The organism is Pseudomonas sp. PS02303, from assembly GCF_029959925.1.
Taxonomy (GTDB): domain Bacteria; phylum Pseudomonadota; class Gammaproteobacteria; order Pseudomonadales; family Pseudomonadaceae; genus Aquipseudomonas; species Aquipseudomonas mandelii.
In genome coordinates, this window is record NZ_JASCOM010000013.1 from 1 (window position 1) to 57,187 (window position 57,187).

At 57.5% G+C, this 57,187-nt stretch carries 52 protein-coding genes and 2 pseudogenes (1 of these 54 cut by a window edge); 28 read left to right on the plus strand and 26 right to left on the minus strand.

From position 1 onward, the window contains the following. Positions 1 to 82: 82 nt before the first annotated feature. Positions 83 to 514 carry a GNAT family N-acetyltransferase gene (locus tag QMX98_RS05640; RefSeq protein ID WP_077748754.1) on the minus strand — a complete coding sequence of 144 codons (432 nt, stop codon included), beginning with the start codon at positions 512 to 514 and terminating at the stop codon, positions 83 to 85. Between the two features lie 151 nt (positions 515 to 665). Here QMX98_RS05640 and QMX98_RS05645 point away from each other — a divergent pair, with 151 nt between their 5' ends. The 4 genes and pseudogenes from QMX98_RS05645 to QMX98_RS05660 all read left to right on the plus strand — a co-directional run bounded on the left by QMX98_RS05645 (position 666) and on the right by QMX98_RS05660 (position 3,739). After that, on the plus strand, positions 666 to 1,103 hold the full coding sequence (locus tag QMX98_RS05645) for a hemerythrin domain-containing protein (RefSeq protein ID WP_010458944.1): 438 nt from the start codon (positions 666 to 668) through the stop codon (positions 1,101 to 1,103). 221 nt (positions 1,104 to 1,324) lie between these two features. Then, positions 1,325 to 1,960 carry a lytic polysaccharide monooxygenase auxiliary activity family 9 protein gene (locus tag QMX98_RS05650; protein ID WP_172790610.1) on the plus strand — a complete coding sequence of 212 codons (636 nt, stop codon included), beginning with the start codon at positions 1,325 to 1,327 and terminating at the stop codon, positions 1,958 to 1,960. A 43-nt stretch (positions 1,961 to 2,003) separates the two neighbouring features. Further along, positions 2,004 to 3,005: pseudogene (locus tag QMX98_RS05655) on the plus strand (chitinase); the annotation flags it as partial. 140 nt (positions 3,006 to 3,145) lie between these two features. Further along, positions 3,146 to 3,739 carry an NUDIX domain-containing protein gene (locus QMX98_RS05660; RefSeq protein WP_282410418.1) on the plus strand — a complete coding sequence of 198 codons (594 nt, stop codon included), beginning with the start codon at positions 3,146 to 3,148 and terminating at the stop codon, positions 3,737 to 3,739. Between the two features lie 158 nt (positions 3,740 to 3,897). On the opposite strand, the gene QMX98_RS05665 is transcribed toward QMX98_RS05660, so the two are convergent. Then, positions 3,898 to 4,413, minus strand: coding sequence for a methylated-DNA--[protein]-cysteine S-methyltransferase (locus QMX98_RS05665; protein ID WP_083377154.1), 516 nt, complete (start codon positions 4,411 to 4,413; stop codon positions 3,898 to 3,900). Positions 4,414 to 4,562: 149 nt separating this feature from the next. On the opposite strand from QMX98_RS05665, the gene ggt reads away from it, so the two are divergent. After that, entirely contained in the window at positions 4,563 to 6,290 is a 1,728-nt protein-coding gene (gene ggt / locus QMX98_RS05670; RefSeq protein WP_154504132.1) for a gamma-glutamyltransferase, read from the plus strand. 52 nt (positions 6,291 to 6,342) lie between these two features. Here ggt and QMX98_RS05675 read toward each other — a convergent pair whose 3' ends face one another. Next, on the minus strand, positions 6,343 to 9,348 hold the full coding sequence (locus QMX98_RS05675; RefSeq protein WP_282410419.1) for an Ice nucleation protein: 3,006 nt from the start codon (positions 9,346 to 9,348) through the stop codon (positions 6,343 to 6,345). Positions 9,349 to 9,841: 493 nt separating this feature from the next. On the opposite strand from QMX98_RS05675, the gene QMX98_RS05680 reads away from it, so the two are divergent. Beyond that, a complete protein-coding gene (locus tag QMX98_RS05680; RefSeq protein WP_221109028.1) occupies positions 9,842 to 10,381 on the plus strand; it encodes a cysteine hydrolase family protein in 540 nt (179 codons plus the stop codon). On the opposite strand, the gene QMX98_RS05685 is transcribed toward QMX98_RS05680, so the two are convergent. Then, positions 10,371 to 11,270: a LysR family transcriptional regulator gene (locus tag QMX98_RS05685; protein ID WP_282410420.1), complete on the minus strand. Its 900-nt coding sequence runs from the start codon at positions 11,268 to 11,270 to the stop codon at positions 10,371 to 10,373. The two genes, QMX98_RS05680 and QMX98_RS05685, sit on opposite strands and share 11 nt — an antisense overlap. A 148-nt stretch (positions 11,271 to 11,418) precedes the next feature. On the opposite strand from QMX98_RS05685, the gene QMX98_RS05690 reads away from it, so the two are divergent. Then, entirely contained in the window at positions 11,419 to 12,918 is a 1,500-nt protein-coding gene (locus QMX98_RS05690) for a cytosine permease (RefSeq protein ID WP_083377150.1), read from the plus strand. Beyond that, positions 12,915 to 13,754, plus strand: a complete 840-nt coding sequence (locus tag QMX98_RS05695; protein ID WP_221109032.1) for a nitrilase family protein — start codon at positions 12,915 to 12,917, stop codon at positions 13,752 to 13,754. The genes QMX98_RS05690 and QMX98_RS05695 overlap by 4 nt, the downstream gene beginning before the upstream one ends. Positions 13,755 to 14,029: 275 nt before the next feature. Here the strand turns inward: QMX98_RS05695 and QMX98_RS05700 are convergent, their stop codons facing one another. Continuing rightward, complete coding sequence (locus tag QMX98_RS05700) at positions 14,030 to 14,779, minus strand: AraC family transcriptional regulator ligand-binding domain-containing protein (protein WP_282410421.1); 750 nt, start codon at positions 14,777 to 14,779, stop codon at positions 14,030 to 14,032. A gap of 67 nt (positions 14,780 to 14,846) precedes the next feature. Here QMX98_RS05700 and QMX98_RS05705 point away from each other — a divergent pair, with 67 nt between their 5' ends. Both QMX98_RS05705 and QMX98_RS05710 read left to right on the plus strand, forming a co-directional pair. Further along, a complete protein-coding gene (locus QMX98_RS05705) occupies positions 14,847 to 15,704 on the plus strand; it encodes a sterol desaturase family protein (RefSeq protein WP_282410422.1) in 858 nt (285 codons plus the stop codon). After that, positions 15,701 to 16,294 (plus strand): NAD(P)H-dependent oxidoreductase, encoded by a 594-nt coding sequence (locus tag QMX98_RS05710; protein ID WP_282410423.1) that lies wholly within the window; start codon positions 15,701 to 15,703, stop codon positions 16,292 to 16,294. Before QMX98_RS05705 ends, QMX98_RS05710 begins: the two co-directional genes overlap by 4 nt. Positions 16,295 to 16,668: 374 nt before the next feature. On the opposite strand, the gene QMX98_RS05715 is transcribed toward QMX98_RS05710, so the two are convergent. From QMX98_RS05715 to QMX98_RS05725, 3 genes are all read right to left on the minus strand, one after another. Next, positions 16,669 to 16,968 (minus strand): hypothetical protein, encoded by a 300-nt coding sequence (locus QMX98_RS05715; protein WP_010458978.1) that lies wholly within the window; start codon positions 16,966 to 16,968, stop codon positions 16,669 to 16,671. A gap of 238 nt (positions 16,969 to 17,206) precedes the next feature. Beyond that, complete coding sequence (locus tag QMX98_RS05720; RefSeq protein ID WP_010458980.1) at positions 17,207 to 17,689, minus strand: hypothetical protein; 483 nt, start codon at positions 17,687 to 17,689, stop codon at positions 17,207 to 17,209. A gap of 179 nt (positions 17,690 to 17,868) precedes the next feature. After that, the gene (locus QMX98_RS05725) at positions 17,869 to 18,942 is read right to left on the minus strand and encodes an FAD-binding oxidoreductase (protein ID WP_282410424.1); all 1,074 of its coding nucleotides are present in this window, start codon (positions 18,940 to 18,942) and stop codon (positions 17,869 to 17,871) included. Positions 18,943 to 19,530: 588 nt separating this feature from the next. Here QMX98_RS05725 and QMX98_RS05730 point away from each other — a divergent pair. After that, a complete protein-coding gene (locus tag QMX98_RS05730; protein ID WP_033040636.1) occupies positions 19,531 to 19,890 on the plus strand; it encodes a hypothetical protein in 360 nt (119 codons plus the stop codon). Between the two features lie 250 nt (positions 19,891 to 20,140). Here QMX98_RS05730 and QMX98_RS05735 read toward each other — a convergent pair whose 3' ends face one another. Both QMX98_RS05735 and QMX98_RS05740 read right to left on the minus strand, forming a co-directional pair. Next, positions 20,141 to 21,124 carry an AEC family transporter gene (locus QMX98_RS05735; protein ID WP_348967356.1) on the minus strand — a complete coding sequence of 328 codons (984 nt, stop codon included), beginning with the start codon at positions 21,122 to 21,124 and terminating at the stop codon, positions 20,141 to 20,143. Positions 21,125 to 21,186: 62 nt separating this feature from the next. After that, positions 21,187 to 22,293, minus strand: a complete 1,107-nt coding sequence (locus QMX98_RS05740; RefSeq protein ID WP_083377142.1) for a mandelate racemase/muconate lactonizing enzyme family protein — start codon at positions 22,291 to 22,293, stop codon at positions 21,187 to 21,189. Between the two features lie 260 nt (positions 22,294 to 22,553). Between QMX98_RS05740 and QMX98_RS05745 the strand changes: the two genes are divergently transcribed. Beyond that, entirely contained in the window at positions 22,554 to 23,288 is a 735-nt protein-coding gene (locus tag QMX98_RS05745; protein WP_145310806.1) for a FadR/GntR family transcriptional regulator, read from the plus strand. Positions 23,289 to 23,421: 133 nt separating this feature from the next. On the opposite strand, the gene QMX98_RS05750 is transcribed toward QMX98_RS05745, so the two are convergent. Continuing rightward, positions 23,422 to 24,354 carry a LysR family transcriptional regulator gene (locus QMX98_RS05750; protein ID WP_083377141.1) on the minus strand — a complete coding sequence of 311 codons (933 nt, stop codon included), beginning with the start codon at positions 24,352 to 24,354 and terminating at the stop codon, positions 23,422 to 23,424. A 138-nt stretch (positions 24,355 to 24,492) separates the two neighbouring features. Here QMX98_RS05750 and QMX98_RS05755 point away from each other — a divergent pair, with 138 nt between their 5' ends. The 3 genes from QMX98_RS05755 to QMX98_RS05765 all read left to right on the plus strand — a co-directional run bounded on the left by QMX98_RS05755 (position 24,493) and on the right by QMX98_RS05765 (position 27,722). Beyond that, entirely contained in the window at positions 24,493 to 25,806 is a 1,314-nt protein-coding gene (locus QMX98_RS05755) for an MFS transporter (RefSeq protein WP_282410425.1), read from the plus strand. Positions 25,807 to 25,868: 62 nt separating this feature from the next. Further along, positions 25,869 to 26,618, plus strand: coding sequence for a creatininase family protein (locus QMX98_RS05760; protein WP_033038802.1), 750 nt, complete (start codon positions 25,869 to 25,871; stop codon positions 26,616 to 26,618). A 273-nt stretch (positions 26,619 to 26,891) separates the two neighbouring features. Continuing rightward, positions 26,892 to 27,722, plus strand: coding sequence for a type 1 glutamine amidotransferase domain-containing protein (locus tag QMX98_RS05765; RefSeq protein WP_083377140.1), 831 nt, complete (start codon positions 26,892 to 26,894; stop codon positions 27,720 to 27,722). 356 nt (positions 27,723 to 28,078) lie between these two features. Here the strand turns inward: QMX98_RS05765 and QMX98_RS05770 are convergent, their stop codons facing one another. From QMX98_RS05770 to QMX98_RS05780, 3 genes are all read right to left on the minus strand, one after another. Then, positions 28,079 to 28,231 (minus strand): tautomerase family protein, encoded by a 153-nt coding sequence (locus QMX98_RS05770; RefSeq protein WP_172792521.1) that lies wholly within the window; start codon positions 28,229 to 28,231, stop codon positions 28,079 to 28,081. A 557-nt stretch (positions 28,232 to 28,788) separates the two neighbouring features. Next, positions 28,789 to 30,036: a hypothetical protein gene (locus QMX98_RS05775; RefSeq protein WP_282410426.1), complete on the minus strand. Its 1,248-nt coding sequence runs from the start codon at positions 30,034 to 30,036 to the stop codon at positions 28,789 to 28,791. Positions 30,037 to 30,412: 376 nt separating this feature from the next. Beyond that, positions 30,413 to 31,309, minus strand: coding sequence for a LysR substrate-binding domain-containing protein (locus tag QMX98_RS05780; protein ID WP_221109060.1), 897 nt, complete (start codon positions 31,307 to 31,309; stop codon positions 30,413 to 30,415). Positions 31,310 to 31,530: 221 nt separating this feature from the next. On the opposite strand from QMX98_RS05780, the gene QMX98_RS05785 reads away from it, so the two are divergent. The 9 genes from QMX98_RS05785 to QMX98_RS05825 all read left to right on the plus strand — a co-directional run bounded on the left by QMX98_RS05785 (position 31,531) and on the right by QMX98_RS05825 (position 39,801). Next, entirely contained in the window at positions 31,531 to 32,607 is a 1,077-nt protein-coding gene (locus QMX98_RS05785; RefSeq protein ID WP_221109062.1) for an ABC transporter substrate-binding protein, read from the plus strand. A 68-nt stretch (positions 32,608 to 32,675) separates the two neighbouring features. Next, positions 32,676 to 33,749, plus strand: coding sequence for an ABC transporter ATP-binding protein (locus QMX98_RS05790; protein WP_172790638.1), 1,074 nt, complete (start codon positions 32,676 to 32,678; stop codon positions 33,747 to 33,749). Continuing rightward, positions 33,736 to 34,608 (plus strand): ABC transporter permease, encoded by an 873-nt coding sequence (locus QMX98_RS05795; protein WP_282410427.1) that lies wholly within the window; start codon positions 33,736 to 33,738, stop codon positions 34,606 to 34,608. The genes QMX98_RS05790 and QMX98_RS05795 overlap by 14 nt, the downstream gene beginning before the upstream one ends. 6 nt (positions 34,609 to 34,614) lie before the next feature. Then, the gene (locus tag QMX98_RS05800) at positions 34,615 to 35,412 is read left to right on the plus strand and encodes an ABC transporter permease (protein ID WP_172790640.1); all 798 of its coding nucleotides are present in this window, start codon (positions 34,615 to 34,617) and stop codon (positions 35,410 to 35,412) included. Next, the gene (locus QMX98_RS05805; RefSeq protein ID WP_172790641.1) at positions 35,409 to 36,551 is read left to right on the plus strand and encodes an FAD-dependent oxidoreductase; all 1,143 of its coding nucleotides are present in this window, start codon (positions 35,409 to 35,411) and stop codon (positions 36,549 to 36,551) included. The genes QMX98_RS05800 and QMX98_RS05805 overlap by 4 nt, the downstream gene beginning before the upstream one ends. Further along, complete coding sequence (locus QMX98_RS05810) at positions 36,541 to 36,894, plus strand: (2Fe-2S)-binding protein (protein ID WP_282410428.1); 354 nt, start codon at positions 36,541 to 36,543, stop codon at positions 36,892 to 36,894. The genes QMX98_RS05805 and QMX98_RS05810 overlap by 11 nt, the downstream gene beginning before the upstream one ends. Further along, positions 36,891 to 38,267 carry an NAD(P)/FAD-dependent oxidoreductase gene (locus QMX98_RS05815; RefSeq protein WP_282410429.1) on the plus strand — a complete coding sequence of 459 codons (1,377 nt, stop codon included), beginning with the start codon at positions 36,891 to 36,893 and terminating at the stop codon, positions 38,265 to 38,267. The genes QMX98_RS05810 and QMX98_RS05815 overlap by 4 nt, the downstream gene beginning before the upstream one ends. Beyond that, positions 38,260 to 39,438, plus strand: coding sequence for an FAD-binding oxidoreductase (locus tag QMX98_RS05820; RefSeq protein ID WP_282410430.1), 1,179 nt, complete (start codon positions 38,260 to 38,262; stop codon positions 39,436 to 39,438). Before QMX98_RS05815 ends, QMX98_RS05820 begins: the two co-directional genes overlap by 8 nt. A gap of 9 nt (positions 39,439 to 39,447) precedes the next feature. Next, entirely contained in the window at positions 39,448 to 39,801 is a 354-nt protein-coding gene (locus QMX98_RS05825; RefSeq protein WP_172790645.1) for a RidA family protein, read from the plus strand. A gap of 167 nt (positions 39,802 to 39,968) precedes the next feature. Here QMX98_RS05825 and QMX98_RS05830 read toward each other — a convergent pair whose 3' ends face one another. Next, complete coding sequence (locus QMX98_RS05830) at positions 39,969 to 40,868, minus strand: LysR family transcriptional regulator (RefSeq protein ID WP_010459000.1); 900 nt, start codon at positions 40,866 to 40,868, stop codon at positions 39,969 to 39,971. A gap of 192 nt (positions 40,869 to 41,060) precedes the next feature. On the opposite strand from QMX98_RS05830, the gene QMX98_RS05835 reads away from it, so the two are divergent. The 4 genes from QMX98_RS05835 (at position 41,061) to QMX98_RS05850 (ending at position 46,262) form a co-directional block, all read left to right on the plus strand. Then, positions 41,061 to 42,089, plus strand: coding sequence for an alpha/beta hydrolase (locus QMX98_RS05835; RefSeq protein ID WP_282410431.1), 1,029 nt, complete (start codon positions 41,061 to 41,063; stop codon positions 42,087 to 42,089). A 71-nt stretch (positions 42,090 to 42,160) separates the two neighbouring features. Then, positions 42,161 to 43,354 (plus strand): MFS transporter, encoded by a 1,194-nt coding sequence (locus tag QMX98_RS05840; RefSeq protein WP_077748774.1) that lies wholly within the window; start codon positions 42,161 to 42,163, stop codon positions 43,352 to 43,354. 536 nt (positions 43,355 to 43,890) lie between these two features. Next, positions 43,891 to 45,066, plus strand: coding sequence for a DUF2252 domain-containing protein (locus tag QMX98_RS05845; protein WP_318192328.1), 1,176 nt, complete (start codon positions 43,891 to 43,893; stop codon positions 45,064 to 45,066). Between the two features lie 83 nt (positions 45,067 to 45,149). Beyond that, positions 45,150 to 46,262, plus strand: a complete 1,113-nt coding sequence (locus tag QMX98_RS05850; protein ID WP_010459008.1) for a hypothetical protein — start codon at positions 45,150 to 45,152, stop codon at positions 46,260 to 46,262. A 167-nt stretch (positions 46,263 to 46,429) separates the two neighbouring features. Here QMX98_RS05850 and QMX98_RS05855 read toward each other — a convergent pair whose 3' ends face one another. The 11 genes and pseudogenes from QMX98_RS05855 to mug form a co-directional block, all read right to left on the minus strand. Beyond that, positions 46,430 to 47,335 (minus strand): amino acid ABC transporter substrate-binding protein, encoded by a 906-nt coding sequence (locus QMX98_RS05855; protein WP_282410432.1) that lies wholly within the window; start codon positions 47,333 to 47,335, stop codon positions 46,430 to 46,432. A gap of 48 nt (positions 47,336 to 47,383) precedes the next feature. Continuing rightward, positions 47,384 to 48,724, minus strand: coding sequence for a putrescine-ornithine antiporter (gene potE, locus QMX98_RS05860; protein ID WP_154911579.1), 1,341 nt, complete (start codon positions 48,722 to 48,724; stop codon positions 47,384 to 47,386). Positions 48,725 to 48,802: 78 nt separating this feature from the next. After that, positions 48,803 to 51,103, minus strand: a complete 2,301-nt coding sequence (locus QMX98_RS05865) for an Orn/Lys/Arg decarboxylase N-terminal domain-containing protein (protein WP_282410433.1) — start codon at positions 51,101 to 51,103, stop codon at positions 48,803 to 48,805. 34 nt (positions 51,104 to 51,137) lie between these two features. Continuing rightward, positions 51,138 to 51,371, minus strand: a complete 234-nt coding sequence (locus QMX98_RS05870; protein WP_280639265.1) for a hypothetical protein — start codon at positions 51,369 to 51,371, stop codon at positions 51,138 to 51,140. Continuing rightward, positions 51,358 to 51,663: a hypothetical protein gene (locus QMX98_RS35055; RefSeq protein ID WP_348967357.1), complete on the minus strand. Its 306-nt coding sequence runs from the start codon at positions 51,661 to 51,663 to the stop codon at positions 51,358 to 51,360. The genes QMX98_RS05870 and QMX98_RS35055 overlap by 14 nt, the downstream gene beginning before the upstream one ends. Then, positions 51,632 to 51,955: pseudogene (locus QMX98_RS35060) on the minus strand (Orn/Lys/Arg decarboxylase N-terminal domain-containing protein); the annotation flags it as partial. The pseudogene QMX98_RS35060 and the gene QMX98_RS35055, both read right to left, overlap by 32 nt. Positions 51,956 to 52,061: 106 nt before the next feature. Further along, positions 52,062 to 52,310 (minus strand): hypothetical protein, encoded by a 249-nt coding sequence (locus QMX98_RS05880; RefSeq protein WP_154911583.1) that lies wholly within the window; start codon positions 52,308 to 52,310, stop codon positions 52,062 to 52,064. A gap of 478 nt (positions 52,311 to 52,788) precedes the next feature. After that, on the minus strand, positions 52,789 to 53,949 hold the full coding sequence (locus tag QMX98_RS05885; RefSeq protein WP_282410435.1) for an iron-containing alcohol dehydrogenase: 1,161 nt from the start codon (positions 53,947 to 53,949) through the stop codon (positions 52,789 to 52,791). 3 nt (positions 53,950 to 53,952) lie between these two features. Next, the gene (locus QMX98_RS05890) at positions 53,953 to 55,344 is read right to left on the minus strand and encodes an aldehyde dehydrogenase family protein (RefSeq protein ID WP_282410436.1); all 1,392 of its coding nucleotides are present in this window, start codon (positions 55,342 to 55,344) and stop codon (positions 53,953 to 53,955) included. 10 nt (positions 55,345 to 55,354) lie between these two features. Continuing rightward, positions 55,355 to 56,728: a glutamine synthetase family protein gene (locus QMX98_RS05895; RefSeq protein ID WP_010459015.1), complete on the minus strand. Its 1,374-nt coding sequence runs from the start codon at positions 56,726 to 56,728 to the stop codon at positions 55,355 to 55,357. A 193-nt stretch (positions 56,729 to 56,921) separates the two neighbouring features. Continuing rightward, on the minus strand, positions 56,922 to 57,187 hold the 3' portion of the coding sequence (mug, locus tag QMX98_RS05900; protein ID WP_221109082.1) for a G/U mismatch-specific DNA glycosylase. It continues 241 nt past the right edge of the window; the window shows 266 of its 507 coding nt (coding positions 242-507); its start codon lies off the right edge, out of view; it ends in the stop codon at positions 56,922 to 56,924.

Consider the following 57,187-nt stretch of genomic DNA (forward strand, 5'->3'; position numbering starts at 1 on the left):
GTCGACATCAATGTTGGATGTCACTCCGCGATCGCGAGCAGGCTCACTCCTACAGTTGGATGGTGTGGATCATACGAGCAGGTTATGCGTCGTTGATCAGGCGCTTCTGGAAAAAGAAGCGCTTATGCCCCGGCGGGTAGTCGACAATCTGCCCCACCTCGCTGTAGCCCAGCTTCTTGTAGAACTCAGGCGCCTGGAAGTCGAAGGTGTCGAGCCAGACCCCGATGCATTCCTTCTCCCGCGCCACGTCTTCGGCCATCCGCATCAACTTCGAGCCTATGCCTTGTCCCCGACCCTGTTCCGGTACCGATAGCAACTCGATGTACAACCACTTATAAAAAACCCGACCATACAGACCGCCAAGAATCTCGTCATGCTCGTCGCGAATCAGCAGGGCAATGGGCTCCTGCTTCGAAACGCCTGCCTTTGAAGCGTTATAGGCGCGCAACGGCAGCAGGATCGCCTGCTCCTCGGCTTCGGTGGGGTTTTGCGACTGTTCGATACGCAGTTCCATCAGCTCAATCCTTATGGCCATGAGGGGCAACAGCCGCAAGCCTAACGCGACCCCCTGCGGTTGTTCCAGCCCCTTGAGTGGAACCCTCGCTCGCGCCCGGATGTCTAGCCTGAAGAGCGTCCTTCCGGAACGCGGCCAATGAGGATCACCCGTGAATATTTTTGAAGCCCTGCGTGAAAGTCACGACCGCCAGCGCACCTATGCCAAAGCGCTCATCAAGACCAGCGGCGACACCGCGGAGCGGGTCGAGGCTTACAAGCAGCTCAAGTCTGAACTCCAGGCCCACGAAACCGCCGAAGAGCGCCATTTCTACATCCCGCTGATGGCGTTCGACAATGGCGTCGATCTCAGCCGCCACGCCATCTCCGAACACCATGAGATGGACGAAATGATGGAAGAGCTGGATGAGACACAAATGTCCAGCCCGGCCTGGCTGGCGACCGCCAAGAAGCTGTCCGAGAAGGTTCATCATCACTTGGAAGAGGAAGAGCAAAAGTTCTTCCAGATGGCCGGCAAGCTGCTCGACGACAAGCAGAAAGAGGCCTTGGCCGGCCAATACGAAAAGGAATACAAGGCACAGCTTCCCTAGTCGGTACGATGCCCCGATTGCTACCTGATGATGTAATCCTTTTGCTACACAGGACGTAGGACTTGGATCAGGGTACTGGTTTTATATCCAGTATTTGCGAGTGATCTGCGAAGGCAGGTTCATTCGGGGCTCAAATGGGCTGATGGACAAAAAAAACAGCTCCGTTAGGTTGGAGGCCTCTCCTCAGGAAGGAGAGTTCTCAAAATCAACGGAGTGAAAATATGAACCAACCACAGACTCAACCTCAACTTCGACACGGTCGTGTAACATCCCCCTCCAGCCGCGGTGCGGTCGCCGTAGAGCTGGGGTTGCTGAGTAGCTGGCAAGTCAACGAAATGGAAGGCGGCAAAAACTTCCCTTCGCTGACGGCGGGGCCCTTCGCGGCGCCGTATCAAACCGACAGCGACAGTGTCACGCCACCTGCCGACCGCTACATCCTCAGCGGTGGCAAGACGGATGCCCGAGACTGCATCAACTTCACCAACAAGGAAATGAGCCTCAAGCTCGGCCGCCCCTTCACCTGGCCTTTGTTGAACGTCGATCCGGGCCAGACCTTCAAGGTCACCTGGGAATACACCGCGCCCCATGTCACCCGTGGCTACAGCTGGTTCATCACCAAGGATGGCTGGAGCCCGGAACAGCGCATCGGCCGTGCGCAATTGGAGCCGACATCGTTCTTCGACGACTTCTACACCCAGGTCCCGTACTACAGCCATTCCGCCGAGATGAAGGCCAAGGTCAACCACGAAGTGAAATTGCCGGGCAACAAGAAAGGCCATCACGTGATCGTGCTGATGTGGATTGTGGCCAACACCGGCAACGCCTTCTACCAAGCATTCGACGTGGACTTCAAGTAAGCCCGCAGCGTTAATCCCCCCACACGTTCTGAAGGAATAGAACATGTCTACTTTCGACTTTACGCTACTGAAATCGCCACTCGCCGACGCCGCTTCGTTGATGCCGAGTATTGCCGGCAAAAAGATCCTCATGGGCTTCTGGCACAACTGGCCCGCCGGGCCGAGCGACGGTTATCAGCGTGGCCAGTTCGCCAACATCGCGCTGCAGGATGTGCCCAAGGATTACAACGTGGTGGCCGTGGCCTTCATGAAGGGCAACGGCATCCCGACCTTCAAGCCGTACAACTTGTCCGACGCCGAGTTCCGTCGCCAGGTCGGCGTGCTGAACAGTCAGGGCAGGGCGGTGCTGATTTCCCTCGGCGGCGCCGACGCGCACATCGAGTTGCACAAAGGTAACGAACAGCCGCTGGCCAACGAAATCATCCGTCTGGTGGAAACCTACGGCTTCGATGGGCTGGACATCGATCTTGAACAGAGCGCGATTGATTTCGCCGACAACAAGAGCGTCCTGCCTGCCGCGCTGAAGCTGGTCAAGGACCATTACGCCGGTGAAGGCAAACACTTCATCATCAGCATGGCGCCGGAGTTCCCGTACCTGACCACTGCCGGTAAGTACGTCGGTTATCTCCAGGCCCTGGAAGGCTATTACGACTTCATCGCCCCGCAGTATTACAACCAGGGCGGCGACGGAATCTGGGTGCCGGAAGCCAATAACGGCAATGGCGCGTGGATTGCGCAGAACAACGACGCGATGAAAGAGGACTTCCTGTTTTACCTGACCGAAAGCCTGGTGAGCGGCACTCGCGGGTTCACGAAGATCCCGGCGGACAAATTCGTGATCGGCCTGCCTGCCAACGTCGACGCGGCGGCCACCGGTTACGTAATCAATCCGGCGGCAGTGGTGAATGCCTTCAAGCGTCTCGACGCCAAAGGACTTTCTATCAAGGGCCTGATGACCTGGTCGGTGAATTGGGACAACGGGGTCAATAGGGACCGCGTGCCTTACAACTGGGAGTTCAGCCGTCGTTACGGGCCGTTGATCAATGGCAAGCAGCTCTCTTCACAGGAAGACAGCGCGATACCTGACGTCGCCAGCCAGCAGTAAAAAGAAGCCCGGCAGAGATGCCGGGCTTTTTGGTTTTCGCCTACCATGGGGACCTTCTGACGAAAAAAGGATGCGTTGTGATGGCGAACACAGCCGAGCGGGTCAACATCATCGAGTCCCAGGTGTTGTCCCACGACTGGTACTTGCTGAAGAAAATCACCTTCGACTATCTGCGTAACAACGGCGACTGGCAGCGCCAGACCCGCGAGGTGTACGACCGTGGCAATGGCGTGGCGATTCTGTTGTTCAACCGCGAGAAAAGAACCGTCATCCTGACGCGTCAGTTTCGGTTACCGGTGTTTGTCAACGGCCACGATGGTTTGCTGATTGAAGTGGCGGCGGGGCTGCTCGAAGGCGCGGCACCTGAAGAACGCATCCGCGCCGAAGCCGAAGAGGAAACCGGTTATCGCGTGCACCATGTGCAAAAGGTGTTCGAGGCCTACATGAGCCCAGGCTCGGTCACCGAAAAACTGCACTTTTTCATCGCCGAATATGACGCAGCGTCGAAAGTCAGCGAGGGTGGCGGGCTGGAAGAAGAAACCGAAGAACTGGAAGTGCTGGAGTGGACATTCGACGAGGCGCTCGAGGCGTTTTATCGCGGGGAGATCTGCGATGCGAAGACCATCATGCTGCTGCAGTATGCGGCGATGAAAAATATCTTCACCGCTACCTGAGTCCCGAGATCTGAACCCTTAACCCTGTGGCGAGCGAGCTTGCTCGCGCTGGGCTGCGAAGCGGCCCCAAAATACTGGCTTAGTCGGAGATTTTTGCCAGTGCTGCGCACTGGAGCGGGAGCAAGCTCCCTCGCCACAGAGATCGGGGGGCAGTCGGCTTAAAACAGCTCACCCGTCCGGCTAGCCCCGGACCACTCGCAACCTTCCAGCGTCAACAACCGTTCCTTTGCCTCAAGTCCGCCGGCAAACCCCGTTAACTTCCCCGACGCCCCAATCACCCGATGGCACGGCGCAACAATCGAAATCGGGTTCTTGCCATTCGCCGCGCCCACCGCCCGGACTGCGCTTGGATTGCCGATCTGCTCGGCGATCTCGCTGTAACTGCGCGTCTCCCCAAACGGAATGGTCAGCAGCGCCTGCCACACCTTCTTCTGAAAGTCCGTCCCGGCAAAATCCAGTTCCAGATCGAAGCTATTGCGCGTGCCGGAAAAGTATTCCTGCAACTGCTGAACGGCGCGTAGGAGGATCGGGTTATCCGGTGTCTGGCTCATCGGGCCAAGCCGAACCCGGTTCGGCTTGTCGTTTTCCCAGAGGATGGCGGCCAGTCTTGAATCTTTCGCAACCAGTTTCAGCTCGCCGACCGGGGACGCCAGGGTGGTGAAGGTGTAAGTCATGCCGGCGAACTCCTCAGAAGGGCTGAACAGCGGCCAAGCATACTGCCTCGGCGAGGAGGCGCAAAACGCAATCCCGGCCATACTTGCGTCTGCTTTGAAGCGTTTTCTCCGTTTTTAAACAGAGCCTAAAAACAAAAAGAGACCGACTCATGAAGTTCGAACCTTTTGCCAAATCGCTGATTGCGACCTCATTGGCGCTCAGTTGCCTCAGTGCTTACGCAGCCTCCGTGGCCCCGGTCGCGGCCGAAAACGGCATGGTTGTCACGGCCCAGCACCTGGCCTCCCATGTAGGCGTCGATGTGCTCAAGAACGGTGGCAACGCCGTCGATGCCGCTGTCGCCGTGGGTTATGCGCTGGCGGTGGTTTATCCCGCTGCGGGTAACCTGGGGGGCGGTGGATTCATGACCGTTCAACTGGCGGACGGGCGCAAGACCTTCCTCGATTTCCGCGAAAAAGCGCCGCTGGCCGCGACAGCAGACATGTACCTCGACAAAGAGGGCAACGTCGTGCCGGACCTGAGCACCCGAGGTCACTTGGCCGTTGGCGTGCCCGGCACCGTGTCCGGAATGGAGCTGGCGCTGAAGAAATACGGGACCAAACCGCGCAAGGAAGTAATCGCCCCGGCGATCAAACTTGCCGAAGACGGTTTTGTGCTGGAGCAGGGCGATGTCGAATTGCTGGAGTACGCCACCGACGTGTTCAAGAAGGACATCAAGGATTCCGGCGCGATCTTCCTGAGTAATGGCGAGCCGATGCAGGTCGGGCAAAAACTGGTGCAGAAGGATCTGGCCAAAACCCTGCGGGAAATTTCCGAGAAGGGCGAAGACGGTTTCTACAAAGGTTGGGTGGCCGACGCCATTGTCACCTCCAGCCAGGCCAATAAGGGCATCATCACCCAGGCCGACCTCGACAAATACAAGACCCGCGAACTGGCGCCGATCGAGTGTGACTACCGCGGTTATCACGTGGTGTCGGCACCGCCGCCCAGCTCCGGTGGTGTGGTGATCTGCGAGATCATGAACATTCTCGAAGGCTACCCGATGAAGGATCTGGGCTACCACTCGGCCCAGGGCATGCATTACCAGATCGAAGCGATGCGCCATGCCTATGTGGACCGCAATAGCTACCTCGGCGACCCGGACTTTGTTAAAAACCCGATCGAGCATCTGCTGGACAAGAACTACGCGACCAAAATCCGCGCGGCGATCAATCCGCAAAAAGCCGGCGTGTCCCGCGAGCTCAAACCCGGTGTAGCGCCCCATGAAGGCAGCAACACCACGCATTACTCCATCGTCGATAAATGGGGCAACGCGGTGTCAGTGACCTACACCCTCAACGACTGGTTCGGTGCCGGTGTGATGGCCAGCAAAACCGGGGTCATCCTCAACGACGAAATGGACGACTTCACCTCGAAAATCGGCGTGCCCAACATGTACGGCCTGGTGCAAGGCGAAGCCAACGCCATTGCGCCCGGCAAGGCACCGCTGTCGTCCATGAGCCCGACCATCGTCACCAAGGACGGCAAAGTGGTCATGGTTGTCGGCACCCCCGGCGGCAGTCGCATCATCACCGCCACCTTGCTGACCATGCTCAACGTGATCGACTACGGCATGAACATCCAGGAAGCGGTCGATGCGCCCCGGTTCCACCAGCAATGGCTGCCGGAAGAGACCAACCTGGAGACCTTCACCACCAGTCCGGACACGGTGAAGATGCTTGAGGGCTGGGGCCACAAGTTTGCCGGGCCGCAGGATGCCAACCATTTGGCGGCGATCCTGGTGGGCGCGCCTTCGCTGGAAGGCAAACCGGTGGGCAAGAACCGCTTCTATGGGGCCAACGACCCGCGCAGGAATACGGGGTTGTCGCTCGGCTACTAAGGCGTAAGTCCATGGCCACCCTCAAGCTGCGAGGGTGGCCCGACCGACAAGGTTATTCGTCGGGCTTGGTGACGAGGTTATCCGCCTCGTCCACCTGATACGGCACATGCGCTTCCACGCCATCCTTGCCGGTATGCGCCACGACATTCTTGAATCGCTTGCCGTTCCAGCATCGGAAAATCAACGTCGCATTCTCGCCTCCGGTCAACGTTGAACCCAGGCTGCCAATCAGCTTGCTGCGGGCGCCGCCCACCAGGATGCTGTTTTTGCCCGCCGTCAAAACGCTTTTATCGCCGCCCATCAACGTACAGTCATCGCCCGCCGTCAGCTTGCTGCGATCACCGGCCGTGAGGTGGCTATTGCTGCCCGCCAACAGCTTGCTGCGGTCGCCGGCGATTTGGGTGCTGTCCTTGCCGGCGATCAATTTGCTGCGATCACCCGCCGTCTGGACGCTGCCGGCGCCCGCGATGAGGGTGCTGCGATAACCCGCGGTCTGTGAGCTGTCCTTGCCGGCAATCAACATGCTTTTGTGCCCGGCAATTTGCGTGCTGTCGGGACCGGCGATCAATGAGCTTTGATAACTGGCGATCTGGTTGCTGCCGTATCCGGCGGTCAGGGTGCTGTGCATGCCGGAGGTCAGGCTGCTGCCATAACCGGCGGTCAATACACTGCGCAATCCGCTGATCAATGTGCTGCCGTATCCGGCCGTGAGGAAGCTGCGGATGCCGCTGGTCAGGCTACTGCCATAGCCGGCGATCAAGGAGCTGTCCTGACCCGCGGTTTCGGTGCTGCCATAACCGGCGGTAAGGGAGCTGCTGTCCTGAGCGGTGAGGGTGCTGCCGTAACCCGCCGTCAGCGTGCTGTCGTAACCGGCGGTTTGCGTGCTGCCGTAACCGGCGATCAACGAACTTTCGTAGCCGGCGGTTTCGGTGCTGCCATAACCCGCGGTGAGGGAGCTGTTGTCCTGAGCGGTGAGGGTACTGCCATAACCTGCCGTCAGCGTGCTCTCGTAGCCAGCGGTTTGCGTGCTGCCGTATCCGGCGATCAGCGAGCTGTTGCTGCCGGCGGTTCCGGTACTGCCGTAGCCGGCGGTGAGAACACTGCTTTCCCGTGCGGTTTGCGTACTGCCATAACCAGCGGTCAGAGTGCTTTTGTAACCCGCCGTCTGGGTGCTGCCGTAGCCGGCCGTGAGTGAACTGTTTTCCCGAGCGGTGAGGGTGCTGCCGTAACCTGCCGTCAGCGTGCTGTCGTGGCCGGCGGTTTGCGTGCTGCCGTAGCCGGCGATCAGCGAACTCTCATGCCCGGCGGTTTCCGTGGTCCCGTAACCGGCCGTGAGAGAACTGCCGTCCTGCGCGGTGAGGGTGCTGCCATAGCCGGCGGTCAGACTGCTGTCATAACCGGCGGTCTGAGTGCTGCCGTAGCCAGCGATAAGCGAACTGTCGCCGCCGGCGGTTTCCGTACTGCCGTAACCGGCGGTAAGGGAGCTGCTTTCCTGAGCGGTGAGGGTGCTGCCGTAACCCGCCGTCAGACTGCTTTCATAGCCTGCGGTCTGGGTCGTGCCATAACCGGCGATCAGGGAACTGGCGTACCCGGCGGTTCCGGTGCTGCCGTAGCCTGCCGTCAGGGAACTGCTTTCCTGGGCGGTCTGAGTGCTGCCGTAGCCGGCGGTCAGCGTGCTCTCATAACCGGCCGTTTGCGTACTGTCGTATCCGGCGATCAGCGAACTGTCGTGCCCGGCCGTTGCAGTGCTGCCATAGCCTGCGGTGAGCGAACTGCTTTCCTGCGCGGTCTGGGTGGTGCCATACCCGGCGGTCAGGGTGCTTTCGTGGCCGGCTGTTTGTGTACTGCCGTAACCGGCAATCAACGTACTGTCCGATCCCGCCGTGGCGGTGCTGCCGTACCCGGCCGTGAGGGAACTGTTTTCCTGAGCGGTTTGGGTGCTGCCATACCCGGCGGTCAGGGTGCTTTCGTGGCCGGCTGTTTGGGTGCTGCCGTAACCGGCGATCAAGGAGCTTTCCGGCCCCGCTGTGCCGGTGCTGCCATAGCCAGCGGTGAGGGCGCTGCTGTCTTGGGCGGTTTGGGTGGTGCCGTAACCCGCGGTCAACGTACTGTCCTGTCCCGCCGTTTGCGTGCTGCCGTAACCGGCAATCAAGGCGCTATCCGATCCGGCTGTTTCGGTGCTGCCGTAGCCGGCGGTGAGGGCGCTGCCCTCTTGGGCGGTTTGAGTGCTGCCATAGCCTGCGGTCAGCGAGCTGTCGCTTCCCGCCGTTTCGGTACTGCCGTAACCGGCGGTGAGGGTGCTGCCGTCCTGGGCGGTCTGGCTGCTGCCGTAATCGGCGGTCAGCGTGCTTTTCTGCCCGGCGATCTGGGTGCTGCCGTACCCGGCGATCAGCGAGCTGTCATCGCCAGCCATTTCCGTACTGCCATACCCGGCGGTCAATGAGCTGCTGTCGGCGGCCGTCAGGGTGCTGCCGTAACCGGCAATCAATGAGCTCTGACCGCCGGCTGTTTCCGTACTGCCGTAACCCGCCAGCAGATAACTTTGATGCCCACCCGTGAGCGTACTGCCGTACACAGCAGTTTCGAAAGTTTGCGAGGCGTCGGTTTTAGCGCCGATGCCGGAAGGACTGTAACCCTGTGCTCGCCGACTTTCGAATTCGCGACTGGAGGTTTTATTTGGTGATTCAAGTGGGGTGTCGATTAAAGGGATGTTTGCTGATTGATAGTGTTCAATGTGCGCTGCAATGTAATTGATCGAACTGTCTTGAGTGCCCGTGTGAACAACTTCCGCCTCCGGGAACTTGATCATGCCGTCTTCATCAAGTTTTATAATCTGATCAATATGAACTTCGCACACAACCCATTTGGCATCGGCTCGCAAACTCAGTTGAGTAGAGGAACCTTCTCCCCACAATAAGCCGACCAGGCCGTTCTCGAGTTTCTTGCTGGGCTTCCAGTGTTTGCATACCACCAGGCCGGCGTCCGGCCAGACTTGGCCGGCATGGTCCGACATGTCGTTGGCGCAAGTGCGCAAGACAAGGACTTTGTTGTCACTCATATCATATGTGCTCAATGAATATAACGGCATCAGCGGGAATCAGGATTGTAAGTACCCATAGCGTTCAAATAGAACGGTCAGGTATTACTTACACGTCACTGGCTGAAATTCATTAAGAGCCAGCGGCAAAGCCGCAGTCCTGTCATTAAACAGGTCGCAGTCCCTGGCGAAACTTCTCGATATCGAAGATTCACCCTAAAGCAATGACTCGGGTATGACCACACTTATTGTGCTTTGGAAGTGTTTAATGTTGTTCGTTATAAGAGATAAAGTAATACCGTAATAGTTGATGTGGTTTAATGAATTTTCAATTCAGCTTAGCGGTGTTGGGGCGGGCTGTGTCCAACTGGATAAATTCGCGGACAGGCAGCGATTTCAAGCTATTCCATCGTAGGTGTTTTACGGCATTATCGACGGTACGCACTCTTCGCTCGGCCCCAGGGAGCAGGTGGCGTACCCCTTAATCTGAAGGACTACTTTAAGGCCTGAGCCCATGACCACTGCATTGCTGATCATCGACGTCCAGCACGCCTTGTGCACTGGCGAGTACGAATGTTTTGAGATCAAACGCGTCATCGAGAATATAAACGGCCTGAGTGCCAAGGCCAGGGAGGCAGGGATTCCGGTCATCCTCATCCAGCACGAAGAAAAGGGCGACCAGCTGCAACATGGTTCTGAAGGCTGGCAACTGGCCGAAAGCCTGAAGACTTCACCGCAAGACCTTCGGGTGCGAAAAACCAACCGAGACTCGTTCTACCAGACCCACTTACAAGCCCTACTGCAAGATTTTGGCTCCGACCGCCTGATCATCTGCGGGCTGCAAACCGACTATTGCGTTAACGCCACCGTCCGCCAGGCCCTGAACCTGAGCTATGACGTGGTGCTCGCCGCCGACGCGCATTCCACCGTCGACAACGGCAACCTCGCCGCCGAAGACATCATCGCCCAGCACAACGCGGAGTTGGCGCACTTGACGGGGCCCGTTGCACGGATCGACGTCATCCCGGCCAGCGAGATAGCGATTAAGAACTGAAAATATCGATTAGCTCATTCAGGAACGCACTCACCAGATCCCGCTGCCGCGCCGAATGCCGAACCGCCGCATGAAACCCCACCTCATAACGCAGCAGCTCGGGATTCAGCGGATGCAACTGCCCCAGCTGCTCATGCTTCGCCGCATAGTGCTGCGGCAAAAAGCCCAAATGCTGGCCCGACAGAATGAGCAGTGCCGCGCCGTCCATGCTGTCGGTGAGCACGGTCAGGCGTTCGATCGAGGTGGGTGCAGGCATTTCCGGCAAGGGGTGACTGGGCCATACCCAGTCGTAATCGCGGACGTCATCCCGGGTCAGATCCCCTACGTGCTCAAATAGCGGGTGAGCCGGGGCGCAGTAGGCGATCTGGGTTTCCTGGAACAAGGGGAAGTAATCGATGTTGGGCAAGCGGTGCCAGAAGTAACCGATCGCCAGATCGATATGGCTATTGATGATTTTCTCTTCCAGCAGCGACGAAGACAGTTCCGTGAAGTGGAAATACAGGCCTTCATGACGAGCCCTTAAACGCGCGATGGCCAGGGCGATTTTCTTGTTGGCAACAGGATCGATCTGACCGAGCAAACCGATATTGATGTTGCCCGACATTTTGCGATTGATGTGCTGGACCTCAACCCGGAAACCTTCGGCTGCCGCCAGCAATCGGCGGGCCGCTTCGACAAACTGACCGCCCTTGGGCGTCACCGAAAATCCGCCGCGACCGCGCTCGCACAGTCGAAATCCCACCCGCGCTTCCAGCGTCGCCAATTGCGCACTGATGGTCGGTTGAGTGGTGTTGAGCGCAGTTTGCGCGGCCGAGATGCCGCCCGCTTCAACGACGGTCAGAAAGACCCGGATCAAACGCAGATCCAGTTCCGATACAGTGCCCAGCATGGGTGTCCCTCAATGTTCATTCACATAGACGCGGATCTATGTAAACAGTGTGCCTGCGATATTTTATAGCCCTGACCCAGGCCCTACATTGCAATGAAACCGGCGCTTTGCCCATAAAAACAACAATCAACTGCATAGGAACAATCGTATGTCAGGGTCTCCTCATTCTGCGCACGCCCTCGAGGCGAGTGGCGGGTTGGCCATCGAAGGCCACTCGATCGATTACATTCCGGAAAACGAACGTCACGCCAAGCTCAGCAGCCAGGGCCCTTTCTGGTTTTTAGGCAACTTCCACTTCTTCACCATCTCCATCGGTTTTGTCGGCCCAAGCCTTGGCTTGTCGGCGCTGTGGACGATGCTGGCCGGTGCGCTCGGGATCATGTTCGGCACCATCTTCATGGCTTTTCACGGCTCGCAAGGTCCCGAAATGGGCCTCCCGCAAATGATCCAGTCCCGTGCCCAGTTCGGGTATCGCGGAGTGATCCTGGCCTTGATGGCGACGATGTTTGTGTTCGTCGGCTTCAACGTGGTGAACATCTCGCTGATCATGAACGGCCTTGAACACGTCTTCGGCATCGACCCGACCATTGTCGCCATCGTCGTGGTGCTGATCGGCGCGCTGCTGTCGATCTACGGCCACGACCTGATGCACAAAGCCTTCAAATGGGCGTTGCTGGCGACCTTGCCGCTGTATGCGCTAGTCACCATCGCCCTGATGTTCGGTGCAGGCCAGGAAGGCGTCGCCCCGGCGACCGACCTGGGCTTCAGCTGGGTTGCGTTCGCCACGCTGTTTGCCATCGGCGCGAGCTACAACATTTCCTACGCGCCCTATGTCTCCGACTATTCCCGTTACCTGCCGAAAAACACCAGTCGGCCAAAACTGATCGCCGCCGTGTTCATCGGCGCATCGTTGTCGGGGAGCTGGATGATCGGCCTCGGCGCCTGGCTCGCGCAGCAGTTGAAAGCGGCGGATGCGCTGGTGGCGCTTAACCAGGTCGGATCGTCGATGATCCCGGGCCTGGGCAACGTGTTGGTCATCGTCTCCGTGGCAGGCTTCCTGCCGATCATCGCGCTCAACACCTACAGCGCGATGCTGACGTTATTGACCGGCGTCGACTCGATCAAAAAAATCACGCCAACCCCTCGCGCCCGGGTCATGTCGATCTCCGCGATCAGCGTCATCCTGTTGACCTGCGTGCTGTCGATCAAGGGCGATGGCATCGCGCTGTTGAACACCTTCCTCGTGCTGCTGTTGTACTTTCTCGTGCCCTGGACCGCGGTCAATCTGGTCGACTACTTCTTCGTGCGCAAAGGCCGCTACGCGATCCCGCATTTCTTCACACCGAAGGGCATCTACGGCGCCTGGCAATTCCGAGGGATCGTCTCGTACCTGATCGGATTTGCCGCGATGGTGCCGTTCTTCTACATCTTCGATGCCGCCGCCGGCAAAGAAGTGTTCGTCGGCCCGCTGGCGCGCATGCTCGAAGGGGTGGACATCGCCTGGCTGGTCGGCCTGGTGGTTTCGGGCCTGGCGTATTACCTGCTCAGCCGTTCGATCGACCTTGAATACGAACGCCGAATCATCGACTCGATCACCGAGAGCGACATTGTTGCCATGGCTCATCAGCCAGTGGAGGAGGGACGTTGAACAGCGTGAAAAATACCGTGGTCGCCTGCTGCCAAGTGGCACCGAAAATAGGCGACCTCGCTTACAACCGGACACTGACAGAACGAGCGATTCGCTCGGCGGCGTTGCAAGGCGCCCAAGTGGTGGTGCTGCCCGAACTGGTGCAGAGCGGCTACCTGTTTGCTGACCGCGACGAAGCGTTGTCCCTGTCTGAAACAACCGACGGACCAACCCTGCGCCTGTGGACGGCGTTGGCGAAAGAATTGAACGTCGTTGTAGTGGCCGGATTCTGCGAACGACTGCAAGGCGATGCACTGGCCAACAGCGCGGCGATGATCGACCCCCAAGGCCTGCGCGCCGTGTATCGCAAGGCACACCTGTGGGACGCGGAAAGCGAAATCTTCAGACCCGGCAACGAAGCGCCGCCGGTGGTCGAAACGGTCCATGGACGGATCGGCATGCTGATTTGCTACGACCTGGAGTTTCCGGAATGGGTGCGACTGCCGGCGCTGGCGGGTGCAGAATTGCTCTGCGCTCCCGTCAATTGGCCCGATGGACCGAGGCCACCAACCGAGCGCCCGGCCGAGGTGGTGCGGGTTCAGGCCAATGCGTCGGTGAACCGGATGTTTATTGCCGCGTGTGATCGGCATGGGCATGAACGCGGGGTTGGATGGGTGCAAGGTTCGGTGATTGTCGATGCTGATGGTTATCCGTTGGCGGGGCCGGCGGAGCAGGGGGGAGAGCAGATTTTGCTGGCCACACTTAACCTCGCTGAGGCGCGGAATAAGCGGATTAGTGCGCGTAATGATTTGCATCGGGATCGGCGGTTGGGGTTGTATGGAGGCGGCGAGGAGTGAAGCGGTAGGCTGTGCCTATTGGCTATCCGCCCATACTGCTTCTGGCCGATTTTCTGCCTGGTACGAAGGACAGCAATCGGCCAGACGTTCAAACATAGACCGGGGATGTCTACCAGAGCGGAACAGTTCAAGCAGTCATTCAGTACATCGACAAAAGTAGGGGCGATTCAGCTGGATGAGTTTGTTTGATTTCAAACCCTTGCCAATGCTAATAGATTGTTTATTGAACATTTCGTAAAAAAGCGTAGCATTGCCGACCATGATACTCGAACAGCTCAAAGCCCTGGCCAATGACACTCGCATGCAAATGAAGATCGTCGCGCTCCTTCAGCAACCTTGGCTGACCAACCGCTGAAATTCCGATGCGCGGCGATCCGTCGATCCAGTTCCTGGGTCAATAACTCAAGCATCCCGTGATGACGTGTCTGCATCGGCAGACTCAAGCTTCGAGCATCGAAATAGAAGCAGTTAATCGGACAGTCAAACTCGACACGACCCCCAAACCATTGGGTGTATTGCTTGTAATACGACGGACGAGAGTGAGTAAATCTTGCCAGGACCGGCTGCACCTGCTGCCCTGTTCCACGCCGCAACTGCGCGATGGACATTGCGCCGTAGTGCTCAATGACATAGCGCGCCAGCTCACTGGGCGCATCGACGCACAGCTCGATGCCAACGCCGTTTTCATCATTGAGCAGTCTCACCGTGTCTGTGTCCGCCGCAAGCCGCGCGTACCGGGCCCAAAGCTTCATGGATGATAAAACGTCGGGGCTGTACAAGCACAGATAGGCCAGGACGTGCCAGTCCTGAGGCGTGAATAGCGTGAACAGTTTCAACCCGATCGCCGGATCGATGCGCGCCGCCTCGCGCCAAAGCTGATCCAGCTCGATCAGGCTGTAATCCCTGTTTTCTCTCAAGGCCTGGCTATCCAGGAAACGCTCCAGCACCTGGCCCAGTTTGCCGCGGTGAAAGCGCTGGGGGGAACGATTGACCTGTTCTCGCTCAATTTTGTCCGTTTCGCGCATAGGGACGGCTTACTCGTTGGCTTCTAATGAAATGGCATTGCCCGCAAGGGCCTTAATCGAGAGTGCCATGAATACAATAATGCTCGCCAACAATCCTTCCGTAATAGTGGCCGGGATATTCCTTGCCTTCATCTTGCTGGAACTTGCGTGTTCTTCGCTCCGACACCCGTTGAGCGGGAGGCGTGACGTACTGATCGAAGTCATAGGCTCCGGGATCCTGGTTGCAATCACGTTCCCCAGTGTCATGTGGCTCAGTGGAAAAATCCTGAGCCTGGCTGTTCCGGAAATGAAAGGCGCCCTGGCCACCATTCCTTGGGTCGCAGGGTTCGTGTTGTTTCTAGTACTGGATGACATGACTCAATACTGGTGGCATCGACTGACACATCGGGTCCCGGCACTTTATGCGCTGCACCGCGCTCATCACTCCGCGCCCTACATGAGTGTCCGCATCGTTTATCGAAACAACAGCTTCTACTACATGCTGATGCCCGGCATCTGGCTGTCCGGCATACTGATCTATCTAGGGCTTGCGCATATTTACTATGTTTATCTGATCCTGAAGATGATCGTCATCTTCGCAGCGCACAGCAGCGTTGCGTGGGATGACAAACTGTATGGCATCCGTGTGTTGCGTCCTATTGTCTGGGTTCTGGAGCGAACGATCTCCACCCCCTCCACTCATTCAGCCCATCACGGCTTGACTGCCGAGGATGGTGTCACGCATTACAAGGGCAACTTCGGCAACCTGTTGTTCTTCTGGGACATCCTGTTCGGAACAGCCAAAATTACCCGCCGGCGTCCGCTCTTATACGGCATCGAACACTTGTCACCGATCAGCTGGAAAGAAGAGTTGTTCTGGCCCATCGTGCGTTCACGCCGTGTCACTCCCAAAGCACACAAGGCTAAACAGAAGGTGGCGCAATGAGCCGTCATATCGTTCTGCTGTCTGGATCGAATAGATCAAACAGCCAATCACTCAAAGTCGCAAAATACTTGCGCGACCGATTAGAGCAACTTGGTCTTTGTGATTCAGGCGAACTGCTGAACTTGGCTTCCAGTCGGCTACCGCTGTGGCCAGAAGAAGACATTGATGGAGTCTGGAATGTCCAGCAAACCATCCTCAAAAAAGCTACCGCACTGATCGTGATCAGCCCGGAGTGGAATGGCATGGCTTGCCCGGCGCTGAAAAATTTCTTTTTGTACGCAGGACTCGGTGAACTTGGACACAAGCCAGCGCTCCTGGTGGGGGTTTCGGCTGGGCTCGGGGGAGCCTATCCAATTGCTGAATTGCGTGCTTCGAGCTACAAAAACAGCCGGATCATGTATTTGCCTGAACAACTCATCATAAGAAATGTTGAATCGATGATGAATAGCGAAATTCCCTCAGGCGAAAATGATATTCGCATCCGCACACGTATCGACTGGGCTTTGCATTTACTTTGTCAATACGATGACGCCTTACGCACGATACGAACTGCAATCAAACACCCACCTGAGTTTTCTACGGGGATGTAAAACTGTCGCACCTCAACGAATTGAATAAATAAACCTTGCGCTAATGTGTGCATTTCAACCACGTCGATGCAAAAACATTCAATATTGAGCGAGCAGGGTGTTGCATCGACGGGTTGATCTAAGTCAAACGGATACGCGGTTGGCATGGTTAAAAACCACCATCAACGCACCAGCAATTAAGATGCAGCGATTAATTACAAATGCGATTTTTTACAACTCAATCTTAATAGCTCATGACGCTGGAATAACTATTTCGCGACAGACAACCGCCGGCCAATAATTGCCTGCCATGAATGTCCGTTTAGGGCCGTTTTCTACCCGTCGCGAAGGGCAGTTATCGACCCAAAGCTGACCTTCAGATGGGTAAATTTTTGTCACCTCGTGAATGGCATCTTCAAGGACTTCGCGATCCGACCTAAAATTTTTATGCATTTTTCAGAAACAACGAGCGGTGGTTCGTTAATCATGTAAAGCAGGTGTTCGAACGCTACTCCAGCCTCGTTGTGATCGACATAATCCAGAACTATTTCACCACCATTCTCTAAACCTGCCTGAGCTAATGCATGGTCTTCCGGTATAGGGCCGAGCTGGTCGTATGCAATGGACATCAGCGTCGAGATTTCCTCAAGTGCCTCAACGAAATCGGCCCTCAAGTCGTTGTTAAGGTGGCTCATAACAAACATTCCTTCGGTTATGGTGACCTGCGTTCCGTTCCCGTCTGGTCGATTGTTGCCCAAGACCTGGTCTTTGCGCACTGAGCCGATGGACCTGCGTGCCGGTACCGAGACGGCATTGGGCCGGGTGATCGCATTCTTTGGTCGCAAGGAGGCGATCGGCAAGTGAACACAGTATTGGCGCAATTGCTAAAAGCCAACGCTGAATCGGACTTGTGCAGTGTCTGGTTGGCTAGCGTCACCGATGAGTGTAATGCTGCTGTATAAAGTCGTGATCGACTTCGACCAGTCGAGGGTATCTGCTTTCGTCAAGCGTTTCGCGAAGTCGCCTAGAGTAGCTTGCCTGCTCAAAGGCAACTTGGCACCTGGCGCTGTCAAAGAATGACCGGAGATGGGCGAGTGCCTGATCAAATGCAGGGCTTTCAATACGCAGAAATAGACCTGTCAAATCTTGCTGGTCCGTGAGCTCTCGATACAAGTCGATTGCGAAAATACTGCCTCCGTTATTTTGAGCATGATACACATGCACGTCGCCGTAGCCGTTGTAAAGGTGGGCGAAATACAACTCGTGGAGTTCGATAATGTTGACGGGAATTTCAAGGGTGGTAAATACCGCCTGCAGGTCGGCGCTGGGAGCCTTCCGGTCACCTTCCCAGGTTACTAAATCTGACATCGAAACACAGATGTCGAATTCTTTGGCATAGATGGTTTTTTTGGACATTCTCATTCCATCGCTGAGTGTTGGAATTTTAAGGGTGGAGCTTCATAAGGCATCGACTACGGGTTATGCCTGATATCGACCGGACGAAGCATCAGCTCATCACAGAAAGAACCAGCGGTCGCTATTCTATCTCCGCGAGAGGCCGGAAATGACCTATTGCTGCCTCACAAGAGGATCCCCTACGCTTGCAAAAATCGATCGGGCCGGCATGGGCAAAGGGAACTGGACGCCTTGTCATCGATGATCTCCTCGCTGGCCAGACGTCCCACTATCGCCGCCAAAGTAATTCCAGGGTGCATTGCACAAACATAGACGCCACCTACTTGGGGTAGATAACCGATGATGGGGATGCCATCGGCAGGCATGGGCCTGAGTCCGACACAAGCCCATTCCGGATCTATGGAAACAACACCATGGAGTTCGTTCTGGATTGTCTTGGCAGTTCGAAGCGCTATCGCTGCCGGCTGATTTTCCATGGCGTCGTCCAGGTAATCTTCCGCCGCCAGCAACGCACCATCCGAACTTTGCCTCACTTCCATTTCAGGGCTGGAGATGAGGGTGTGCACGAGGTTGGGTTGTGACTTGTAACGGATGAAAATGGCAGGCGAGGCCTCTATCGGCAGGGACACTCCAAGCATGTCTGTCAGCTTCGTGATGCCTGTCCCGGCTGCCAATACGACAATATCGGCATCGATGATGCCTATTGTTGTTTCGACTCCGGTCACCGTTGCACTCTGGGTTACAAAACCGAGCACTCGCGTCTGAGTGAGAATCTTCGCCCCATACGCCTGGGCACCTGCGATCAACGCATGCGTAGCTGCCACTGCGTCCAGCGCTCCTTCTTCAGCCGCATATAGAGCAGACTGGGGAGGGTTCTTGAGATTTGGTTCAAGGTCGAGAATCTGCGATCGAGACACCAGATTTGCCGAAGCTTGGTGACCTGGGATCGGCAGCGCTCCAATCGCCATCACGCTGTAAGACAAGGCACCTGTCCATCGTATCTCCAGACCAGGCAGCTGCGTTTCGAGTCGGCGGTACTCCTTGATGGCAGAACCGCGCAGTTGCGCAATTGGGTCTGGTTCGGGGTGTGAGGTATTGAGCCAAGCGAATGAGCTGCCAGTCACTCCCGAAGCTATATCTTCAGCCTCTACCAAGGTGACATTCGCGCCTTTACCGGCCAAGTGATACGCCAATGACGCGCCAACGATGCCTGCACCAATGACAACGACTCGTCTGCCCTGACCATTTCCCATATCAACCTCCGTTCTGTCGATGTGACGATGGTACGACAGCTGGATGATTTCATGACATGAGAACCTGATCGTCCAGGACGCTTTTTGAGTGTTTTCTTTTGGCCGATAGCAGGCTGATTCAAGAGACCACGTTGCTATCACACTTGTGACGGTCATCTTGTAAATACGGCAGTGGCTTCCTGAATTTTTTTCGAAGCTTTCACCGCCTGTAGGAAGCGCGTATCAGCTTTTTCAACAACCCTTGAGCGCGCATGTTTAAACGCCCTCAAGGTTACGTCCTGAAAGCTACAAAACCTTGCGCCGTTGCCTACGGCTGCACCAGAATCCGCCGGCTTGTGCGCTTTTGGGCTGCTCGGTAACTTGATTCCCGTCACTGCCCTTCAGTGATCGGGTTTAGCAGCCCGTCGTGACGAAGCGTATCTGCATCCAGACAGTCAGGTCATTTCATGCCTGCACTTTATGGTAGCTGTGCGCAGGGCGCCCTCGGGCGCGCCGGATTTCGTCTCCGCCGGTCTGCTAACCTGCACACAGCTGCCACCTTACGTTTAGCAGCGTTCGGTGATGGCTCCATATGTTGGAGACAGAACTATGTTTAAGGCCACCCCGAATCCACCCGACACCAATCCAGTGTCCCCCTACGAACCCGATTCAAAAAAACTCAACGAAGCCGCCGAACGCGCCCTCGATTTCCACTTCCCATCAAGCGCCGATATCAAAGCCACCCCGCGTACCTCCAGCAAACTGTTTTCCGTGGACCCGGAGGCCACAGCCGAAACCCTGGCGGTTTTTTTGGTCGAGACGTTGGCGTCGGTCGACGTGATGGTCCATCAGTTGGTGGATCATCTGGAGGGGGAGTCGCGCTATGCCTTGCTGGGCATTTCAAACAGCATCATGGTGGCGGAGATCACGGCGAACCGGGTGTTGGATAGGGTTGAGCCGTCTAAGTAGTTGCTGACCTGTGGTGAGGGGGATTGCTTGCACTGGGTGGCGAGGCGGCCTTAACAGATGGGCCTGCTGCGCAGGCCAGCGGGAGCGAGCTCCCTCGCCACAGGTTGTTTGTTGTTTGTTCTATTTGTGTTTGTAAAAACGGGACGCTTGGCGTCCCGTTTTTTAGGGCGGTGGTATCAGCCTCCGGCGTGTTTATTTAACGCCTCTGCCGCTGCAGCGATTTCAGCCGGGCGCCTGCGCGAGCCAGCAGTCAAGTAGCGGCAAGCCCGCCATCAATCAGGTAGATCGCAAAGGAGAACGTCACGATCGACAGCACGGTGCTGACCAGAATGGAGGTCGCGGCTTCGCTTTGATAGGCGCCGGTCTGGTTCGCAAACATCGCCGGGATCGTCGCCGATGGAAGGGCGCAAAGCAGGATCATCTGTTGTGCGTACAGGCCATGAGTGCCGAGCAGTACCGTGGCGCCGAACATTAACACCGGGTGAATGAGCAGCTTGAGCCCAAGGTTGCCCCAGACTTCACCGGACATTTTCAGTTTCTCCGACGACATGATCAGTCCCAGGCACAGCAGCGATACACCGGGCGTGGCCTTGCCGAGAAGGGTGAAAGACTCCGCCGCAAGCGCAGGCAATTTGACCTGCAGCACGGACAGTAGAATCCCCAGGGCCGGCGCCCACATCAGCGGACGACGTACCGCCCCTGAAAGGCTCGACAAAAACGCCTGGCCGCCACTGGCCTTTCCATCGGCGATGGTGAGCAACATGGTCGTCAGCGGGATCATCACCAGGCTCGCGACCAGGTTGAGTACCAGCACCGAGTAGATGCTGCCCGCGCCGAACATTGCACCCAGGATAGGGATGCCCATGAAGGCGGCGTCTGGATAACCGTTCACGAAGCCCTTGAGCGTTGCCACCTTGAGATCGCGAGTGCTGAACCAGCCGATCGCCAGCGCTATCGTGTACATGCCCATGATGCCAATGAACGTCGCCACGATGAACTTGAAGTCGAAGAGCTGTTCACGGGGCGTGCTCGCCATCCCGACAAAAAGCAGCGCCGGGAATATCCAGCCCAGCACCAGGCGGCTGATCAGCAGGCTGTCCGAATGGGTCAGCCGTCCGCGCTTGCCGGCGATATAGCCCAGCGCGATCACAAAGGCGACGGGCAAGATGGGTCCTACGATCCTGTCTAACATGTCATCAATCCTCGTATTTATTTTTATCAAGAATGTCGTCATGGCTGATCGAGGCCGACACGTCGGCGTCGATCAATGTTGCAATGAGCCAGCGGCTTATGGGGTCAAGGTTTGAAGCGGTAATCCCGGATGACGTCCTGGTCAGGCTCGATGCCGAGTCCCGGCCCTTGCGGTACGTCGATGCGTCCGTTACGCGGGATGATGGCGTCGCCATAGAGTTGCGCTTCGAGGTCGAAGTAACGCCATTCGACCAGTGACTTGGCGCCGCCCAGGGCTGCACTTCCATGCACCGCCGCCAGCAGGCCGGGGCCGTCATAAAAGGCGTGGACCATCACGGTGACGCCATGGGCGTTCGCCAGTGCATAGACTTTTTGCAGTTCGGTGATGCCGCCCATTTTGGCGGGGCTTGGCTGCACGAAATCCACCGCGCCGGCCTCAAGCAGGTGCTGGAAGTCCATGAGCGTCGAAGCATTTTCGCCAGCCGCAACCGGGATGCCGCCGTGCGCGCGCACCCTTGCCAGCCCTGAATAGTCTTCCGGCGGCCACACCGGTTCTTCGATCCAGCGCAGGTTCAACGGGCGAAGTTTCTCGGTCATGTCCAGCGCTTCGCGCACCGTCCACGGAGCGTTGACGTCGAGGGTGATTTCCACGCCGGGGCCAGCGGCTTCGCACGCAGCGCGGATGACGTCGATATCCACTTCGTGCAGCTTGAGGTGGCGGAAACCGCTGTTGACTGCGCGCTGCACATTGACGCGGATGAGTTCGGGGTCTGCATACCGGATCAGGCTTGCGTACGCCGCAAGAGACGTGGCCTCACTGCCGCCCAGCAACTGGTAAATCGGTTTTTCGGCGGCTTTGCCCGCGATATCCCACAGCGCGATGTCAATCGCCGAGAGGCCATAGATGAACGCGCCGCTGCGACCGAAAACGTGAAACTTCCTCTGCAGATCGCCCTGTAATTTCTCCCGTCGAGTGACATCGCTGCCAATCAGTTCAGGCGCAAGGATGGTGTCGATCACCACTTTTACCGCCGGGATTGCGGTGAAGCCGAAGGTTTCGCCCCAGCCAACGATCCCGTCGTCGGTGGTGATCTTGACCACGAGAGAGTCGACCATTTGCAGGTCTTTCGGCCCCCAGACCCCGCCGGCCGACGGGCCGCCCGTGGTGAAGGGAATACGAAGCGGAATGGTTTCAATGCTGGCAATTTTCATAGGATTGCGCCTCAAGCGGGTTGCGAAGCTGACACGGCAATTTTTTATTCGTCCGTGTCAGGTTGAGGGCAACGTACATCACATCCTGTTGTCCTTCAACAGAATAACTGCGGCATTTCAGCAAGCTTTAACCTATTTATTAGATAAGTCCTTGTTTTAATTGGATTAAGTGGTTGATGTGTTTTGCGAATTTCAGTTTCAACTGTCAGGAACAAGTCTTCTGATGTAGATTAAGTAGACAAGTGAGGGGAGAAAAAAGAATGAGTGAAATGAATGTGCAACCCGTAACCCGCCGACCTCATCTGGCCGAGCACATCGCCCGCTCGCTGAGCGATGAGATTGCTTCCGGGCGGCTGCGGCCGGGAGACCGTTTGCCCACTGAACAGTTTCTCTCGCAGAACTTCGGCGTCAGCCGCAACGTGGTGCGCGAGGGCATCGCCACGCTGCGGGCGCAGGGGCTGATTCAGTCTCGCCAGGGCGTAGGCGTCTTCGTCTCCGCCGCCTCCCAAGCGTCAGAGCCTTTGGCACCGCAGGCGAGTGCGCCGATGCTGGACGGTGACAACACCATCCGAAACATGTTTGAAGTGCGGGCCGTCCTGGAAAGCCAGGCCGCCGCGCTCACCGCCTCGCACATGACCCCGGCCAAGTTGAAAGTCATTCAGGCCGCGGTCTTGCGCATGCAATACGAAGGCGAACCGACCCTGGAAACGGTCAACGCCGACCTCGATTTTCACAGGGCCGTTGCGGCAGCGTCGGGCAACGACTATCTCGAGACGATGATTCGCACAGTGCTCGAGCCAATGCGCGCACTGATCACCATGAACTTCGCGCGGCGCGGCCCGGTGTTCAGCAACATTCCTCACGCGGCGCGCGGGGAGCATGAAGAACTCGTGCAGGCTTTTATCGATCGAAATGCGACGGCGGCACGCCAGATCATGGGGGAACATATCGTCAACGCAGCCTCGCGATTCGGCTACGAGATCACATTTTTCTGATGGTTTGAGCCGAGCGGATCTTGTTTCGTTGTTCTACAACCTGGGCAGGTTGTTCCTTTGGCCTTCCGAGCATCTCGAACACGTCTGTTCCACCAGGAGAGAAGGCGAGGGAGTAGGGATGACTTGTCTCTGGTCAGGCGCTCGGCACTCCCGTATCAGACGCAAACATCGGCAAGCGCTGCAACATCCAGTTCAGTAGCTCTTGAGCAGGGGCGGCCAACGGTCGGCCGGACTTCACCAACAGTTTTGCTTCAACCCCAAGAAACAACGGATGGTCGATCGATACCGCCGCCAGGCTGCCGTTGGCGATTTCCCGATAGGCCGCGAATTCGCCGAGCAACGAAGCAAAACCGCCGTCCTCCACCATGCGCTTGAGCGCCGCGAGGGAGTTGCTGACGAGTACCGGGCGGATCTCGATTTTCTCGGCATACTCGAGCATCTTGATCGCATGACCGATACCGAACGTCGTGGGTGTCAGGACCAGTTGGCAGGCGAGGATATCCTCGACGGTTGCCGCCGCGCCCCGCGATGCCAACGGATGATCCGGGCGAACCAGCAGCATCACCGGTTGCGAAAACGTCGCGCGGTAGTCGATGTGCGGATGCGGCGGCGGATTGTACGCAAGGCCGATGTGCGCACGGTTTTCGGCGACTTCGTTGAGGACATCGTCGACGGGCAGAATGTCCAGCCGCACATCAAGCTTGGGGTACTGCTTGCAGAACGGCGCGAGCACGTTGTCGACCAACGCATCGACATATCCCTCGCTGATGACGACGCGCACATGGCCTTGCTGCAGGCCCTTGATCGCTTGCAACTGATCTTCGAGTTTCTCCTGGTGCGATCGATAGCCGCGCCAGAACTCCAGCAAGTGCGCCGCGGCCTCGGTGGGCTGAACACCGCGTGCCTGGCGCTCGAATAGTTTGGCGCCGATTTCCTCTTCCAGCAGCTTGATCTGGCGCGTGATCACCGAGGGCGACGTATTGATGTTGTCGGCCGCGCCACGGATCGATCCGTGAGTCAGCACCTCATGAAAATACCGAAGCCGTTGTTGATTGATTTCGCGCATGCCGGGAACTCTCTCCAGAGATGTTGCGTTGCCTGTAGAGCAACACTACACGAACTTAGTTGCTCTTGCTGGTCATGAGGTGCCGGTGCAACATTCTCTGACACGAACTCGGACCAACAAGAATAACGGGAGATTCGCATGTCAATTCTTCAGGCGCCGGCACGAAGTGATGCCATTTCAGCCCTTTACCGCAAGCTCAACTGGCGGCTGCTGCCGCTGCTGTTCATCTGTTACGTATTTGCGTATCTGGACCGGATCAACGTCGGCTTTGCCAAACTGCAGATGCAAAATGACCTTGGTCTTTCCGATGCTGCCTATGGTGCGGGCGCCGGTATTTTCTTTCTGGGGTACGTATTGTTCGAGTTGCCGAGCAACCTGATGCTGCCGAAGGTCGGCGCGAGGAAAACCTTCAGCCGTATTCTGGTGTGTTGGGGCATCACCTCGGCCTGCATGTTGTTCGTGCGCAACGTTCCGATGTTTTACGCCATGCGCTTTCTGCTGGGTGTGTTCGAAGCCGGTTTTGCACCGGGCATGATTTATTACCTGTCCTGCTGGTACGGTCCCAAGCGTATGGCGCGGGCCATTGCGATCGTGTTTATCGCCGGCCCCATTGGCGGCATTGTGGGCGGCCCACTGTCTGCGTGGTTGATCACAACGTTCGAAGGCGTTGGTGGTCTGGCCGGCTGGCAGTGGATGTTTTTGATTGAAGGCTTGCCGTGCGTTTTCCTCGGTGTGCTGACTTTTTTCATCCTTTCCAATCGACCCGCTGAGGCGCGCTGGCTGAGCCAGGAAGAAAAGGCCTTGCTGGCCAGTGAGCTGGGTGAATCGACCGGGCGCGTCCATTCGTTCCGTGCAGTGTTGCGCGACCCGAAAATCTATATTCTCGCCAGCGCCTATTTCTGCATCATCTTCTCGATCTATGCCATGAGTTTCTGGCTGCCGGCAATCCTCAAGGCCCAAGGCGTCAACGACACCATGCAACTGGGTTGGTACGCCGCGATTCCCTATGTCGCCGCCGCTTGCGGCATGTACTGGATAGGGCGCCGGTCGGACCGTGTCGGTGAAAGACGCTATCACTGCGCAGTGCCGGCGGGGATCGGCGCGATCCTGCTCCTTATGTACCCTTTTGCCGACGGCAACCTGACGGCCGCGCTGGTACTGCTGACCGTGGCAACCGCCATGATGTTCATGGCCTACACCGTGTTGTGGGCGATGCCCTCCGAACACATCAAGGGCGAGGCGGCGGCAGGGGGCATTGCCTTGATTAATACCATCGGTCTTTCCGGCGGCTTCTGGGGGCCGGCCATAATCGGCTGGGCAAAAACCGCAACCGGCAGCGCAAATCTTGGCGTCGTTATCGTGGGTTGCGTATTTTTGTGCGCAGCATTGGTGATCCTGTCGACCAAGCCGAAAGCGCGTGACGGCGCGATTCCGGAATACAGTGCGGGTTGATCTGTTGCCACCCGCGTCCTTTGTCATGTTCCGCAAGGAACCCTTTAAAAGAGAGAACTCAAATGCTTTTACACCTGTCGACCTGGGCCGAGATCGGCCAATTTCTTCAACGCAGCCGCACCATCGTGATCCCGATTGGTTCGAACGAACAACACGGTCCTACCGGTCTTCTGGGGACCGACTGGATGTGCCCGGAAATCATTGCCGGTGAAGCGCAAAAAAACGCAGACATCCTGATTGCACCGACCTTCAATATCGGCATGGCCCAGCACCATCTTGGGTTCCCTGGAACCATCTCGCTGCGTCCGTCGACCTTCATTGCGGCGATTGGCGATTGGGTGCGCTCGCTGGCCGCTCACGGGTTTGAAAAAATCCTCTTTCTCAATGGCCACGGTGGCAACGTTGCATCGATTGAGGCGGCGTTCTCTGAGCTCTACGCCGAAGCCAGCTTCGCTCGACGCCCAGCAGGGTTCGCGCTGAAGTTGTGCAATTGGTGGGACCTTGAGGGGGTAGGGGAGCTTGCGCGCGAGCAGTTTCCTACGGGGCACGGCGTTCATGCCACGCCGTCCGAGATTGCGGTCACACAATGGGCCTACCCGGATTCGATCAAATCGGCTGAATACTCGCCGCAGATCGCCCCTTGGGGCCCGATCCGCGAAGCGATGGACTTCCGCGCACGCCACCCCGATGGCCGCATGGGTTCGGACCCGGCGCTGGCGACGCCAGACAAAGGTCGTGAACTGGTCATGCTGGCAGCACAGAGCCTGGTGCGGGAGCTGGACGCTTTCAGCCGCGAATCAATGCCTGGCTGAACAATCACAGTCTTTTCAATTGGCCAACGCCCGGTATTTCCGGGCGTTGGCACGTCCTGTTTGAGGAAATCCCTACGATCGTTGATACGGAGGGTTATCCATGCCCCGGAGTTTTCACCGAGAAAATTTCAACCACAGGCCTAGCACTTCAGCGACAGCAAGCTCCAACTATTGATTACTCAGTGTAATAAGTGAAATTCAATTCAGGGGCTCTATCACTCTCTGCTCTAGTAATAAGATGGCGCCAACAAACCATTGCTACTGGAGAATCGCGTGAAAAAAACCATTATTGCCGCCCTGCTAACCGCTGCCGCTAACTATGCCAACGCCGGCACGGTATTGGTTGTACTGTCGGATCAGGCTCAACTGGACCTGAAAGACGGCAAGGTCATGCAAACAGGCTTCTTCCTGAACGAATTAATGCAACCGGTGCAGACCTTCATCGAGGCGGGTCAAACCGTCGTATTTGCCACCCCTAGCGGCAAGGCGCCAACCGCAGACCAGAAATCCAATGATGTGAGCTTCTGGGGCGGCGATGAAAAGGCCCGTCAGGAAAGTCTTGCGCTGCTGGACACGCTGAAGCTGACCTCGAAGAGCGGCTCGCCGGCAATCAGCTTCGCGCAGGTTCAGAAAATCGGCTACGACAAGTTCGATGCCGTATTCGTGCCTGGCGGTCATATCCCGATGCAGGATCTGCTGAAGGACAAGCAACTGGGCCAACTGCTGACCAACTTCCACGAAAAAGGCAAGATCACCGGCTTCACCTGCCATGGCACCATAGCCATGTTGTCGGCGATCCCGGATGCGCACGGTTTTGTCTCCGCACTGGAATCGGGCAAACAGCCGGCAGCGCCAGCCAATTGGATTTACAAGGGCTACAAAGTCACCGCCTTCACCGACGCGGAAGAGGAGCAGGCCAAAGGTTTCCTCGGCGGCGGCCATATGAAACTGTTCCCGCAGGATGGCCTGACGGCAGCCGGTGCTAACTTCTCCGAAGCCAAGCCATGGAGCGAGAACGTGATCGAAGATCGCGAAGTCATTTCCGGCCAGAACCCACAGTCGGCCAAGGCAGTCGCCGTGGCCATGGTGGCGAAACTGAAGTAATCCTGGGCGGCCGTTCCGGGCAAACCGGGCCGTAGGTGCTGGGGTCGATCTGCATTGGCTCCAGCGCCACCGTCTATCCCGACACGCTGCACGCTAATGTGTCGGAAGACGACACCCGCACATTTCGTCCAAGCCCAAGGGCCGCTCGTAATGCCCTCGTTTAGAGATTTTACCGCCCGATAGTCGTTGTTCCCGCCTTCGAATGCCCGGCTTCAAATTCTTGTGCCAACGACGTTATCGCTTGGTAGAGGGCCTCGTACAAAGTACCGGATTGGTCCGAACTGAAGTCAAGATGTGATCGATAATCTGCTAAGTCGCATCTCACCTGCCTCGAAGCGAACGGTTTGAACCGCTTTTTATACGTTAACCCTGTAGCTCAAGGTTGCCTCATCGCCTGTGATCCCTCGGAATCCCCAGCAATGACTTGGCTGCTCAAGTATTGTGATTTCAACATCAACCGGATTTATAGCCAAGTTTCGCTCAAAGGTATTCGACAACTTCCGGTAGATAGTCCGTGATGTGTTCTACATGCAGGGGTGAAAAAATCATCAGCCTCGGACCACTCCATACCGCACCACAGATACCAGCCGGTTGTGCCGTTTTCCGGATTAACCTTTAGCCCGTTTATGGGCCGAAGCCCCAGAGTCCCCAGCGCTATCCCGACTTTTGACCCGGCGTGTGGACGATCAGGGGTAACTCCCAGCCATTCACAAACGCTTTGCTCCTTCTTTACTCGCAACCTCTCTAGAGGTGTGTCCCATGCTTCCTTGCAACGCTTCTTTAGCCCTGTGTGGTCAACCCCACTCATGGGCCTTAAAAATTCGAGACCGCCTGAGTGGAGGTCATGAACCTGCCTTTGAGAGAAATTGAAGGGCTGGTAATTTCGCACGCTAGGGAGACAGATGGATAGCGATATTGAATGACCGCTTCTGGCCGATTGCAGTCAGTCGCCGCTGCCTACTACCGACTCAGAGCTGCCCTTCACAGATGAAAGCTGTCGGCCGACTGCAGTGGCTGCCTCGTCGCAACATCAAAATGAGACATAAACGGGTGGCCTAAAAGATGGCTACTTTTGATGCTCTCGAAGCCGAACTTGATCGGCAGCTAACGTCTCCTTTACCGCCCTCAAGCTTCGCCCCTTCGCACGCGCTTCAAATCCTTCCTGTCCAAACAAAGGGGCTAAGTTCTCCACACGTTTAGCTCCTAAGCGAGTGTTGAGCCATTCGAACAAGTCAAGGTCGATGAATGGAAACGTTCGACCAGAGGTTCGGCAGACCGCAATGGCTTTCAATTCCGTCAGTTTGATAAGGTCCCGTACGTCCTTGTCAGTGGAGATTAGAACGGGCAAATAAACCTCGCCGCGTGGAAGACCTTTAGGGGTCACCATTGCATCCATAATCCTGAGCATGAAAATATCCCAGGCAGCATTTCTTACAATATCGATTGCGTTTTCGCTCCTCTCGAATGAGTTCAGTTTTTTTGTCAGGCTGGTTTTGCCCCGATAAAGAATTTCGGCGCAAATTACAAGCTCTCTTGCCATCACAACTTGGAGCTCTTCATACATAAATCTAATCAATTGCTCGAGTTTGTGCGGAGCAGATTTCTTGGATCCGAGGTCGATGAGTTTTGTGCGTAGGATCATGGCTTCAATCAGCGCCAACCGATTGATTGTTTCTTCGCTCAATGCCTCGGTAAGAAGGTCATCGATCATACTCACTGCCTGCTGTTCGCAAGTCCCTCGATAAAGATTCATAAATCTATCGTTCCAGCCTGGGCCCAGCGGATCAGAATCCATATGAAAAGCCAAAATCGCAGCGACAGTCTCTACGCATGCCTCGCGGGTCTTTTCATTCCAGTTTCTCTGGCATTCCCAGATGTAATAAAATGGGTTTAGTCTTTGAAGACCATCAACACCAATCGCTTTCCTGAGATTGTTTTTATACGTTTCAAGATTGTCTGTAGAGCTGGAATTGTATGAGAGCCTTCTAAAATAGGAGGCTACATTTGAATCAGCATATAACCCATGGCCAATTTCATACCGAATAGGCCCTTTGGAATTTATGAACTCTTTATCCAGTACAATTAATGATTGCCCTCCCATAGCGGAAGAGATCACTCCTGAGTTACCAAATTCTAGTCGCGGGACTTTGAATGCTCCTCGCATGTCTTGGCATGCGTAAACGATTCGCCAGTTGTCTAATAGCTCTAAATTCGACTTAAACAGATCAAATGCGTTCTTTACGTCATCTGCTGTACAGACTTCTTGGAGAGCTGCTTGAATATCGAACTCGCTTGGTTTTTTTTGCTTACTCAAGGGAATCGCCTCTTAACCAGAGTTGTCAACGAACGTGAGCTATATCAGCATGCTCGGAAAATTATTTGCGCTTCTTTCAGCTCGTAGACGAGCCCACTCAACAGTTTTGCTAGACAAATGGTGTTGACGTCAAGAGAACGTGCGCCTCCCATAGCTGGGCCTGTCTACGGCATGGTTGAGGTTTTTTTGGACGTCTGCTTTTGGCCGATCTCTGCCGTTCACGTATTAGCAGAGTTTCTCTGTTGAACTGTTCAGCAGATAGCTGCGTCAGACGCAAAATCATGTCGAGCGGACGCCGTGTCCAAAGTCGAAATAAAAGCCTTATCTATCCTGTTTGAAAAACTCCGGGTCTATCCCTATTGCCCGCGATCGACTTCTAAATAGAGTTCAGCGAGTCTCTGTAATACGTCTTCAGCGTATCGGCGAATTCCTCGGCCAGTCGCGTCCTTGACTGGGCTGTCGGCCAGATCAAGTAGGTTGGAAATAGGATGTCCGGTCTGAACGGTCTAATCACGATATCCCGATGCTGATAATCCTTGGCGACCAATGGATGGGCGAGGGTGATGCCCATGCCGAGCGCAACCATTTCGCAGTTGATCGCGCTGTATTGCGCTTCGACTGCCATCACCCGTTCGACGCCAGCTTGCTCGAACAAACCATCCACCAATGAGCGTGTGCCATCGCCATGACAGAGCGAAATGAATGCTTGCCCTTCGAGGTCTTCGTAGGTGATCTGCGAGCGTTCTGCCAGCACATGTGAGCGCGGCAACACGCACACGGCCGCTATTTCGGCGAGCAACTCGACCTGTTGACTGTTGACGTCGCCGGGATGAACCACGATGCCGAGGTCGCAAAACTGCGATTTCACCCATTGCTCCACCGTCGGCGAAGAGTTCACGTGCAACGACACCGTGAGCTCCGGGCGTGAATCGGTGAAGTGCTTGATCACCCCGGGAAGCACGCTCATGCCCGTTGAGGGCACGGCCGCCACGCGCAAACGTCCGGTGCCCAGATTTCGGATGTTCTTCGCCGAATGCTTGAGACTGTCGAGGCCGACATAAGCGCGTTCCACTTCATGAAAGAACGCCTGACCCTCCTGAGTCGGAATCAGCCGCACTCCCGCACGTTTGAACAGGGTCAACCCGGTGCTCAGTTCCAGCTGTGCAATCAGCCGACTGACATTGGGCTGCGAGGTATACAGCACTTCCGCCGCGGCGGTCATGGAACCCAATCGCATGACGCTGCGGAACGCTTCTATCTGCCTGAGATTCATGCCGACCATCCATATCAAATATGAATAACTAACCCGGATATTGTGATTTGACCACATGGATAGTGCATCGCAATACTCCAGACCAGCAACCCATAGCGCACATGAAGATGCGCCATCCCGTGATGTATTCGCCGGGACATGCACCACGGTGCATAGCTTCGATTGACACCGAAGCGACTGACGCATTGTTCGATCTGCCCCACGCACTTCGGAGATAGTCTGTGAATAACCCTAACTCGACCTTGATCAAGCCGTCGTTTCGCCCTCTAACCCGCATCGCCACTGCTGTCGCTGCCGCCCTTGTCGGGCTGGGCAGTGGCGCCGCATTCGCCGAGCCGACGCTGTATGTCGCGGGTGTCGGCGGTTCCACCGAGCAGATGTACAAGACTCAAGTCATCCCCGCGTTCGAGAAACAGCACAACGTCAAAGTGGTTTACGTCGCAGGCAACTCCACCGAAACCCTGGCCAAACTGCAGGCTCAGAAAGGTCGTCAGCAGATCAATGTGGCGATGATGGACGATGGGCCGATGTACCAGGCACTCCAGTTGGGTCTGTGCGAAAAACTCAGCGATGCCCCCGTCTACAAAGACCTCTATCCGCTGGCGCGACTCAGCCCTGAAGCAACCGCTGTCGGCATGGTCGCCACTGGCATTGGCTACAACGAAGAGGCGTTCAGGAAACGTGGCTGGGCACCACCCGATTCCTGGGAAAACCTGACCGACCCACGCTACAAGCAATTGCTTGGCATGCCGCCAGTCACCAACACCTACGGCTTGCACACCCTGGTGGAAATGGCCCGTCTGCGCGGCGGGGGTGAAAAGGACATCGACCCCGGCTTCAAGGCGCTCAAAGATGAAATCGGCCCGAACGTCCTGGCCTGGGTATCGGCGCCCGGTGAAATGGACGGGATGATGCAGAACGGTGACGTGGTCATGGCGGTGTATGGCAGTGGTCGTGCGGTGGCGCTGCAGGAGACCGGTTTCCCCCTCAAATTTATTTACCCCAAAGAAGGCGCGATTGCTTTGCAGGTCGCCGCTTGTGGCATCACGCCCAACGCGCAGCCCGAACTGTCGCAGCAATTCATTCAGTACGTGTTGTCACCTGAAGTGCAGAAAATCCAGGCCCGGCAAAACGGTTTCGCCCCGGTCAACCAGACCGTCACCCTCGAGCCGGACATTGCCGCACGCATGCCCTATGGCCCGGAGAAGGTCAATGCGTTGATCAAAGTCGACTGGGACACGATCAACCCGCAGCGCAGCGAGTGGACGACGCGCTGGAATCGCACGGTCGAACGCTAGCCGCTCATTGCTCCGATCCTTCCCGAAATCATTCTGGAGACGCAGGCCCGTGCCTGCGTGGCAAGCCAATGGCATTTCTCACACTTGAAGGCATCGTCAAGACGTATGGCAGTTTCAGGGCCATCGACGGATTGAACCTGGAAGTCCGGCACGGCGAATTCATCGCGTTGCTCGGGCCCTCTGGATGCGGCAAGACCACCACGCTGCAATCCATTGCAGGCTTCGTCCAGCCAACCGAAGGGCGCATCGTCCTCGATGGCCGCGACATTACCCATGTGCGTCCCGAACAGCGGGGCCTGGGCATCGTCTTTCAAAGCTACGCGCTGTTCCCGCACATGACCGTGGCGCAAAACATCAGTTTTGGCCTGGAAATGCGCGGCGTACCAAAGGCCGAACGCAGCCAGCGCATCGACGAAGCTCTGGGTCTGGTGCGCCTCGGTGGCCTGGGTGAGCGTTATCCCAAAGCGCTGTCCGGCGGGCAACGGCAACGGGTTGCCATTGCTCGGGCCCTGGCGATTCGACCTAACCTGTTGCTGCTCGACGAGCCCATGTCCAACCTCGATGCCAAGCTGCGCGAAGAGATGCACATTGAGTTGCGGGCGATTCAGCGTGACCTGGGCATTACCACGATTCTGGTGACCCACGATCAGGTCGAGGCCATGACCATGAGCGACCGCATCGCGGTGATGCAAAAAGGTCGAATCGTGCAAATCGATACGCCGTACGAAGCGTACGAACGGCCGCATTCACCGTTCGCCTCAGCGTTCCTGGGCAAGACCAACGCCTTCGCCGGCGCGGTGCAAACCCGCAACGATCGCTGCTGCAATGTGCAGGTCAAGGACACGTTGTTGCACGTGCCCCACGAAGATCGCTCGCTGGGTAACGACGTCAATGTCTACATCCGTCCGGAAAAAATACGTCTGACGGAGGCGGGCAGGGGGCGTTTGAACGGACGCATTCGCTTGCGCGTGTTCCTCGGCAACCTGTGGTTGATCGCGGTGGAAAGTAACTTTGGTGTGGTGCACATGACCCAGCCCAACCTGGGCACGCCACCGCCCGATGAAAGCACTGAAGTCGGGTTGGACTGGTCCGACGACGACCTGCGTCTGTTGGACCGGGAGGTCGCCCATGGCCAGGTATGATGCCGAACACGTCGGCGTCGCGCCGTGGTTGCTGAGTGGCCCGGCGTTGCTGGTCTTCATCGCGCTGTTACTGGTGCCTCTGCTATTGACCGCGGTGTTGTCACTCAACCTGTTCAGCGACACCGAAGGCGTGTTGCCGGTCTACAGCCTCGGTAACTATCTGGAGGTGTTCAAGGACGGTTATTTCCACGAAATCTTCCTGCGCACCGGCGGCATGGCGCTGGCTGTCACGGTCCTCTGCGTGCTGCTCGGCGTGCCGGAAACTATCATCATTGCGCGCATGGCACCGCGTTGGCGTTCGTTGTTTCTGCTGGTGGTGCTGGGGCCGCTGCTGATCTCGGTGGTGGTCCGCACGCTCGGCTGGGCGATCCTGCTGGGCAACAACGGCCTGATCAACGACGCCTTGCAGACGTTGGGAATTACTGATCAGCCGGTGAAGATGTTGTTCACCCAGTTCGGTGTGATCATCGCCCTGACCCACGTGCTGGTGCCGTTCATGGTGATTGCCGTGTGGGCCACCTTGCAGCGCCTGGATCTGCAGGTGGAATGGGCCGGACTGTCCCTCGGTGCGTCGCGTCTCACGGTGTTCCGCCGCATCATCCTGCCGCAGATCATGCCCGGCATTCTCTCCGGCTCGATCATTGTCTTCGCCCTGGCGGCGTCAGCTTTCGCTACCCCCGCGATCATTGGTGGTCGACGCCTGAAAGTGGTGGCGACGGCGGCCTACGACGAATTCCTCGGCACCCTCAACTGGCCTCTCGGCGCCGCCATCGCAATGCTCCTGCTGGTTGCCAACCTGATCATCATTCTGGGTTGCAGCAAGCTGGCCGAGCGTCGCTTCAAGCAAGTCTTCGAGTAACCCGCCATGCACAAGAACGGATTTTTCTCGCTGCTGTTTCATTTGCTGTTCATCACTTTTATCGTCGCGCCGCTGGTGGTGGTCATGGCGATGGCATTTACCGACAAGGGCTATCTGTCACTGCCCACCAATGGTTTGTCGTTGCGCTGGTTTCGGGCATTGCTGGAGAACCAGGAAATGCTCGATGCGTTCATTCTGTCACTCAAGCTGGGCTTGGTGTCGGCCACCGTCGCCACGTTGCTGGCCGTCCCGGCGGCCCTGGCGATCAGCCGTTACGAGTTTCCGGGGCGTGGCACCCTGACCGGCTTTCTGCTGTCGCCGCTGATGATTCCCTCCGTGGTGCTGGGCATCGCATTCCTGCGGTTCTTCTCCATGGCGCAGATTGGCGGATCATTTTGGGCGCTGAGCATTACCCACGTGATCGTGGTGCTGCCCTATGCATTGCGCCTGACATTGGCCTCGACCATTGGCCTGGAACGAGACATCGAACAGGCCGCCCTGTCGCTCGGCGCCCCGCGCTGGACCGCCTTTTACCGGGTGGTCCTGCCACGGATTCGCACCGGTGTCATCGGTGGCTGGATGCTGGCCTTCATCCAGAGCTTCGACGAACTGACGATGACCGTATTCGTCGCCACGCCCGGTACCACCACCTTGCCGGTGGCCATGTACAACCAGATTTCCCAGACCATCGATCCACTGATCACCGCCGTCTCCACGGTGCTGATCGTCGGCACTGTGTTGTTGATGCTGGTGCTGGATCGCATGGTCGGGCTGGATCGAGTACTCATCGGAGAAGGCAAATGAGCCAGGACAGACACAGCGTCGTGCAGTCGGACGTGATTGTGATCGGCGGCGGGCTGGTGGGGACGGCGGTGGCCTATGGGTTGGCACGCAGCGGTGTCGACACGGTAGTCCTCGATCAGGGCGACGATGCGTTTCGTGCCTCGCGGGGCAATTTCGGTCTGGTCTGGGTTCAGGGCAAAGGCCATGACCTGCCGGATTACGCGCGCTGGACCCGGTCTTCGGCGAATCGCTGGCCGGCGTTCGCGCAAGCACTGATGGCGGACAGCGGCGTCGACGTCCAGCTCAAGCAACCAGGTGGTTTTCACCCGTGCTTCAGCGACGAAGAACTGCTGGAGCGCCAGTCACGCTTGCAGACTTTGCAGGATGCGCTGGGCGATTACCCGTTCGAGATGCTGGACGCCGCCGAAGTAAAAGCGCGATTGCCGCTGATCGGGCCCGCAGTGATCGGCGCCAGTTACACGACGCAGGACGGCCACGTCAATCCATTGAAACTGCTGCGTGCTCTGCACACGTCGGCGCAGGCCAAGGGCGCGCGACTGCATGGCGGCGTGCAGGTCGAGCGCATCGATTGCGCCCCCGGAGAATTTCGTGTCAAAGCCGGCCAGCGTTGCTTTGTCGCGCCACGGGTCGTGCTGGCTGCCGGGCTGGGCAACGCGGCGCTGGCGCGGCAGGTGGGTCTGTATGCACCGGTGACGCCCAATCGCGGCCAAGTGTTGATCAGCGAACGGGTCCGGCCATTTCTCGAGTACCCGACCTTCAACGTCCGACAGACCGACGAAGGCACGGTGCAGCTTGGCGATTCCATGGAGGAAGTGGGGTTCGACGACGGCACTTCCACTGAAGTCTTGGCGGCCATCGCCAAACGCGGCGTCTCGACTTTTCCGTTGCTGCGTGATGTGCGGTTGGTCAGGGCCTGGGGCGCATTGCGGGTGCTGAGCCCGGATGGATTTCCCATCTACCAGCAATCCAGCGCCCACCCTGGTGCCTTCGTGGTCACCTGCCACAGCGGCGTCACCCTGGCGGCGGCCCATGCCTTGCGCATCGCGCCGTGGATCATGGGCGGGGCTCCCCCCGATGAGCTGGAGGTGTTTACCGGTGATCGCTTTCTAACTGACAAGGTGTTTTCACATGCGCACTGATCCGCTGTTTCAACCGATCATCAGTGAAGTCAGGGCGACACGGACCGTGAGCCTGACCTTCAACGATCAACCGCTGAATGTGCCCGCCGGCATGAGCGTTGCCGCTGCATTGCTGATGTCCGGCATCAGCCGCTTTCGCGCCACGCCGGTCAGCGAGTCGCCCCGTGCACCGTATTGCATGATGGGCGTGTGCTTCGAGTGCCTGGTGGACATCGACGGCGTGCCCAATCGCCAAAGTTGCCTGATCGAAGTGGCCGACGGCATGCGCATTCGTTCACAGGAAGGCGCTCGGGATTTGATCTATCAACCGATGAATGTCCAGGCCGTGGAGGTGCAGTCATGAACCGCGAAACCGTCGATGTCGTGGTGGTGGGTGCAGGCGCGGCCGGTATGGCGGCCGCGACGCAGATGGCCGGGCTGGGCTTGCAGGTGGTGTTGCTGGATGAGCAGGGCAGTCCGGGTGGACAGATTTATCGGGGCATCACCCTGGCACCACTGTCCCGCCGGGATCTGCTGGGGCCGGATTATGCTCACGGCAATCAACTCGCCCAAGCCTTGGCGTCCTCGAATGTGCGCTATGAAAAAGGTGCCTCGGTGTGGCAGGTGAACCGGGATCATCAGGTCAGTTATCTGCGCGACGGTCGTCTGTACACGCTGGACGCCAGGGCCGTGTTGCTGGCGACCGGTGCCATGGAACGGCCGTTTCCGATTGCTGGTTGGACCTTGCCCGGGGTGATGAGCGCCGGTGCGGCGCAGATCCTGCTGAAAAGTTCAGGTCTGGCGCCGAGCGAACCGGTGGTTCTGGCCGGTTGTGGCCCGCTCCTGTATTTGCTCGGCTGGCAGTACCTGCGGGCCGGCGTGACGATCAAGGCCTTGGTCGACACCACGCGCCCCGAAGATTACTGGCGTGCCCGCCGTCACCTGTTTGCCGCTCTGCGGGCCTGGCCTTATTTGCGCAAGGGGCTGGACTTGATGCGCAGTCTGCGCGGCGCCGGGATCGCTCATTACACGGGGGCCGAGCAACTGGCGGTCGAAGGCGAGGAGGCGGCGCGGGCACTGACATTCAGCGTGTCCGGCACGGCGCAGCGCATCGCCACCCGCTGTGTACTGCTGCATCAGGGTGTGGTGCCGAATATCCAGTTCAGTCAGGCGTTGCGCGCTCGACATGAATGGGACCTGGATCAGCTGTGTTTCCGGCCGGTCTCCGATTCATGGGGCGAGCTGGATGTGCCGGGTGTCTACGTTGCCGGCGACGGTGCCGGTATCGGTGGCGCCCAGGCCGCGGCGGTGCAGGGGCAACTGGCGGCGTTGGGGATCGCCTCACAACTCAAGACCCTCAGCACCGCTGAGCGTGATGACAAGGCTCGCTCGTTGCGCGTGCAACTTGAGACCAACTTGCGGATTCGGCCTTTTCTCGATGCGCTCTATCAGCCAAAAGAACAAAACCGTATTCCGGCCGATGAGGTCATGGTCTGCCGCTGCGAAGAAGTGACGGCGGGTGAACTGCGCAGCTTTGTCGCCCTGGGTTGCGCAGGTCCGAATCAGGCCAAGTCATTCGGTCGCTGTGGCATGGGGCCATGTCAGGGGCGCATGTGCGGTCTGACCGTGACCGAAGTCATCGCCAAGGCCCGCGGCGTGTCGGCGGCAGAGGTGGGTTACTACCGCATCCGTCCGCCGATCAAGCCGATTACCCTGGGAGAGCTGGCCGGTGAGTGAGTCGAGCAAACGCCAGGCAGATGTGCTGGTGATCGGCGGCGGCATCCATGGTCTGAGCACCGCGTTTTACCTGGCGCAAGCCGGCGTCAAGGTGATCGTCCTGGAAGCGGAGTACTGCGGGCGCCATGCCTCCGGCGTCAATGCCGGTGGCGTGCGTACCCTGGGCCGTCACCTGACGGAAATTCCATTGGCGCTGGCGTCGCGTGATCTGTGGCATGACCTCAAAAATACCTTGGGCGACGACGGCGGTTTTGTCCCCAGCGGGCAGCTCAAACTGGCGGAGAGCCTGGCCGATCTGGAGGAATGCCGGTTGCGGGTCGAGCAACTTCAGGCGTTGGGTTTCAGCCATGAAGTGTTGATCGATCAGCAACAGGTGTTCGACACAGTGCCGACCGTGTCACGGCATGTGACGGGCGGCATCTGGGTCAAGGACGATGGTCACGCGTTACCTTTCAAGACCGTCACCGCGTTTCGCCTGGCCGCGCAAAAACACGGCGTACAGATTGACGAAAATACCCCGGCGCAACAGATCGAACAGACAGGTAACCAGTGGCGGGTGAGCACACCCCAAGGCATGTACAGCGCAGAACACCTGGTAGTGACGGCGGGCGCCTGGGCCGGAGGACTGGCGGCGCAGATTGGCGAGCCGGTGCCGGTGCATCCGGAAGGTCTGATGCTGATGGTCACCCATCGCGTCGCACCTTTCTGTGTCCCAGTGCTGGGTGCCACAACCAGAGCGCTGTCGTTCAAACAGTTTGCCAATGGTACGGTGGTGATCGGTGGCAAGCTGATCGGGTCGCTGGATTTTCTGTCACGCCATGGCGAAGTCGAGATGGAGCGTCTGGGCAGCAGCGCACGCACGGTCACCGACTTGTTTCCGCATTTGCGACACTTGGGCGTCAACCGCGTCTGGGCCGGTGTCGAGGCCTTCACCGCCGATGACCTGCCGGTGATAGGCGCCAGCCGCAAAGCCAGTAACCTGAGTTATTCATTCGGTTTTTGCGGCAGCGGCTTTCAGATGGGCCCCGGCACCGGTAAACGGCTGGCCCAACTCATTCTTGGCGAGCATTCGGACATATCACTGGAGCCGTTCGCCATCGACCGTTTCAAACTGGCTACCAGTGCGCAGCCTTCATCTTTTCAATCTGCTTCAACCATCGCGAAACATTGAGGAGTTCACATGCTGGAAATTAAACGCATCGAAACCAACCAACGCATGAGCCGCGTCGTTCAATGCAACGGTTTCACCTTTCTTGGCGGCCAGACGGCCACCGACCGCACCCAGGACATCAAAGGCCAGACCGCTCAGGTGCTGGCCAAGATCGACAATTTCCTGGCCCAGGCCGGCTTGGACAAAACCCGTATCCTCACCGCGCAGGTCTGGCTGTCGGACATCCAGGCCAACTTCGCTGGCATGAACGAGGTGTGGGACGCCTGGGCACCCGAAGGCCACGCGCCTGCACGTGCCACCGTTGAATCGCGTCTGGCTGCGCAGGACCTGCTGGTGGAAATTACCGTTGTCGCGGCGGGCTGATAACAAGTGGCTCATGGAGTGGACCGGGAGTACCGGTTGACTCCATAGTTCTTCAACATCCCCACCCGTCTTCTGCGTGTCTTGTGGTTATTGTTTAAGCGGCATCTTGATGGGAGTGTGGCGGTAACCGCATTCGATCCAACACAACCCCCATCCCATCCGCCGCGTTAATAGAAAGCCTCACCGCGTAGAGCATTCAGAACGAGCGAGAAGGCTGGAGTCGGCAAACGACGGCTTGGGTAGTACAGGTGATAACCCGGGAATAAAGGGCACCAGTCTTCCAGTACCCGCACCAAGCGGCCCTCTTCAATGTGCGGGGCAAATTCTTCCTCCGGTAAATAGGCAATGCCTAAGCCATTAACTGCCGCTGCCGGGACATGTGCGCTGGTATTCACAATGACTTGGCCCACGACACGCACGTTGATCTTTCGACCACGCTTTTCGAATTCCCAGGCGTCAACTCCGCCAAGGGTTGGATAGCGTATGTCGATGCATGTGTGATTCACCAGATCCTGCGGTTTCTTGGGCATGCTGTTGCGTGCGAAATACGAAGGCGATGCCACCGCAGCCATTCGTACTTCAGGTCCGATAGGCGCGGCGATCATATCTTTATCGACGGTGTCGCCGAATCTGATGCCCGCATCGAAGCGATCAGCAACGATGTCCCGGAAGCCATAGTTGATATCAAACTCAACCTTGATATCGGGGTATTCGAGGAGCAAAGGCGTGAGTCGCGGAAGGAGAATTGTCTTCAGGACAAAATCACCGCAAGTAATGCGCACCGTGCCCGCCGGCTTGTCACGAAGCTCGGTCAAAGCATCCAGTTCGGCCTCGATCTCGTCAAAACGATGACCAATGGCTTGCATCAGGCGTTCCCCCGCGCTCGTCGGCGAAACGCTGCGAGTGGTACGCGTCAGTAGGCGAATTTTCAGGCGCTTTTCAAGCCCGGAAACAGTCTGGCTCAGGGCGGATTGCGTGACACCCAAGAGGGCGGCCGCTCGGGTGAAGCTGCCTTCCCTGGCGACCGTCACAAAGGCCAGAAGGTCGTTCAAATTATGTCGTGGCATCGGAGCCTGCCTATCGCAATTGATTAGCTGTGCTTATAACTTCAACAAGCTTTCATTAGATTATCAAGCATGACGTATTCCCGGAGAATGGGGGCAAGCCTCACCTGTAATTACAGGCATGGCTCATACCACTCGCTGATCCAGAGCCAATAATCCGGCCGGTCAGCCCCTATTCACTGATGGGAGCACCTCATGAGAACACTCGTTATCTTGCTCGGCCTTCTGATGGCGTCGCTCTCTGCACTGGGAGCCGACATGTCTAACGGAGCCAATAATTTTTACAAAAGTGAGAAGGTCACGATGAAGAAGGTGACCTTCAACAATCAGTACCAGATGAAAACTGCAGGGAACCTGTTTGTTCCTAAAGATTTGAAACCAGGCAGCAAAAGCGCAGCGATCATCGTTGGCCATCCCATGGGCGCGGTCAAAGAGCAAAGTTCGAACCTGTATGCCCAGAAACTGGCGGAGCAAGGTTTCGTGACCCTTGCCATCGATCTGTCGTTCTGGGGCGAAAGTGATGGGCAACCGCGCAACGCGGTCTCGTCAGAAATTTATGCTGAGGACTTCAGTGCCGCTGTTGATTACCTTGGCACACAGACGTTCATTGATCGGAACCGGATTGGTGTCCTGGGCATTTGCGGTAGCGGCAGCTTCGTCATCAGCGCTGCCAAGATCGACCCTCGGATGAAGGCCATTGCCACGGTCAGCATGTACGACATGGGCGCGGCCAATCGAAATGGCCTGAAGCATTCCGTCACTGTCGAGCAGAGGAAACAAGCGATCGCCGCTGCTGCCGAGCAGCGCTATGTCGAGTTCATCGGGGGCGAAACCCAGTACACCAGCGGAACTGTCCATGAGCTGACGGACAAGTCCAACGCTATCGAGCGCGAGTTCTACGATTTTTACCGCACGCCACGCGGTGAGTTCACCCCCAAAGGCCAGTCGCCGTTACTGACCACTCACCCGACGCTGGCCAGCAATACCAAGTTCATGAATTTCTATCCGTTCAACGATATCGAGACGATCTCGCCACGTCCGATGCTGTTTATCGCCGGTGAAAACGCTCACTCCCGTGAGTTCAGTGAAGAGGCCTATCGTCTGGCTGGTCAACCCAAAGAGCTTGTCATCATTCCAGGTGCGGGCCACGTGGATCTCTATGATCGGGTCGATCTTATCCCGTTTGCCAAGCTGACCTCGTTCTTCCAAACCAACCTTAAGTGACACTGATCGTTGGGCTATCAGGCCATGCGCTCTCAACAGGCGTTGGCGCTTTACGTATTGAAGGAAATCAGATGAGCAGCACTGCCTTACCTATTCAAGCCGCGAGCCGACAGGTATGGGGCGCCGTCCTGGCGATGTCGCTGTGCGCCTTTGCGTTGGTGACATCGGAGTTTCTGCCGGTGAGCTTGCTCACACCGATTGCGACCGATCTCGCGCTGACAGAGGGGCAGGCCGGACAAGCGATTTCAATTTCCGGCCTCTTCGCGGTTGTCACCAGCCTTTTCATCTCTTCAGTCATTCGCCGGCTCGACCGAAGACCCGTTTTGCTTTTCCTGACGGCCTTGATGATTGCCTCTGGCACGCTCGTCGCTTTTGCCCCGAACTACTCGACACTGATGGTGGGTCGAGCCATTTTGGGGATCGCCATTGGTGGCAGTTGGTCAATGTCGACCGCCGTCATGATACGGATTGCTCCCGAAAGTTTTGTGCCTAAAGCCATCGCTTTGATTCAGGGCGGTACCGCACTCGCCACTGCAGTCGCAGCCCCCATTGGCAGTTTTATGGGCGGGCTGATCGGCTGGCGAGGTGCATTCTTCTGCGTGGTTCCGCTTGCCGCTCTGGCGCTCTGTTGGCAAGCATTCACGCTGCCGAAAATGCCTGGGCAAATTGAGTCTGGATCTGCACTTGATGTGTTTCGGCTGTTAGGTAGCGCCAAAGTCTCGCTGGGCATGGCCGCAGTGGCATTTTTGTTTATGGGGCAGTTCGCGTTATTCACCTATCTGCGTCCGTTTCTAGAGTCGGTGACCCGCGTTGATGTGTCTGGACTGTCACTGCTATTGCTGATTATCGGAATGGCCGGATTGGTGGGCACCATGGTGATCGGCCCGGTGTTGAACAGAAGCCTTAATCGAGTGCTGATGATCATTCCACTGCTGATGTCGGGGATTGCTGTGGCTCTACTCGTCTTCGGCAACTCGATGTGGGCGACAGCCGTTTTGCTGGGTGTGTGGGGCCTGATTGCTACGTGCGCGCCTGTGGGCTGGTTCACATGGCTATCACGCACGCTTCCCCGTGATGCCGAAACCGGAGGCGGTTTGATGGTGGCGGTTATTCAGTTGGCTATCACACTCGGCGCGACGCTGGGTGGGCTGCTTTATGACGGAGCTGGCTACCAGGCAACATTCATCGCGAGTGGACTATTTCTTCTGGTGGCTGCCGTGCTTGCACTGTTCGTATCACGATCGGATCTGCCCCCATTACGATGACAATGCCGCTGTTGCGTGGGGGGAAGTGTGAGAGGAAAAAAAGGAAAAAAGGAAAAAAAGGGGACGGATTTATTTTTCCATCGAACGCCCGGTAGATCCGGGCGTTGGCACATCTGCTTGAAGGCATCCCATCACTGAACGCTTTTCCCGTCGCTGCATTGATTTTTGTCAGAAATGCCAATGCCATCTGGTGTTAGCGTTTTGATGAAAAATGGCTACGGCCTTGTCCTGATATGGCTCATTACAACCGTGGTTGACTCAATGGTGCCCCAGAGAACAAAGGAGCGGACATGTCTCGCAACAAGCAGAGTCCTATCAAAGGTACGTTGAAGGACGCAAAAGGCATGGAGAACGATGAACCGATATTTCGCTCGCGCAAAGAACGACTGGAAGCAGGTGAGCGTTTATCCGAGAGCGTGCCGCACGCACTTCACGCCGTTTGGAAGCCAAAGCGTAAACATCGCGACCCTATTGAAATCCTGGAAGCGTCTAACCGATATCGCCTGCCCAATCTGATTCCGGTTCGCTACGGGCGCATGTTACGCAGCCCGTTTACCTTTTTGCGTGGCTCTGCCGGGGTGATGGCGCATGACTTGGCTAATACGCCGAACACAGGCATTCAAGTCCAAGCCTGCGGGGATTGTCATCTTTTGAACTTCGGACTTTTTGCCACTCCTGAACGCAACCTGATTTTTGACATTAACGATTTCGACGAAACGCTTCCAGCCCCTTGGGAATGGGATGTAAAACGACTCGCAATCAGTTTCGTCGTGGCTGCCCGTGACAACCGGCTCAGCGACAAAGACGCCCAGGCGATAGCGGTCCAGTGTGTTCGTGCTTACCGCGAGCGCCTGCGCAAACTGTCGAAGATGAGCCCGCTGGACGTCTGGTATGACCGCCTGGACGCTCAAACGATCATCGACATGGCCCCCAACGCCAAAATCAAAAAGAACCGAGTTCAGCTGATTGCCAAGGCCAAAGCACGCATCGGCGAATACCTTTATCCGACAATCAGCAGCGTAGTAGCGGGACGTCGACGCCTGCTCGATCAGCCACCGATACTGTTTCATATCTATGAAAAGGACTTTGCACAACGTGTGCAGGTGGCGCTGCAAGACTATCGATTATCGCTACCGCTTGAACGGCGTGTGCTGTTCGATCGTTACCGTCTCGAAGACTTTGTCGTCAAGGCTGTCGGGATCGGAAGCGTCGGCACCTATTGTTTTGTCGGCCTGTTCTTTTCTGCTGAAAATCACCCGTTGCTCCTTCAATTCAAGGAAGCCTGTCCTTCGGTGTTGGCTCCTTTTGCGGGCAAGAGTGACTTTGAGAATCAAGGTGAGCGCGTGGTCACCGGGCAACGCCTGATGCAGTCCTCCAGCGATATTTTCCTGGGCTGGACGCAGGGGGAAAGTGGCCGGCATTTCTTCGTCCGGCAGTTACGAGACATGAAAATGGCGGCCCCTGTCGAGGGCGCGACGGTCGATCAAATGAAGCTGTATGCCGAGTTGTGCGGTCTCACACTGGCCCGTGCCCACGCCAAATCCGGGGATGCTGCGCTCATCAGCGGCTATTTGGGCAAGTCGGACACCTTCGATCTGGCTATTGGCGAATTTGCCCAGAGCTACGCCAAGCAAAACGCGAAAGACCATGCCTCGTTGGTGGCCGCTGAAAAATCAGGGCGCATCAAAGTGTTGATAGAAGAAGACTTATGAAACCGATCCAGTGCGCAGTCATTACCTCGCGTGCTGAACCCGATTGCCCAGTGCAACAGAACAATACGTTGTGAGGCAAGGTCATGGATCACGATCTTTCAACGGCGAAGACCAGGCTATTGCCGGGCCGTACTCGTCAAGTAGCGCTCTTCTTCGTTGCCTGCTGCGTGACCGGGTGCACAACGATGGGACCGAACTCGATTCAGCGTGACCGTACAGATTACAGTGCAGTTATTGCCTCGACCTGGAAAGAACAGACACTGCTCAATATCGTCAAATTACGCTACGCAGATGCGCCCGTGTTCCTCGAGGTTTCCTCGGTCATTGCCTCCAGCGCGATGCAGAGCCAGGTCACCCTCGCAGCGAGTTGGTATTCTGGGCTTCCCAGCGATGGAAACAGCCAGGCCATAGGGGCATCCGGGGTGTACACGGATCGTCCGACGATCAGCTACACCCCGCTTTCCGGGGAGAGATTCTCTCGTTATTTATTGCAGCCCCTATCGCCGGCTGCCGTGTTCTCCCTGATTCAGGCCGGCTATCCTATTGATCGCGTCCTGCAATTGACCACCAGCGCCGTTAATGGTGTCTATAACCGATCCACATCCCCCTCGCGTTTTCGAGCAGCAGATCCGCGTTTCTACGAGTTACTGGAGGCCTTCAGACGGATCCAGCGCTCTGAGTCGCTGGGGATGCGCATCAATCAACGAAGCAACGATGAAAGCATGCTCGTCCTGATCTCGCGGGACGTCTCCGACGACATCGAGAAAGATCGCCGAAAGGTGCGCGAACTCCTTCACTTGAGCCCCGATGCCAGCGAGCTGAATCTAAAGTTCGGCATGGTGCAGCAGGATGATACCGAGGTCGTGCTACTCACTCGTTCCATGTCGGAAATCTTCGTGGAGCTGGCCGCTACCATCGAGGTTCCACCTGCCCATGTGCAAGAAGGCCGTGCAAACCCGGCGCCTGCCGCGCCTGAGCATCCAAGCCCATGGGACGAACCATTAGTGCGCATTCACTCAAGCAGGGAGCGGCCAATCGATGCCTATGCAGCCGTTCGCTATCGCGACTATTGGTTCTGGATCGATGACCGTGACATGAAATCCAAATCGGAGTTCTTGTTTATTCTTGTACTGTTTTCGCTGGCCGAAACGGGCGTGGCGCCACAAACGCCTGTGATCACCGTGCCCGCAAACTGAGCGACTGGAGTGGTGTCAGGTACCACTCGGGAGCGGGCTGAACCGAGAGTCTTAAAACGTGGGCACCCACCTGATAACCATCTGCGCGAAATCTTCGCCGGATGCGGTTTTGTCCTGCGCCGATGATTGAAAGGCCGCCCGCAGGCGGCCTGTAGCTAACGATGTCACTAAGGCAACGCATACACCCTGAACAATTTTTTCACTATGTCGTTGGTCCCCCCCAGATATTTGTCGTAGCCCTTTTCGATGGTGCCCGAACGATAGGCTTCGCTCAGGGCCGTATCGACCAGCAAGCGGAAGTCTTCGTCATTACGCTCCACGATCATCGCCACCGGCGAGTACTCGAATATGCGATCCAGGAGCACCAGGTTCTTCGCAGCACCCTGCTTGGCTATTTCGTTTTTCAGCAACATACGTTCGGCGAAGAACGCATCCACCTTGCCGTCGGCGACCAGCCTGATGCCCTCATCGTTGTTGGCCACGGTTACCAGTGACGCAATCACACCCAGCAGGCGCATCCTCTCGCGAATCCAGTCTTCGGTCACACCGCCCTCAATGGTGGCGTATGTATTGTTAGCCAAGCCATTGTTGATGCTCGCACGCCAGGTCGGGCCACTGTTGGCGACTTTACCACTGAGCACATTGAGCAGCGGTTCGGAGGCGTCCTTGCGCACAACCACAGAGAGGCCGGCGGTATAGATCGGGATTGAATAACTGATCATCTTGCGCCGTTCCAGGGTGGGCGGCGTCGGCGTGCAGAGGATATCGACTTTTCCCTGGTTCACCGCATTGACCTGATCAGAAACCTTTACAGGCTGATAGCGCACTTGCAGGTCGGGCAGGCCCAGCTCGCTTTCGAGTTTCTCGGCGATTTTAAGACACAGGTCGATGGCATAGCCGCTGGCCTTGTCGCCTTCCTGTGCGCTGAAGGGGGCCAGGTCTGGCAAGTAGCCCAAGGTGAAGGTGTGGCTGCTGCGCACGCGTTCAAGGGTGTTGGCGCTGGCCATTAGCGACAGCGTCGAGAGCGCGAAAACAAGCAGCAATCTGGTGGTTTTGGCAAATGGTACGTTCATGTCCGGTTTCCCCGTATGCAGATGTCTGTGCAGTCCTGATTGCCACGCCTAAGGATTGCCCGCCCTGACCTGTTCGGCGGGCGGCGCATCAGTGAAACGCTTGGCGAGGAAGCCGTAGAGCAGGTAACCCACCGCGAGCACCAGGGTGCCGCCCATCACCGCATCCTTGCCGCAGGCATACAGCGCATACAAGCAGTACGTCACCGCAATAAGCAGTATGACCAGGTTGCGTGAGTAGATCGCCGTTGAGACCCCGGCCTTGTACATGATCACCAGCAGGCCGGTCAGCGCGGTTATATAAGGAATGAGGTTGGTCACCGCCGCCAGGTTGACCAGCTTGCTGAACTGAGCGGCGGCATCCGGTGAAATGGTCGACAGGGCCATCAAGGTTTGCAGCACGCCGCAGACGATCATGCCGACGACGGGGGCGCTCATGGAGTTGACCTTGCTGAACAACTTGAGGAACAGATTCTGGTCGGCGGTCATCTTGGCGGTTTGTGCCAAGGTGAATTGCCAGCCCAACAGCGAGCCGACACAGGCCATGACCGCCAGGGCCATGACGATATTGCCCACCATTGGATTGAACATTGTCGCGTAGACCAGCGCGAAGGGTGCCGTGGACTGGGCCAGCTCAGCATTGGGAATGATGCCCTGGATGACGGTGGTCGACAGCACATAGACCACGGCTGCACCCAAGGTGCCGAACAGGCAGGCCAACGGCACGTTGCGTTTGGGATTCTCCACGGCATCGGTGGCCTGGGCCGCCGACTCCATGCCCAGGAAAGCCCATAGGGTCAAGGGGATGGCTTTGGCGATGGATTCGGAAATGGGCAAGTTGTTCGGGTTCCAGGCCGCGGTCAGTACATCGGGCTTGAACCAGAACCAGCCGATGATGCTCAGGCCCGCTACCGGAATGATCACGCCCCAGACCGTGAAGGCGCCGATCTTGCCGGTGATGCTAGGGCCGCCGAAGTTGGCGACGGTGGTCAGCCAGATCAGCGTGATGGTGCCTATGCAAAGCGGGATGGCACCAGTACCCAGCCAGGGCACGAAGGCGGTCATGTAGCCCACCGCAGAGATGGCCACGGCCACATTGGCGATGGCCAAGGACAGGAAATATAGGTACGAACAGAGGAAAAACCCCGACTTCGCATGGGCCTCTTCGGTGTAGGCGGACAAGCCGCCAGAACGTGAGCAGAAGACGCCGCACTGGGCAAAGCAGTAGGCGATGGCCATCGAGCCAATCGCCGTGAAAACCCACGACAACAGCGAGACGGCCCCCAGTTGGGCCATATTGGTCGGCAACATGATAATACCCGAGCCCATCATGTTGACGGTGACCAGCGTCGTAAGCCCCATGAGGCTCATTTTTTTGCTTGAATCAGCCATCATAAACTCCTTGCCTTATGCCATCTTTGGAACCAGGGCCCGGCAACGTGCAGCTCGCGGCCGGATAGGGGTTGATGCTTACTGCTTGACCACGTAAATCTTGTAGGTCGGGCGCCCCTGGCTATCACGCTCAATCTCCACACCATGATTATCATGCTCGAAGCCCGGGAAATGGCCGTCGAACAATTCCATCGCCAGCAAGTAATCGATGATGGCTTTCTTGTCGGCACCGGCCTTTTCTCCAGGCATCATCAATGGGATGCCCGGTGGATAAGGCACGATCTGAACAGCCACAGTGCGATCGAGCATGTCGCGCACGGCGATTTGCTCGATTTCGCCTTTTACCAGCTTCGCGTAGGTGGCCCGCGGCGAAGCGACCGGGTCCGGCAGCAAGGTGTAGGCCGCATCCATGTTGTGCAGCATCTGCGAGCTGATCATGTCCTGATGCATGGCCTCGGCAAGGTCCTTGAGGCCCATTGCGCCATAGCGCTCAGCATGACTGTTGACCAGGCCAGGCAGCACTTGCTCCAGCGCGCGGTTGTTCTCGTAATGCTTCTTGAACTCCATCAAACCGGCGATCAGCGAACCCCATTTGCCCTTGGTCACGCCCAGGCTGAACAGCACGAGAATGGAATAAGGTTCGGTCTTCTCGACAACGATGCCGCGACTGGAGAGGAAGGACGACACCAACGGCGCAGGAATGCCGCTGCTTTCCATCTGGCCTTCGAGCGTCTGGCCCGGCGTCAGCACGGTGACCTTGATCGGGTCGAGCATGCAGTAATCGGCGCCCAGGTCGCCGAAGCCATGCCAGCTCGCCCCCGGCTTGAGAACCCAGGCGTCGCCGTGATGCAACACCTGGGGATCAAGTTCGGCGAAAGGAACGCCGTTGACCTCATCAGGTTGCCAGACCCCAAACCACCAATCCTGACTATCGCGTTCACGGATTTCATTGCTCAGACGAGCCATTGCCTGGCGAAAGGCAATCGCTTCGTCGATGGATTCATCAGTCAGGTAGCCGCCGGCGTCATCCATCATCTTTGAAGAGACATCGATTGAGGCAATGATGCTGTACTGCGGTGACGTCGAGGTGTGCATCATGAACGCTTCATTGAACAGGGCCGGCTTGACCTCGACCTTGCCCGAGCGGACATGGATCATTGAGGCCTGTGAAAGTGCTGCCAGTAACTTGTGGGTCGAGTGAGTGACGGTAACAGTGGCATCGTCAGGGTGGCGTTCGCCACGGTGCATGCCGTAGCGACCTTCATAAAGCGGGTTGAAGCGCGCGTAGGCATACCAGGCCTCGTCATAGTGGATACGGTCGACGCTTTGGCTCAGCTCGCGAGTGGTGGTCTGTACGTTGTAGCAAAGGCCATCGTAGGTTGAATTGGTCAGTACCGCGAGCACCGGGCGTGCCTGTTTATTGGTCGCCAGCGGGCTGTCTGCCAGTTTCTGCGCAACGGCAGCCGACTTCAGTTCCAAAAGCGGCACCGGTCCGATCAGGCCTCGCGCATTGCGCCTTGGACGCAAATACAACGGCACTGCCCCGGACATGTTCAACGCATAGTTCAAAGACTTGTGGCAGTTGCGATCGACCAACACGGCGTCGCCGTCGGTTACGGCCGAATGCAGGATGATTTCGTTGCTGGCCGAACTCCCGCCGACGGAGAAAAAAGTGAAGTCGGCACCGAATACCCGCGCAGCGAACTTTTCCGCGGCGTCCACGGGGCCTGAGTGGTCGTTTAGCGAACCCATTTCGCTGACGGAAACACTGAGGTCGGAGCGCAGCATTTGCTCGCCGTAAAAGTCGAGGAAGGTACGCCCGACAGCGGTCTTCATAAACGCCGTACCGCCGGTATGGCCCGGAGTGTGCCAGGAATACTCACAGGTATCGGCAAAGTTGACCAAGGCGCCGAAAAAGGGCGGAAGAATGGTATCCAGATAACGGCGGGCGGCTGCTTCTATGCGTCCGGCAATGAACTCGGCACTGTCTTCGGGCTGCCAGATAAACCCGTCAATGCACTCGATGAAAGCCAACGGGACTCGGCTCTGATGGGCCTGGCTCATGCCCAGCATAATCGGCAATTGGGCCGTTCTCCGACGCATCAGCTGGATAAGCTGCAGGCCCTGATCCGGTGCCCGCTCACACAAGCCCCATCCAATAATCGCGCAACAATAAGTCGAGTTGGCCTTGATGGCGATTTCGGCCTCATCGAGCGACCGCAACCATTCAACGGCCACCTCATGTTCATGCAGCGCTGCGGCTATGGATTGCACACTGCGCACCAGAATGTTGTCGTCGGCCTCCAGAGCATTGGCCACAATCAGCACGGGGTAGCGTCGCGCCAGATTGGCGGGCAGCTTCGTTTGCGAGTGACTCATGTGAATCTCCTTGCGCAATGATGAGGGTCTAGCATCAGGCCTTGAGCACGTAATCGTAGGCGCGAGTTCGACCGCCCTCGTGTTTGAGATAGACGCCTTGCAGTTCCGGCGTGAAGCCGGGCAATCGGTTGATGCCTTCTTCCAGGGCCAGGAAATACTTCAGTACCGCGCCGCGCCGGATTTCCCCGGGCACCACGCATAAAACGCCCGGTGGGTAGGGCAAGGCGCCTTCGGCGGCGATGCGGCCATCAGCGTCAGCCAACGGCACCCTCTCGACATTGCCGCGGATGTACTCGATCTGAGTCGTCGCGAAACAACGTTTCGCCAAAGAAGTCGAAGAACTGCCGGCCGGCCGGATGCTTGCGAAAGAACTGTCCTCCCTGATGAGCGGTGCAGGCAAACGTGGCATTGGGCAGCTGTGGTGTATTGTTTAAGCGCATTGAAAAACGGTGGGAGAAGCGTGTCTTCATAAGACTTCGCAGCGGTTTCGAGGTGGTGGCCGTAATACTCGACGTTGTTCCGCGACAGGTCGAAAACGCCATTGACCTGCAGCAACACATCTTGCAGTTGCTTGTACATGCCTAAGGCATTGCTGCCACCACCCTGTGAAGCGACCAGGAAAATCGGAATATCGAAACCGATATGTTTAATGGTTTCCAACGCGCCGGCGAGCACATCGTCCCGGGAAAATACCGCGACAGCGACGTCGGTATAATCGGTCTGATCGAGGGTGACAATATCTCTGGAAGTCCGGAAACAGTTACGAACCGGTAGGCTGGCGGCGATCTTCAAACCGTTCACGGCATTACCTCCAAACTGGCGCATAGCCTTGCTTTTGAGGGCAGCCAACATGCCGGTTACTTCAAAAACCTTAATTCAAATAACTGGCAATATTGGGGACGGACCTCTCCTGGTCAGGTAGTCATTTTTTCTTTCAATGCCACACGTGTCTTGTGGATCAAGCGTGAGAGAGTTTCTTTTCCAAGTGAGGCCCATCGTGCCGGTTTAAAGATTGGCTGTTCGGGACTTCTTGTGATAACTGAGAATAACTTCCAATCATGTGTGGCGCGTGCGGGGCATTAATGCGCGCGTTCAATCGCTCAACAAATGATTCAGCTCCTTGAAGGCTGTGAAAACCTGCGACCCACTCATCCATGTGGACCCACCAACGATTCTGCAGAGGATCTTTTTTAATAAGGATTTTCATTGAGCGGGCTCCGAAAATACAGGGGACAATCATCCTGATGTGTACTGAGTTGTCCTTTCTTTTTAGTATTCGCCGCAGGTGGAAAACGTTTTGAATACGTCGTTTCGTGTTGGGAATCGTGTACTCAATCAATCAGCATTTGATTGATCAAAATCAACAAATTCAGTCTGGCCCTCTGTTGCCTTATACCGTGCATCGGGAATTAATTGCCGGTCTCATGACCGTCATTGCTTGAACCCTGGCAGTTTTATTGGTCGAGACACTGGCCTCTGTCGCGATCTGATCGGATCAGCCCCGCACGCTGATTCAACGCCTTTTCCGCCGCAGCAAATTCAGCCTGACGCCAGATGATCACGTCGCCTGTCGGCGGTCCCTGGACGCGGCGGGCTTCGAAGCCGACAACACCGCGAGAGTGGCGCCGGTCCAGATCGCCGACACCGGGCTTCGTCCATGCCTTGGGTCTGCACAGACAACGGCACTAAGTTCTGCCGTGACAGGCCGCGTCGAAAATGCTTGCCGCGCCAGCCCGGGTCAATGGCAACGGGTTGCCACCGGCAGACGGGTCGACAATCGCCATGTCCGCGATCAAGTCGGCCTGGCGATCATCCACGCCCAACTCGACCAGCGTGTGCGGCACGCCGATGTCTTTGCGCAGTTTGAGGATGAAGGCCAGAAAGCTGTCGAAGCCGGGCGAGGGCAGACGCAGATAAGCCGCCAGGCGCGTGATGCGTTCTTCGATGGCGGGGCGATTGAATTGCAGTACGTAGGGCATGAAGGTGGCGTTGGTCATGCCGTGATGGGTGTCGTACAGCGCGCCGACCGGATGCGAGAGGGCGTGCATGCCGCCCAGGCCTTTCTGGAATGCGGTGGCGCCCATCGCGGCGGCGGCGAGCATTTGCGCGCGCGCATCGAGATCGGACGGGGTGTGGACTGCCCGCACCAGCGCGTTGGCCACCAAGCGGATGCCTTCCACTGCGATGCCATCGGCCAGCGGGTGAAAACCAGGCGCGCAGTAGGCTTCCAGGCAGTGCGCCAAGGCGTCCATGCCGGTGCCGGCGGTGACTTTGGCCGGCATGCCGACGGTCAGGGCCGGGTCGCTGATGACCACGCGCGGCATCATTTTCGGGTGGAAGATGATGCGTTTGGTGTGGGTGCGTTCATCGATAATCACCGCTGCGCGGCCTACTTCCGAACCGGTGCCCGCCGTCGTCGGCACCGCGATAACCGGAGCGATTTGACTCTCGTTGGCGCGTGTCCAGTAGTCGCCGATGTCTTCGAAATCCCAGACCGGCCGGGTCTGGCCGCTCATGAAAGCGATGAGCTTGCCCATGTCCAGGCCGCTGCCGCCGCCAAAAGCCACCACACCATCGTGTTTGCCGGCGCGCCAGGCATCGAGTCCGCCTGCGAGGTTGGCTTCGACAGGATTGGGCTTGAGGTCGCAAAACAGCGCGACGCCGAGGCCGGCGGCACGCAAGGAATCCAACGCCGCCGTGGTGATCGGCGCGCGCCCCAGGCCGCTGTCGGTGACCAGCAACGGTCGCTGGATACCCTGGCTGCGACAGACCTCGGCCAGCTCGCCGATGCGACCGACACCGAAGCGGATGCTCGTGGGATAGTTCCAGTTTCCGGTCAGGCTCATGGCTCAGATCTCATGGCGCAAATGGAAGGATTTTGCTCGGGTCAGATGCTCGTAGCCCAGGCGCGATAGCGTCACGCCGCGACCGCTGTTCTTGACGCCGGTCCAGGCCAGGGCCGGGTCCAGGTAATCGCAGCGGTTCATGAACACGGTGCCGGTGTCGATCGCGTTGCCCAAGCGTTCGGCGGCGGCGAGGTCCTGAGTCCAGACGGAAGCGCTGAGCCCGAACTCGCTGTCGTTCATCAAGGCAATGGCCTGGTCATTGCTGGTCACCGGCATGATGCCGACCACTGGACCAAAACTTTCTTCGCGCATCACCGACATGTGATGGCTGACATCGACCAGCACCTGGGGCGCGAGGTAGGCGCTGCCGGGTGCGTCGAAGGGAAACGCCTTCGGATCGATCAGCGCTGTTGCGCCCTTGGCCAGCGCATCGGCGATCTGCCCGCGCACAAATTCAGCCGCGCCCGGATTGACCAGCGGACCGAGTGTGGTGGCTTCGTCCAATGGATTGCCCAGTACGTATTGATTCGTCAGCGCGACGAATCGCTCGACAAACGCCGGGTAGATTTTTTCATCGACATAGATGCGCTCGACGGCGCAGCAGCTTTGCCCTGAGTTGAAGAAGCTGCCGTCCACCAGGTTCTCCACCGCGTGGTCGAGGTTGGCGTCTGCGCGGACGTAGGCCGGGTCCTTGCCGCCGAGTTCCAGGCCCAGGCCGAGGAAGTGGCCTGACGCTGCGCTTTCCATCGTTCTGCCACCGCCGACCGAGCCGGTGAAGTTCACCTGCTGCACGCGGCCAGAGGCAATGATTGCGGCGGTCTGGTCATGATTGAGCAGCAGGTTATGGAACAGGCCTTCGGGCAGATTGGCGCGGCGAAACGCTTCGGCGAACCGTTCGCCCACCAGCAGCGTTTGTGAGGCGTGTTTGAGGATGACGCTGTTGCCGGCCATCAGTGCCGGAATGATCGTATTCACTGCCGTCAGATAGGGGTAATTCCAAGGGGCGACGACCAGCACCGTACCCATCGGCTCGCGCTTGATACAGCGGCGGAAACCGGCGACAGGCGTGGGTTCAATGGCTGCCAACGCTTCAGGTGCAATGGCGATCATATGCCGGGCGCGCTCTTCGAAACCGCGAAGTTCGCCCGCGCCAAAGCGCACGGGGCGGCCCATTTGCCAGGCCAGTTCCGGGACGATTTCGTCCTTCATGGCCAGCATTGCGTCCACGGCGGCACCGCAAAAATCGGCGCGCTCGTTCAGCGGTCGGTGCTTCCATTGCGCCTGGGCCGCTGCGGCAGCCGCCAGCGCCTGCTCGATCTGCGCAGCATCGGCGCAGCGACGTTCGGCATAGACCCGGCCATCGACCGGTGAAATGAGTTGAATCGTTGCAGTCATGATGGCGGTCTCAATAGCGCTCGAAACCGCGCTGCAATTCCCAGTCGGTGATGCGCCGGTCGTACTCTTTCTGCTCCCACTCGGCGGTGTGCACGTAGTGGTCGATCACTTCATCACCGAATGCCTCGCGCAACATGGTGGAGCCCTGGAGTGCGGCGCAGGCTTCGCGCAGTGTCTTCGACACTTCAGGCAAGTGTTCGTCAACGTAGGCATCGCCTTCAAAGGGCGGCGTGAGGTTGAGCTTCTCGTCGATACCGGCCAGCCCCGCAGCGATCAACGCGGCAAAGGCCAGATAAGGGTTGAGGTCGGCGCCGCCGATGCGGCATTCGATGCGGATGGATTTGCTGCTTTCTGCACACAGACGAAAGCCTGCGGTGCGATTGTCGCGGCTCCAGACCGCCCGGGTCGGCGCAAAGGTGCCGGCCTGAAAGCGCTTGTAGGAGTTGATGTACGGCGCGAGAAAGCAGGTGATGTCGTTGGCGTATTTGAGCTGCCCGGCCACCCAGGCACGCATCAACTTCGACATGCCAAATTCGGCCTTGGCGTCGAAGAACAGCGGCTTCTTGGCGTTTTTGTCCCACAGCGAATTGTGAATGTGGCTGCTGGACCCGGCGGCGTCATACCGCCACTTGGCCATGAACGTGATCGCCTTGCCTTGCAGCTGCGCGATCTCTTTGCAGGCGTGCTTGATGATGACGTGGTGGTCGGCCATCGTCAGCGCATCGGCGTAACGAATGTTGATCTCTTCCTGGCCCGGGCCCCATTCACCCTTGGAGTTTTCCACGGGAATGCCGGACGCCTGCAGATGCTTGCGAATCGCCCGCAGCACCGGCTCCTCGCGAGTGGTCTGGAGGATGTTGTAATCCTCGATGTAGTGGCCGGCGGTTTTTGGCTTGTGGTAGTTGCGCTCGTGGATGGCCTCGTAGCTTTCGTCGAACAGATAGAACTCCAGTTCCGAGGCGAACATGCCGGTGTAGCCGCGTTCGCGCAGTCGCTCGATCTGCTTTTTCAGAATCGCCCGCGGGCTGTGCGGCAGGTCCCGCCGATGGTGGTGATCAAGGACATCACACAGCACCAGCGCCGTGCATTCCAGCCAGGGCACCCGTCGCAAAGTGGACATGTCGGGCTTGAGGACAAAGTCGCCATAGCCTTTGCTCCAACTGGCGGCGGCGTACCCCGGCACGGGTTCCATGTCGATGTCGTCGGCCAGCAGGTAATTGCAGCAGTGGGTTTCTTCGTGGCCGCTGTCGATGAAAAACTCGACCTGGAATCGCTTGCCGACCAGTCGGCCTTGCATGTCGACCATGCAAACCAGAACAGTATCAATCTCGCCGGAGGCGGCAGCACGTTTGAGTTGATCAAAACTGAGGAGGGGCTCGGTCATCACGTAGTCCTGCGTGAATAGGTTGGGCCTGTCTGAAATAGCTGTTGCAGACGCTCTCCAGAACAACCCCAAACCTGCAGACGCGAGCATCGTGTGCAATAAGCTGCTCTAAGCTTAGCTTACGGTTGCTGAACGCAAGTTTTGTTGATCGACGCAGGGGAGAGGGCATTGCCGTGCATGCCCTCGGTGCAGGCTAATTCACTGCCGACCAGAGTTGGCGGTACGCGGCCACCAGTTGGTCCAGGGTGAAGGCGAGATTTCGCCCGCTCGGGTTGGGCAGGACCCAGACCTGGGCATTACCAAAGGTGTGTGCCTGAAGCCCCCAGGCAATGGTTCGCTGGCCGGATAGCGCGCTGTACGCCGACTTGCCGAGAAACGCGACGTAGCGTGGCGCATAGCGAGCGATCTTCTGTTCAAAACTCGCGGCGGCGGCGGTGAATTCGTGCAGGGATAACTGAT

Coding starts and splice junctions, on each gene's coding strand:
- QMX98_RS05640 (WP_077748754.1), bottom strand. CDS start 514: ATGGAACTGCGTATCGAACAGTCGCAAAACCCCACCGAAGCCGAGGAG.
- QMX98_RS05650 (WP_172790610.1), top strand. CDS start 1,325: ATGAACCAACCACAGACTCAACCTCAACTTCGACACGGTCGTGTAACA.
- QMX98_RS05660 (WP_282410418.1), top strand. CDS start 3,146: ATGGCGAACACAGCCGAGCGGGTCAACATCATCGAGTCCCAGGTGTTG.
- QMX98_RS05665 (WP_083377154.1), bottom strand. CDS start 4,413: ATGACTTACACCTTCACCACCCTGGCGTCCCCGGTCGGCGAGCTGAAA.
- ggt (WP_154504132.1), top strand. CDS start 4,563: ATGAAGTTCGAACCTTTTGCCAAATCGCTGATTGCGACCTCATTGGCG.
- QMX98_RS05675 (WP_282410419.1), bottom strand. CDS start 9,348: ATGAGTGACAACAAAGTCCTTGTCTTGCGCACTTGCGCCAACGACATG.
- QMX98_RS05680 (WP_221109028.1), top strand. CDS start 9,842: ATGACCACTGCATTGCTGATCATCGACGTCCAGCACGCCTTGTGCACT.
- QMX98_RS05685 (WP_282410420.1), bottom strand. CDS start 11,270: ATGCTGGGCACTGTATCGGAACTGGATCTGCGTTTGATCCGGGTCTTT.
- QMX98_RS05690 (WP_083377150.1), top strand. CDS start 11,419: ATGTCAGGGTCTCCTCATTCTGCGCACGCCCTCGAGGCGAGTGGCGGG.
- QMX98_RS05700 (WP_282410421.1), bottom strand. CDS start 14,779: ATGCGCGAAACGGACAAAATTGAGCGAGAACAGGTCAATCGTTCCCCC.
- QMX98_RS05705 (WP_282410422.1), top strand. CDS start 14,847: ATGAATACAATAATGCTCGCCAACAATCCTTCCGTAATAGTGGCCGGG.
- QMX98_RS05710 (WP_282410423.1), top strand. CDS start 15,701: ATGAGCCGTCATATCGTTCTGCTGTCTGGATCGAATAGATCAAACAGC.
- QMX98_RS05715 (WP_010458978.1), bottom strand. CDS start 16,968: ATGAGCCACCTTAACAACGACTTGAGGGCCGATTTCGTTGAGGCACTT.
- QMX98_RS05720 (WP_010458980.1), bottom strand. CDS start 17,689: ATGTCCAAAAAAACCATCTATGCCAAAGAATTCGACATCTGTGTTTCG.
- QMX98_RS05725 (WP_282410424.1), bottom strand. CDS start 18,942: ATGGGAAATGGTCAGGGCAGACGAGTCGTTGTCATTGGTGCAGGCATC.
- QMX98_RS05730 (WP_033040636.1), top strand. CDS start 19,531: ATGTTTAAGGCCACCCCGAATCCACCCGACACCAATCCAGTGTCCCCC.
- QMX98_RS05735 (WP_348967356.1), bottom strand. CDS start 21,124: ATGACGACATTCTTGATAAAAATAAATACGAGGATTGATGACATGTTA.
- QMX98_RS05740 (WP_083377142.1), bottom strand. CDS start 22,293: ATGAAAATTGCCAGCATTGAAACCATTCCGCTTCGTATTCCCTTCACC.
- QMX98_RS05745 (WP_145310806.1), top strand. CDS start 22,554: ATGAGTGAAATGAATGTGCAACCCGTAACCCGCCGACCTCATCTGGCC.
- QMX98_RS05750 (WP_083377141.1), bottom strand. CDS start 24,354: ATGCGCGAAATCAATCAACAACGGCTTCGGTATTTTCATGAGGTGCTG.
- QMX98_RS05755 (WP_282410425.1), top strand. CDS start 24,493: ATGTCAATTCTTCAGGCGCCGGCACGAAGTGATGCCATTTCAGCCCTT.
- QMX98_RS05760 (WP_033038802.1), top strand. CDS start 25,869: ATGCTTTTACACCTGTCGACCTGGGCCGAGATCGGCCAATTTCTTCAA.
- QMX98_RS05780 (WP_221109060.1), bottom strand. CDS start 31,309: ATGAATCTCAGGCAGATAGAAGCGTTCCGCAGCGTCATGCGATTGGGT.
- QMX98_RS05790 (WP_172790638.1), top strand. CDS start 32,676: ATGGCATTTCTCACACTTGAAGGCATCGTCAAGACGTATGGCAGTTTC.
- QMX98_RS05795 (WP_282410427.1), top strand. CDS start 33,736: ATGGCCAGGTATGATGCCGAACACGTCGGCGTCGCGCCGTGGTTGCTG.
- QMX98_RS05800 (WP_172790640.1), top strand. CDS start 34,615: ATGCACAAGAACGGATTTTTCTCGCTGCTGTTTCATTTGCTGTTCATC.
- QMX98_RS05805 (WP_172790641.1), top strand. CDS start 35,409: ATGAGCCAGGACAGACACAGCGTCGTGCAGTCGGACGTGATTGTGATC.
- QMX98_RS05810 (WP_282410428.1), top strand. CDS start 36,541: ATGCGCACTGATCCGCTGTTTCAACCGATCATCAGTGAAGTCAGGGCG.
- QMX98_RS05815 (WP_282410429.1), top strand. CDS start 36,891: ATGAACCGCGAAACCGTCGATGTCGTGGTGGTGGGTGCAGGCGCGGCC.
- QMX98_RS05825 (WP_172790645.1), top strand. CDS start 39,448: ATGCTGGAAATTAAACGCATCGAAACCAACCAACGCATGAGCCGCGTC.
- QMX98_RS05830 (WP_010459000.1), bottom strand. CDS start 40,868: ATGCCACGACATAATTTGAACGACCTTCTGGCCTTTGTGACGGTCGCC.
- QMX98_RS05835 (WP_282410431.1), top strand. CDS start 41,061: ATGAGAACACTCGTTATCTTGCTCGGCCTTCTGATGGCGTCGCTCTCT.
- QMX98_RS05840 (WP_077748774.1), top strand. CDS start 42,161: ATGAGCAGCACTGCCTTACCTATTCAAGCCGCGAGCCGACAGGTATGG.
- QMX98_RS05845 (WP_318192328.1), top strand. CDS start 43,891: ATGTTACGCAGCCCGTTTACCTTTTTGCGTGGCTCTGCCGGGGTGATG.
- QMX98_RS05850 (WP_010459008.1), top strand. CDS start 45,150: ATGGATCACGATCTTTCAACGGCGAAGACCAGGCTATTGCCGGGCCGT.
- QMX98_RS05855 (WP_282410432.1), bottom strand. CDS start 47,335: ATGAACGTACCATTTGCCAAAACCACCAGATTGCTGCTTGTTTTCGCG.
- potE (WP_154911579.1), bottom strand. CDS start 48,724: ATGGCTGATTCAAGCAAAAAAATGAGCCTCATGGGGCTTACGACGCTG.
- QMX98_RS05865 (WP_282410433.1), bottom strand. CDS start 51,103: ATGAGTCACTCGCAAACGAAGCTGCCCGCCAATCTGGCGCGACGCTAC.
- QMX98_RS35055 (WP_348967357.1), bottom strand. CDS start 51,663: ATGTGTTGCTGCAGGTCAATGGCGTTTTCGACCTGTCGCGGAACAACG.
- QMX98_RS05880 (WP_154911583.1), bottom strand. CDS start 52,310: ATGAAAATCCTTATTAAAAAAGATCCTCTGCAGAATCGTTGGTGGGTC.
- QMX98_RS05885 (WP_282410435.1), bottom strand. CDS start 53,949: ATGAGCCTGACCGGAAACTGGAACTATCCCACGAGCATCCGCTTCGGT.
- QMX98_RS05890 (WP_282410436.1), bottom strand. CDS start 55,344: ATGACTGCAACGATTCAACTCATTTCACCGGTCGATGGCCGGGTCTAT.
- QMX98_RS05895 (WP_010459015.1), bottom strand. CDS start 56,728: ATGACCGAGCCCCTCCTCAGTTTTGATCAACTCAAACGTGCTGCCGCC.